This is a genomic window from Alloalcanivorax profundimaris (assembly GCF_015265435.1).
Classification (GTDB): Bacteria; Pseudomonadota; Gammaproteobacteria; order Pseudomonadales; family Alcanivoracaceae; genus Alloalcanivorax; species Alloalcanivorax profundimaris.
The window spans coordinates 1-54909 of record NZ_JABJWH010000015.1 but is presented as its reverse complement, the minus strand read 5'-3'; the positions used below and the strand labels follow the sequence as shown (position 1 = coordinate 54909).

Annotated in this window: 52 protein-coding genes and 3 pseudogenes (1 of these 55 only partly in view); 27 read left to right on the top strand and 28 right to left on the bottom strand. The window is 66.4% G+C overall.

The genetic code is table 11. The features are described from left to right. Positions 1–988, top strand: the 3' portion of a protein-coding gene (locus HMJ39_RS09375) for a hypothetical protein (RefSeq protein WP_194297109.1). Its footprint begins 404 nt before the window's first position; 988 of the gene's 1392 nt are visible here — the last part of the coding sequence; its start codon lies off the left edge, out of view; it ends in the stop codon at positions 986–988. Beyond that, complete coding sequence (locus HMJ39_RS09370) at positions 985–2112, top strand: zinc-dependent alcohol dehydrogenase family protein (protein WP_194297108.1); 1128 nt, start codon at positions 985–987, stop codon at positions 2110–2112. The genes HMJ39_RS09375 and HMJ39_RS09370 overlap by 4 nt, the downstream gene beginning before the upstream one ends. 58 nt (positions 2113–2170) lie before the next feature. Here the strand turns inward: HMJ39_RS09370 and HMJ39_RS09365 are convergent, their stop codons facing one another. After that, on the bottom strand, positions 2171–2563 hold the full coding sequence (locus HMJ39_RS09365) for a nuclear transport factor 2 family protein (protein WP_194297107.1): 393 nt from the start codon (positions 2561–2563) through the stop codon (positions 2171–2173). Between the two features lie 188 nt (positions 2564–2751). Continuing rightward, positions 2752–3666, bottom strand: coding sequence for a recombination-associated protein RdgC (locus HMJ39_RS09360; RefSeq protein WP_194297106.1), 915 nt, complete (start codon positions 3664–3666; stop codon positions 2752–2754). A 238-nt stretch (positions 3667–3904) separates the two neighbouring features. Between HMJ39_RS09360 and HMJ39_RS09355 the strand changes: the two genes are divergently transcribed. After that, a complete protein-coding gene (locus HMJ39_RS09355; protein WP_194297105.1) occupies positions 3905–5524 on the top strand; it encodes a long-chain-fatty-acid--CoA ligase in 1620 nt (539 codons plus the stop codon). Between the two features lie 271 nt (positions 5525–5795). Then, positions 5796–7031 (top strand): dienelactone hydrolase family protein, encoded by a 1236-nt coding sequence (locus HMJ39_RS09350; RefSeq protein WP_194297104.1) that lies wholly within the window; start codon positions 5796–5798, stop codon positions 7029–7031. 173 nt (positions 7032–7204) lie between these two features. On the opposite strand, the gene HMJ39_RS09345 is transcribed toward HMJ39_RS09350, so the two are convergent. The 4 genes and pseudogenes from HMJ39_RS09345 to HMJ39_RS09330 form a co-directional block, all read right to left on the bottom strand. Continuing rightward, positions 7205–8515 carry a TRAP transporter large permease gene (locus HMJ39_RS09345; protein WP_194297103.1) on the bottom strand — a complete coding sequence of 437 codons (1311 nt, stop codon included), beginning with the start codon at positions 8513–8515 and terminating at the stop codon, positions 7205–7207. Beyond that, on the bottom strand, positions 8515–9069 hold the full coding sequence (locus HMJ39_RS09340) for a TRAP transporter small permease subunit (RefSeq protein WP_194297102.1): 555 nt from the start codon (positions 9067–9069) through the stop codon (positions 8515–8517). The genes HMJ39_RS09345 and HMJ39_RS09340 overlap by 1 nt, the downstream gene beginning before the upstream one ends. 79 nt (positions 9070–9148) lie before the next feature. Then, entirely contained in the window at positions 9149–10195 is a 1047-nt protein-coding gene (dctP, locus tag HMJ39_RS09335; protein WP_161385688.1) for a TRAP transporter substrate-binding protein DctP, read from the bottom strand. Between the two features lie 192 nt (positions 10196–10387). Further along, a pseudogene (locus HMJ39_RS09330) lies at positions 10388–11847 on the bottom strand (amidase). A gap of 74 nt (positions 11848–11921) precedes the next feature. On the opposite strand from HMJ39_RS09330, the gene HMJ39_RS09325 reads away from it, so the two are divergent. Beyond that, complete coding sequence (locus tag HMJ39_RS09325; RefSeq protein WP_161385690.1) at positions 11922–12344, top strand: VOC family protein; 423 nt, start codon at positions 11922–11924, stop codon at positions 12342–12344. A gap of 6 nt (positions 12345–12350) precedes the next feature. Here HMJ39_RS09325 and HMJ39_RS09320 read toward each other — a convergent pair whose 3' ends face one another. Further along, positions 12351–13580 (bottom strand): ATP-grasp domain-containing protein, encoded by a 1230-nt coding sequence (locus HMJ39_RS09320; RefSeq protein ID WP_161385691.1) that lies wholly within the window; start codon positions 13578–13580, stop codon positions 12351–12353. 195 nt (positions 13581–13775) lie between these two features. Here HMJ39_RS09320 and HMJ39_RS09315 point away from each other — a divergent pair, with 195 nt between their 5' ends. Next, complete coding sequence (locus HMJ39_RS09315; RefSeq protein WP_194297101.1) at positions 13776–15734, top strand: hypothetical protein; 1959 nt, start codon at positions 13776–13778, stop codon at positions 15732–15734. Positions 15735–15812: 78 nt separating this feature from the next. Here the strand turns inward: HMJ39_RS09315 and cspE are convergent, their stop codons facing one another. Beyond that, positions 15813–16019, bottom strand: a complete 207-nt coding sequence (gene cspE / locus HMJ39_RS09310) for a transcription antiterminator/RNA stability regulator CspE (RefSeq protein WP_161385693.1) — start codon at positions 16017–16019, stop codon at positions 15813–15815. 328 nt (positions 16020–16347) lie between these two features. On the opposite strand from cspE, the gene HMJ39_RS09305 reads away from it, so the two are divergent. Then, positions 16348–17379 carry a methyl-accepting chemotaxis protein gene (locus HMJ39_RS09305; RefSeq protein WP_194297100.1) on the top strand — a complete coding sequence of 344 codons (1032 nt, stop codon included), beginning with the start codon at positions 16348–16350 and terminating at the stop codon, positions 17377–17379. On the opposite strand, the gene HMJ39_RS09300 is transcribed toward HMJ39_RS09305, so the two are convergent. After that, positions 17366–18673: a short-chain fatty acid transporter gene (locus HMJ39_RS09300; protein ID WP_161385696.1), complete on the bottom strand. Its 1308-nt coding sequence runs from the start codon at positions 18671–18673 to the stop codon at positions 17366–17368. The genes HMJ39_RS09305 and HMJ39_RS09300 overlap by 14 nt on opposite strands. Before the next feature lie 122 nt (positions 18674–18795). Continuing rightward, positions 18796–19236 carry a potassium channel family protein gene (locus tag HMJ39_RS09295; RefSeq protein ID WP_161385697.1) on the bottom strand — a complete coding sequence of 147 codons (441 nt, stop codon included), beginning with the start codon at positions 19234–19236 and terminating at the stop codon, positions 18796–18798. A gap of 167 nt (positions 19237–19403) precedes the next feature. Between HMJ39_RS09295 and HMJ39_RS09290 the strand changes: the two genes are divergently transcribed. The 4 genes from HMJ39_RS09290 to HMJ39_RS09275 all read left to right on the top strand — a co-directional run bounded on the left by HMJ39_RS09290 (position 19404) and on the right by HMJ39_RS09275 (position 24099). Further along, on the top strand, positions 19404–20522 hold the full coding sequence (locus tag HMJ39_RS09290) for an AI-2E family transporter (RefSeq protein ID WP_194297099.1): 1119 nt from the start codon (positions 19404–19406) through the stop codon (positions 20520–20522). Between the two features lie 88 nt (positions 20523–20610). After that, complete coding sequence (locus HMJ39_RS09285) at positions 20611–21129, top strand: methylated-DNA--[protein]-cysteine S-methyltransferase (RefSeq protein ID WP_194297098.1); 519 nt, start codon at positions 20611–20613, stop codon at positions 21127–21129. A 77-nt stretch (positions 21130–21206) separates the two neighbouring features. Beyond that, complete coding sequence (locus HMJ39_RS09280; RefSeq protein WP_194297097.1) at positions 21207–22865, top strand: FAD-binding dehydrogenase; 1659 nt, start codon at positions 21207–21209, stop codon at positions 22863–22865. Between the two features lie 73 nt (positions 22866–22938). Further along, positions 22939–24099 carry an AAA family ATPase gene (locus HMJ39_RS09275; protein WP_194297096.1) on the top strand — a complete coding sequence of 387 codons (1161 nt, stop codon included), beginning with the start codon at positions 22939–22941 and terminating at the stop codon, positions 24097–24099. A gap of 1 nt (position 24100) precedes the next feature. Here the strand turns inward: HMJ39_RS09275 and HMJ39_RS09270 are convergent, their stop codons facing one another. Beyond that, positions 24101–24364: a DksA/TraR family C4-type zinc finger protein gene (locus tag HMJ39_RS09270; RefSeq protein ID WP_161385702.1), complete on the bottom strand. Its 264-nt coding sequence runs from the start codon at positions 24362–24364 to the stop codon at positions 24101–24103. Positions 24365–24462: 98 nt separating this feature from the next. After that, positions 24463–25017, bottom strand: coding sequence for an HdeD family acid-resistance protein (locus tag HMJ39_RS09265; protein ID WP_161385703.1), 555 nt, complete (start codon positions 25015–25017; stop codon positions 24463–24465). Positions 25018–25152: 135 nt separating this feature from the next. On the opposite strand from HMJ39_RS09265, the gene HMJ39_RS09260 reads away from it, so the two are divergent. From HMJ39_RS09260 to HMJ39_RS09240, 5 genes are all read left to right on the top strand, one after another. Beyond that, the gene (locus HMJ39_RS09260; protein ID WP_161385704.1) at positions 25153–26367 is read left to right on the top strand and encodes an MFS transporter; all 1215 of its coding nucleotides are present in this window, start codon (positions 25153–25155) and stop codon (positions 26365–26367) included. Positions 26368–26505: 138 nt separating this feature from the next. Further along, positions 26506–27246, top strand: coding sequence for a DUF3348 family protein (locus HMJ39_RS09255; protein WP_194865583.1), 741 nt, complete (start codon positions 26506–26508; stop codon positions 27244–27246). Next, positions 27243–29504: a DUF802 domain-containing protein gene (locus HMJ39_RS09250; RefSeq protein WP_194297094.1), complete on the top strand. Its 2262-nt coding sequence runs from the start codon at positions 27243–27245 to the stop codon at positions 29502–29504. Before HMJ39_RS09255 ends, HMJ39_RS09250 begins: the two co-directional genes overlap by 4 nt. Next, positions 29504–30130 carry an OmpA family protein gene (locus HMJ39_RS09245; protein WP_161385707.1) on the top strand — a complete coding sequence of 209 codons (627 nt, stop codon included), beginning with the start codon at positions 29504–29506 and terminating at the stop codon, positions 30128–30130. Before HMJ39_RS09250 ends, HMJ39_RS09245 begins: the two co-directional genes overlap by 1 nt. Then, positions 30123–30845: a DUF2894 domain-containing protein gene (locus HMJ39_RS09240; protein ID WP_194297093.1), complete on the top strand. Its 723-nt coding sequence runs from the start codon at positions 30123–30125 to the stop codon at positions 30843–30845. The genes HMJ39_RS09245 and HMJ39_RS09240 overlap by 8 nt, the downstream gene beginning before the upstream one ends. Before the next feature lie 20 nt (positions 30846–30865). Here HMJ39_RS09240 and HMJ39_RS09235 read toward each other — a convergent pair whose 3' ends face one another. The 5 genes from HMJ39_RS09235 to HMJ39_RS09215 all read right to left on the bottom strand — a co-directional run bounded on the left by HMJ39_RS09235 (position 30866) and on the right by HMJ39_RS09215 (position 34307). After that, the gene (locus HMJ39_RS09235) at positions 30866–31336 is read right to left on the bottom strand and encodes a nucleoside deaminase (protein WP_194297092.1); all 471 of its coding nucleotides are present in this window, start codon (positions 31334–31336) and stop codon (positions 30866–30868) included. Beyond that, positions 31329–31826, bottom strand: coding sequence for a hypothetical protein (locus HMJ39_RS09230; RefSeq protein WP_161385710.1), 498 nt, complete (start codon positions 31824–31826; stop codon positions 31329–31331). Before HMJ39_RS09230 ends, HMJ39_RS09235 begins: the two co-directional genes overlap by 8 nt. Before the next feature lie 7 nt (positions 31827–31833). Then, positions 31834–32706: a glutathione-dependent disulfide-bond oxidoreductase gene (yghU, locus tag HMJ39_RS09225; RefSeq protein ID WP_194297091.1), complete on the bottom strand. Its 873-nt coding sequence runs from the start codon at positions 32704–32706 to the stop codon at positions 31834–31836. A 142-nt stretch (positions 32707–32848) separates the two neighbouring features. Then, complete coding sequence (locus HMJ39_RS09220; RefSeq protein WP_161385712.1) at positions 32849–33187, bottom strand: zinc ribbon domain-containing protein YjdM; 339 nt, start codon at positions 33185–33187, stop codon at positions 32849–32851. Between the two features lie 61 nt (positions 33188–33248). Then, a complete protein-coding gene (locus HMJ39_RS09215) occupies positions 33249–34307 on the bottom strand; it encodes an AraC family transcriptional regulator (protein WP_161385713.1) in 1059 nt (352 codons plus the stop codon). 95 nt (positions 34308–34402) lie between these two features. On the opposite strand from HMJ39_RS09215, the gene HMJ39_RS09210 reads away from it, so the two are divergent. Next, entirely contained in the window at positions 34403–36148 is a 1746-nt protein-coding gene (locus HMJ39_RS09210; protein ID WP_194297090.1) for an N-acyl-D-amino-acid deacylase family protein, read from the top strand. On the opposite strand, the gene HMJ39_RS09205 is transcribed toward HMJ39_RS09210, so the two are convergent. Further along, positions 36145–36600 carry a nucleoside deaminase gene (locus HMJ39_RS09205; protein ID WP_194297089.1) on the bottom strand — a complete coding sequence of 152 codons (456 nt, stop codon included), beginning with the start codon at positions 36598–36600 and terminating at the stop codon, positions 36145–36147. The genes HMJ39_RS09210 and HMJ39_RS09205 overlap by 4 nt on opposite strands. Next, positions 36597–36983: a VOC family protein gene (locus tag HMJ39_RS09200; protein WP_161385716.1), complete on the bottom strand. Its 387-nt coding sequence runs from the start codon at positions 36981–36983 to the stop codon at positions 36597–36599. The genes HMJ39_RS09205 and HMJ39_RS09200 overlap by 4 nt, the downstream gene beginning before the upstream one ends. Before the next feature lie 177 nt (positions 36984–37160). Between HMJ39_RS09200 and HMJ39_RS09195 the strand changes: the two genes are divergently transcribed. The 4 genes from HMJ39_RS09195 (at position 37161) to HMJ39_RS09180 (ending at position 40203) form a co-directional block, all read left to right on the top strand. Beyond that, positions 37161–38273 carry a ferredoxin reductase gene (locus HMJ39_RS09195; protein WP_194297088.1) on the top strand — a complete coding sequence of 371 codons (1113 nt, stop codon included), beginning with the start codon at positions 37161–37163 and terminating at the stop codon, positions 38271–38273. 10 nt (positions 38274–38283) lie between these two features. Beyond that, a complete protein-coding gene (locus HMJ39_RS09190) occupies positions 38284–39471 on the top strand; it encodes a fatty acid desaturase family protein (RefSeq protein WP_194297087.1) in 1188 nt (395 codons plus the stop codon). Positions 39472–39541: 70 nt separating this feature from the next. Beyond that, positions 39542–39784, top strand: coding sequence for a FitA-like ribbon-helix-helix domain-containing protein (locus tag HMJ39_RS09185; RefSeq protein WP_161385719.1), 243 nt, complete (start codon positions 39542–39544; stop codon positions 39782–39784). Beyond that, positions 39784–40203 (top strand): type II toxin-antitoxin system VapC family toxin, encoded by a 420-nt coding sequence (locus HMJ39_RS09180; RefSeq protein ID WP_194297086.1) that lies wholly within the window; start codon positions 39784–39786, stop codon positions 40201–40203. The genes HMJ39_RS09185 and HMJ39_RS09180 overlap by 1 nt, the downstream gene beginning before the upstream one ends. 8 nt (positions 40204–40211) lie before the next feature. Here HMJ39_RS09180 and HMJ39_RS09175 read toward each other — a convergent pair whose 3' ends face one another. The 5 genes and pseudogenes from HMJ39_RS09175 to HMJ39_RS09155 form a co-directional block, all read right to left on the bottom strand. Next, the gene (locus HMJ39_RS09175; protein ID WP_194297085.1) at positions 40212–41459 is read right to left on the bottom strand and encodes a type II toxin-antitoxin system HipA family toxin; all 1248 of its coding nucleotides are present in this window, start codon (positions 41457–41459) and stop codon (positions 40212–40214) included. Then, entirely contained in the window at positions 41452–41742 is a 291-nt protein-coding gene (locus HMJ39_RS09170; protein ID WP_228462261.1) for a helix-turn-helix domain-containing protein, read from the bottom strand. The genes HMJ39_RS09175 and HMJ39_RS09170 overlap by 8 nt, the downstream gene beginning before the upstream one ends. A 156-nt stretch (positions 41743–41898) precedes the next feature. Further along, positions 41899–44067, bottom strand: a pseudogene (katG, locus tag HMJ39_RS09165) (catalase/peroxidase HPI). A gap of 154 nt (positions 44068–44221) precedes the next feature. After that, positions 44222–44359, bottom strand: a complete 138-nt coding sequence (locus HMJ39_RS09160) for a hypothetical protein (RefSeq protein WP_194297083.1) — start codon at positions 44357–44359, stop codon at positions 44222–44224. Then, positions 44356–44754 carry a SecDF P1 head subdomain-containing protein gene (locus tag HMJ39_RS09155; RefSeq protein ID WP_194297082.1) on the bottom strand — a complete coding sequence of 133 codons (399 nt, stop codon included), beginning with the start codon at positions 44752–44754 and terminating at the stop codon, positions 44356–44358. Before HMJ39_RS09155 ends, HMJ39_RS09160 begins: the two co-directional genes overlap by 4 nt. 206 nt (positions 44755–44960) lie before the next feature. On the opposite strand from HMJ39_RS09155, the gene HMJ39_RS09150 reads away from it, so the two are divergent. Continuing rightward, a complete protein-coding gene (locus HMJ39_RS09150; RefSeq protein WP_228462260.1) occupies positions 44961–45794 on the top strand; it encodes an ion transporter in 834 nt (277 codons plus the stop codon). Between the two features lie 47 nt (positions 45795–45841). Here HMJ39_RS09150 and HMJ39_RS09145 read toward each other — a convergent pair whose 3' ends face one another. Beyond that, positions 45842–46126: a hypothetical protein gene (locus HMJ39_RS09145; protein WP_194297080.1), complete on the bottom strand. Its 285-nt coding sequence runs from the start codon at positions 46124–46126 to the stop codon at positions 45842–45844. Between the two features lie 92 nt (positions 46127–46218). Here HMJ39_RS09145 and HMJ39_RS19155 point away from each other — a divergent pair, with 92 nt between their 5' ends. Further along, a complete protein-coding gene (locus HMJ39_RS19155) occupies positions 46219–46665 on the top strand; it encodes a TetR/AcrR family transcriptional regulator (protein WP_323370876.1) in 447 nt (148 codons plus the stop codon). On the opposite strand, the gene HMJ39_RS09135 is transcribed toward HMJ39_RS19155, so the two are convergent. Then, positions 46565–48748 (bottom strand): OsmC domain/YcaO domain-containing protein, encoded by a 2184-nt coding sequence (locus HMJ39_RS09135; protein WP_194297079.1) that lies wholly within the window; start codon positions 48746–48748, stop codon positions 46565–46567. The two genes, HMJ39_RS19155 and HMJ39_RS09135, sit on opposite strands and share 101 nt — an antisense overlap. 436 nt (positions 48749–49184) lie before the next feature. On the opposite strand from HMJ39_RS09135, the gene HMJ39_RS09130 reads away from it, so the two are divergent. Genes HMJ39_RS09130 through HMJ39_RS09120 form a run of 3 tightly spaced genes read left to right on the top strand, consistent with a single transcriptional unit; the run spans position 49185 to position 51152 of the window. Next, on the top strand, positions 49185–49613 hold the full coding sequence (locus HMJ39_RS09130; RefSeq protein WP_194297078.1) for a DUF2231 domain-containing protein: 429 nt from the start codon (positions 49185–49187) through the stop codon (positions 49611–49613). A 1-nt stretch (position 49614) separates the two neighbouring features. Continuing rightward, positions 49615–50922, top strand: coding sequence for a PQQ-dependent sugar dehydrogenase (locus HMJ39_RS09125; RefSeq protein ID WP_194297077.1), 1308 nt, complete (start codon positions 49615–49617; stop codon positions 50920–50922). A 17-nt stretch (positions 50923–50939) separates the two neighbouring features. Continuing rightward, positions 50940–51152, top strand: a complete 213-nt coding sequence (locus HMJ39_RS09120; RefSeq protein WP_194297076.1) for a hypervirulence associated TUDOR domain-containing protein — start codon at positions 50940–50942, stop codon at positions 51150–51152. 53 nt (positions 51153–51205) lie between these two features. On the opposite strand, the gene HMJ39_RS09115 is transcribed toward HMJ39_RS09120, so the two are convergent. Together HMJ39_RS09115 and HMJ39_RS09110 are read right to left on the bottom strand one after the other, a co-directional pair. Continuing rightward, positions 51206–52078 carry a hypothetical protein gene (locus HMJ39_RS09115; RefSeq protein ID WP_194297075.1) on the bottom strand — a complete coding sequence of 291 codons (873 nt, stop codon included), beginning with the start codon at positions 52076–52078 and terminating at the stop codon, positions 51206–51208. A 50-nt stretch (positions 52079–52128) separates the two neighbouring features. After that, positions 52129–54189: a hypothetical protein gene (locus tag HMJ39_RS09110; RefSeq protein ID WP_194297074.1), complete on the bottom strand. Its 2061-nt coding sequence runs from the start codon at positions 54187–54189 to the stop codon at positions 52129–52131. Between the two features lie 394 nt (positions 54190–54583). Here HMJ39_RS09110 and HMJ39_RS09105 point away from each other — a divergent pair. Then, positions 54584–54909, top strand: a pseudogene (locus tag HMJ39_RS09105) (transposase); the annotation flags it as partial.

Here is a 54909-nt window from a genome sequence, read left to right as displayed (position 1 = left end):
GGTGGTGGGCCTGGTGCCCCCGGCGATCAAGGCGGGCATCATCATGGGCGCCGGCATCGCGGCGGTGATTTCGGTGTTCGAGGTGGGCGGCCGCTTCGAAAGCTTCCCCTGGACCATTTCCATCGCCATCGGCATCGCCTTCTATCTGATTTTTTCCCGCCACTTCGCCTGGCTGAAAAGCCGCAATCGCTTCTGGGGCCTGCTGGGCAAGCTCGGCATTTTCCCGATCATCGCCCTGGCCATCATTATCGCGCCGCTGTTCGCCGAGGCCCCCTGGCCCACCATCGAATGGGGTTTTACCTCACCGGATTTCATGACCCTGTGGAATGAGTACACGGTGTTTGGGCTGGGCCTGCCGTCGCCGGAAATGTTCCTGCAGGCGGTGCCCACCATGCTGGCCGCCTACATCGTGCTGTTCGGCGACGTGCTTCAGGGTAAGGCGCTGCTTACCGAGGCGGACGAGGCGCGCCGCGACGAGAAGATCGACTACGACCCGGACCGGGCACACATGATTTTCGGCGGCCGCAACGCCACCATGAGCATCATCGGCCCGGACGTGGCCATGTGCGGTCCGCTGTGGGCGGCCATGCACGTGGTGATCGTGGAGCGCTTCAAGGAAGGCCGCAAGGCGATGGATTCCATCTTCGGCGGCGCCGGCTCGTTCCGCTGGGGCACCAACACCGGGCTGATTCTGATGCCCATCGTCAGCCTGGTGGAGCCGATTCTCGGCGTGGCGCTGGCCCTGACCCTGCTGATCCAGGGCTATGTGAGCGTGCGCATTGGCATTCTCGAAGCACGCAGCCAGCGTGACCTGGGCATCGCCGGCGTCACCGCCGCGGTGCTGGCCACCCAGGGCGCCACCTGGGCGTTCGCCGTGGGCGTGGCGCTATGCTTCCTGATCTATGGCCGCCGCTTCTTCAGCGGCGAGAACGACCAGACCTTTACCAAGGACCTTGAACCCCGGAACAACCAAGAGGACACCCCATGAAAACCCGCGCGGCAGTACTTCGGGAAATGGGCGCCGAGCGCCCCTATGGCACCTCCCAACCGCTGAAGATCGAAGAGGTGGAGCTGGACGCTCCGGAGCACGGCGAAATTCTGGTGCGGGTGCGCGCCGCCGGCCTGTGCCACTCGGACCTGTCGGTGATCGACGGCAACCGGCCCCGGCCGCTGCCCATGGCCCTGGGCCACGAAGCCGCCGGCGAGGTGCTGGAAGTAGGCCCCGGCGTCACCGACCTGGAGGTGGGCGACCACGTGGTGTTCTCGTTCGTGCCCAGCTGCGGCACCTGCGATTACTGCCTGGGCGGCCGCGCCGCCCTGTGCGCCCCGGGCGCGGTGGCCAACAACGAAGGCGTGCTGCTGGGCGGCGGCCACCGGCTGCACCAGGGCGACACCACCGTGAACCACCATCTGGGCGTATCCGGCTTCGCCGAGCACGCGGTGACCTCACGCCGCTCGGCGGTCAGGATTCCCAAGGATCTGCCGTTCGACATCGCCGCCGTGTTCGGCTGCGCGGTGCTCACCGGCGTGGGCGCGGTGGTGCACACCGCCGGTCTGCGCGCCGGCCAGTCGGTGCTGGTGGTGGGCCTGGGCGGCGTGGGACTGTCCGCGGTGCTGGGCGCGGTGGCCGGCGGCGCCCGCCAGGTGATCGCCGCCGACATCGCCCAGGACAAACTGGACATGGCGAAATCCCTGGGCGCCACCCATGTGGTGAACTCCACCGACGAGGACGCGGTGGAGCAGGTCAAGGCCATCAGCGGCGGCGGCGTCGACATCGCCGCGGAATTCGCCGGCGTCGGTCCGGCCCTGGAATTCGCCTTCGCCGCCACCGGCAAGGGCGGCAGCACGGTCACCGCCGGCCTGCCCCACCCCAGCACGCGGCTGGCGGTGAGCCCGGTGCAGATGGTCGCCGAGGAACGGCGCTTCCTGGGCTCCTACCTGGGCGGCCACGTGCCGGCGCTGGATATTCCCGAGTACATCGCCCTGTACCAGGCCGGCCGCCTGCCGGTGGACAAGCTGCTTACCCACCGGCTCAAGCTGGACGAGATCAACGAAGGGTTCGAGCGGCTCGCCAAGGGCGAAGCGATCCGGCAGGTGATTGTTTTCGACTAGCGGCCTGTCGGCCGCGATACAGGGTGCATCCTGTATCGGGCCCGCCTTGGCGGGCCCTTTATTTTTTCAGGCGCTCCAGCATGGCGCCCATCATTTCGTGAATCTTGTTGACCCCTTTCAGCGGGCGCACCATCACCTTGAAGTCGTCGATGCGGCCGTCCGCGTCGCAGTGGATGATGTCCACGCCGTTGAGGTGAATGCCGTCCAGGTTGGTGCTGAACTCCAGCATGGCGTTGTCACCCTGGAGGATCTCCCGCTCGTAGCGGAAGTGCTCGTTATTGAGGGTGTGCAGGGCGGCGGTGAGGTACATCCTGGTGATCGCCTTGCCTTCCTGGGGGGTGTGCACCACCGGCGAGTGGAATACCACGTTGTCGGCCAGCAGCTCGTCCAGCTCGTTGGCGTCCTTGCTCTCCACCAGGCGGTGCCAGCGTTGGATGGTTTGTTCGATCATGCGGGGGCTCCCTTGTCAGTGTTTACAGTGTAAACATTTAGACGGGACTGTAGCGTTTTTGGCGGGTTGGGGCCAGCCCTGGAGCAGGTAGCCATGACGGCGCCGGGTATCGCGACTGAAGCGGAACGCCGCCCGGCCGCTCCTACAACTTACTGCCGCCGCAGGAGCGACTTCAGTCGCGATCCGCTTCAGTCGGCGCCAGGACCGCTCTCGGCCTTGACCTCGAAGTAGTTGTAGAGCGCATCCAGTACCGCGCGCAGGGTGCCGCCCTGGAGCTCCAGGCGCGCCATCATTTCGTCCAGGGCGTCTTCGGCGTTGATGCCGTCCAGGTTTTCCTGGATCAGGTCCAGGGGCTTGAGGCGCTTGATGGCGAAATCCTGCTGCAGGTCGAATTCGATCTCGTCCTTCCAGGCCAGGTTGACCTTCACCGCCGCCAGCTCCTCCAGGTGGGCGAGGATCTCGTCGCGGCCCAGGTCCAGGGCGGTGATACGCACGCTGGCGCCATCGCCGTTCTTGAATTCACAGCGGTCGCCCAGGGTGAAGCCGTCGGGCAGCCCGCGCGGGTCGCGCAGCCAGCCGGCGAAGGCGGCGGTGGTGGCCGAGGGTGCCGTGGGGCGGGTCACCGGCAGGGAATCCAGGGCCTTGCGCAGGGCCGACACCACCTGTTCGGAGCGGCTTTCCGAACCGCAGTCCACCATCACCCGGCGGCGCTGGGGGTCGATCAGCACGCCGGTGCGCCGGGAGCGGGTGAAGGCTTGGGGCAGCAGCTCGAAGGTGATCTGATCCTTCAGCTCGGAGCGCTCCTTGCGGCCTACCGGCCGGCCCTCGCGGTCGCGGATTTCCTCCACCCGGGCGTCCAGCTCTTCCTTGACCACCGGGCCGGGCAGCAGCCGGGTGATTTCCTGGTGCACCACGTAGAAATAGCTGCCGGCGGCCACCACCATGCGGTCCTCGTTCTTCAGCGGCGGCACGAAGCCCTCGCTGCTCGGGCTCTGGCGGCCACAGGGCGGGCAGCGGTGCGCGTCCAGGCGCTCCTCCAGTTCGGCGGCGGACCAGTCGAAAGTCTCGCTGCCCAGGAAAACGGTGAGGTTCTTGATCCACATAGCGGGGTTCCGAAAAGCGGCTTGGCGAAAGGGCGGCCACATTAGCCCAGGCATCCGGTCCGCTCAAGGCCCGGAGGGTCAAGCCGGCTTATTCAGTTTCGGGTGGCAAACCCGTTTCCTTTCACACGGACACGACCGGCGCGACCGCACCCTGGTCAATCGGGATTTGACAGCTCCCTCGGATACGGCAAATCTCGAAAGTCTCACAACAACAACGCCAAGCACTGGGAGAGCACATATGCTAGGCCAGATGATGAACCAGCCGCTGCTGATCAGCAGCCAGATCCGCCACGCCGCCCGTTACCACGCCGATGGAGAAATCGTTTCCGTGGAAACCGGCGGCGGCCTGCACCGCACCAACTGGGGAGAGGTGGAACAGCGCGCCCGCCGCCTGGGTTCCGCCCTGCTGGGTCTGGGCCTGGAACGCAGCGACCGGGTGGCCACCCTGGCCTGGAACAACCACCGCCATCTGGAAATCTACTTCGGCGTGTCCGGCGCCGGCCTGGTCTGCCACACCATCAACCCGCGCCTGTTCCCGGAACAATTGGTCTACATTTTCAACCACGCCGAGGACAAGGTCCTGTTCATCGACAAGACCTTCCTGCCGCTGATCGAGGCCCTGCGGGACAAGCTGCCCAAGCTGGAGCATGTCTATCTGCTCGGCGAAAAGGACGACGAGGCCGCCGCCAAGGTGCCCGGCCTGAAGTTCTACGAGGACCTGATCGCCCAGGGCGACGACGGCTTCGAATGGCCGGAGTTCGACGAGAACACCGCCTCCAGCCTGTGTTACACCTCCGGCACCACCGGCAACCCCAAGGGCGCGCTCTATTCCCATCGCTCCACGGTGCTGCATTCCATGGCCGTGGCCCTGCCGGACAGCCTGGCGCTGACCGCCCGGGACTGCCTGCTGCCGGTGGTGCCCATGTTCCATGTGAACGCCTGGGGGATTCCGTACGCGGCGGCCATGGTGGGCGCCAAGGTGGTGCTGCCCGGCCCGGGCCTGGACGGCGACAGCCTCAAGAACCTGATCAACAGCGAGGAAGTGACCTGCGCCGCCGGCGTGCCGACCCTGTGGCAGGGCCTGATCGGCGCGCTCAAGAAGGCCGGCGAGAAGGTGCCCAGCCTGACCCGCACGGTGATCGGCGGCTCCGCCTGCCCGCCCTCCATGATCACCACCTTCCGCGACGACTACGGCGTGGACACCCTGCACGCCTGGGGCATGACCGAGATGAGCCCGGTGGGCTCGGTGAGCACCCTGCTGCACAAGCACATGGCGCTGTCTCCGGAAGAACAGGCGGCGATCCGCGCCAAGCAAGGGCGGCCGCCGTTCGGCGTGGACCTGATGGTGGGCGACGAAGAGGGCAACGAGCGCCCCATGGACGGCGACACCCAGGGCGACCTGTACGCCAAGGGCCACTGGGTGATCAGCGGCTACTTCAACGTGGACACGCCGGCGCCGCACAAGCAGGGCTGGTTCCCCACCGGCGACATCGCCACCCTGGACCCGAACGGCATCCTCACCATCAAGGACCGCTCCAAGGACGTGATCAAGTCCGGCGGCGAGTGGATCAGCTCCGTGGAGCTGGAGAACATCGCCATGGGCATGGAGCAGGTGACGGACGCGGCGGTGATCGCCGCCAAGCACGCCAAATGGGACGAGCGCCCGCTGCTGATCGCGGTGAAAGCCGAGGGCCAGGATCCGTCCGAGCAGGACGTGCTGGCCGGCTTCGAGGGCAAGGTGGCGTCCTGGCAGGTGCCGGACGCCGTGGTGTTCGTGGACGAGTTGCCGCGCAACGCCACCGGCAAGGTGCTCAAGACCAAACTGCGCGACGAGTACGAGAACCACCTCCTCGATTGAACCTGGCACGCCTGATCGCGACGCCTGATCGCGACTGAAGTCGCTCCTACAAATTCCCGCCCCCGTAGGAGCGGCCGGGCGGCGTACCGGTTCAGCCGCGATTCGAGCCTGCGACAGGACCACGGCGGCATGGAGACACGATCGCGGATGAAGGGGGCCACCGTGCGCCGCCTGCATCCTGAATCCTGAATCCGGGTTCCCCCCTCCCCTTTCGACAGCTTCCTGAAGCGCTGCTAGGCTTTTCGCTTTCCGCGGACAATAAGGAAACACCATGGGAGAGTTCATCGACGTCACCGCGAAGGACGGTGGCCGATTCCGGGCGTATCTGGCGCTGCCACCGGCGGGCAAGGGCCCGGGCCTGGTGGTCGGCCAGGAGATCTTCGGCGTCAACGCCACCATGCGCGAGGTGGCCGATCGCTACGCGGAAGAGGGCTATGTGGTCCTGGTGCCGGACCTGTTCTGGCGCATCGAGCCGGGCATCGAACTGGGCTACGGCGAAGCGGATTTCCAGCGTGCCTTCGAGCTGTTCCAGACCGTGGACATCGACCTGGCCATCGACGACATCGACGCCACCCTGGAAACCCTGGCGGCGCGCCCGGAGGTCACCGGCGGGGACCTGGGCTTCGTCGGCTTCTGCCTGGGCGGCAAGCTCGCCTACCTGACCGCCGCGCGCACCCGGGTGGCGGTGTCCGTGGGCTACTACGGCGTGGGCATCGAGCAGCATCTGGACGAGGCCGCCCACATCAAAGGGCGGCTGGTGCTGCACTTCGCCGAACTGGATGATTTCTGCGACGAGGCCACCCGCAACCACATCGTCACCGCCCTGGGCGGCTCGGTGAGCAAGCTGGAGACCTTCGTCTACCCGGGCGTGGACCACGCCTTCGCGCGCCCCGGCGGCGACCATTTCCACAAGCCCGGCGCCGACATGGCCCACGAGCGCACCATGGCGGCGCTGAAACGGGAGATCGGCCCGGACTTCGACCTGTCGGCCCTGTGGGACGAGCACTGCCTGCATGAATTCGCCACCCGGGACGTGGACGCCACCATGGCGACCATGGTGGCCGAGCCCTATGTGAACCACATTCCCACCATGACCGGCGGCGTCGGCTACCAGCAGCTCAGCCGCTTCTACCGCAACCATTTCGTGCACGGCAATCCGGACGACATGGCCCTGGTGCCGGTGTCGCGCACGGTGGGCGCCACCCAACTGGTGGACGAGTTCATCCTCAGCTTTACCCACGACCGCGAGATCGACTGGATGCTGCCCGGCGTGGCGCCCACCGGCAAGAAAGTGGAAATCCCCATGCTCGGCGTGATTCGCTTCCGGGGCGACAAGCTCTGCCATGAGCACATCTACTGGGATCAGGCCAGCGTGCTCAAGCAGATCGGCCTGCTGGACTGCGAGGGCCTGCCGGTAGCCGGCGCGGAAACCGCCCGCAAGCTGCTCGACGAGAGCCAGCCTTCCAACACCCTGATGGCGCGCTGGAAGGACAGCGAAGGGAAATAACAAAAGCCCCTGATCGGGACCCGCCGTGAAGCTACCTCGGAGCGTTTCGGCGTGGTCCCCCTTCCGGGACCCTGTCAAACAGGATGTTTGACGGGAGCCCCCATGGACGGGTTCACGGCGTTCCCGGAAGGGGGACCACGCCGAAACGCGGCCCGAATGGAGCGTCCGGAACGCTAGAAGAACAGATCCGGCAGATAGGTGGCGATCTCCGGGAACATCATGATCAGGGCGATGCCCACCACCTCCACCAGCACGAATGGAATCACCGAGACGTAGATGTCCTTCATGGTGATGTTGGGTGGCACCACTCCCTTCAAATAGAAGAGGTTGAACCCGAAGGGTGGCGTCATGTAGCCGATCTCCATGTTGATCACGAACAGGATGCCGAACCATACCGGATCGAAGCCCAGGGCTTTGACGATGGGCAGGAACACCGGCAGCGTGATCAGCATGATGCCCACCGGATCGAGCACCATGGCGAGCAGGAACACGATCAGCATCATGGTAATGATGATCGCCCAGGGTCCACCGGGAATGCCGGTGATCAGCCCCTGAATCATCTCCTGGGCACCCATGCTCTGATAGGCCGCGCTGAAGGCGTGGGCGGCGAACAGAATCCACATGATCATGCCGGTGAGCTTGAAGGTACGCAGGGCCGCGTCCCGCATCAGCTCCCAGGACATGCGCCGGTACACCAGCGCGGAAATCAGCGCGCCGAGCACGCCCATGGCGGCCGCCTCGGTGGGCGTGGTCACGCCCAGGATGATGGACCCCAGCACCATGAACACGATCAGGATCGGCAGGATCACCGCGCGCAGGGCGGCCATCTTCTCGCCCCAGCTGGCGCGCTCTTCCTTGGGCAAGGCCGGCGCCAGTTCCGGCTGGAAGTAGCAGCGGATGATGATGTAGGCACAGGTGAGCACCATCAGCAGAATCCCCGGCAGCACGCCCGCGGCGAACATCTGGCCCACGGACACGCCGGTGATCAGCGAGTAGAGGATCATAAGAATGCTGGGCGGAATCAGAATGCCCCAGCCGCCGCCGGTGTTGATGCAGCCGAGCACCATGCGCTTGTCGTAGCCGCGCTCCAGCATGGACGGCAGGGCGATGGTGCCCATGGCCACCACGGCGGCGCCGGAGATGCCGCACATGGCGGCGAAGATGGCGCAGATCGCCAGGGTGCCGATGGCCAGACCGCCACGCAGGCCGCCCCACCACAGGTACATCATGCGATACAGATCCTTCGCCACCCCGGTGCGCTCCAGCACCATGGCCATGAACACGAACAGCGGAATCGCCACCAGGGTGAAGTTGCCCATGGTGCTCCAGATCTGCGAAGCAACCATGTAGAAGGCATCCGGCCCCCAGGTGAAGTACAGGAAGATCACCGAAACACCGCCCAGCACGAAGGTGAGCGGCAGGCCCAGCACCAGGAAGAACAGCAGCGAGCCGAAGAACAGCAGCGTGATCATTTCAATGCTCATCAGATCTGCTCCTCTTCACCGGTGTCGATGCCGTCCTTGAGCACCTCGGCGTTGGCCGGGTTGATGGCCACGGCGATGTCGCGCAGCAGTTTCACGGTGCCCTGCAGGAACACCAGGAACACGGCCACCGGCATGAACGCCTTGACCGGCCACACCGGCGGGTTCCAGGCGGAGTAACTGGTTTCCATGCTTTCGATCGATTCCCAGGCCATGGAGGTGGCGAAATACAAGAACGCCAGAATGAAGATGTAGAACACCACGGAGGTGAAGATGTCGATGATCGCCTGACCGCGCACCGGGATGTGCGAGTACAGCAGGTCCACGTTGACGTGGCCCCGGTGGGCCATCACGTAACCGCCGGCCATGATCGAGTAGATCCCGAACAGGAACTGGGTCAGCTCCGTGGTCCAGACGGTGGGCGAATCGAACGCATAACGGCAGATGACCTCGAACAGCAGCAGCGCGCTCATGACGAACACCAGCAACGCGATCCACCGGCCCAGAAAATCATTCAGGCGGGTCACCCCGTTAATCAGTTTCTGAAGGAAGGACATGGTTCCTCCGCGGGGGGCTTCAATCAATCAAAGGAAAACGGGGGCGCCGGAACGGCGCCCCCGGAGGTTCACATCGGAATTACAGGTAACCCAGGTCGGAGAGGAAGTCCTTCAGCTTCTGTACCGCTTCGGCGGCCTTGTCGCTGCGCTCGGCTTCTTCATCCCACATCTTCTGCGCCACCTGGGCCAGTTTGTCCTGGACGTCCTGGGGCATGGTGTTGACCTGCACGCCCTGGTCGGCCATTACCTTGGCCAGGGTAATCTGCTCTTTGTAAAGATACTCGTTGGTGCGCACCCAGAACTGCTCGTCGAGGGCGTCCTTGACGATCTTGGCCATGCCCTCGGGCAGCTTGTCGAGCGCCTTCTGGCTGACGATGAAGGCGTCGGTGCCGGCGATATTCAGGGCCGGGTGCACGTGGTACTTGGCCACTTCGTAGAGGCCCATGCTGGCCGCGCCCTGCACCGCGCCCCAGTGGGCACCGTCCACCACGCCGCTGGAGAGCGCCTGGTACAGCTCGCCGCCGGGTACGTAGGTGGCCGCCGCGCCGGCTTCGGTAAGGAATTTCTGCAGCGCGCCGGAGGAGCGGATCTTCAGGCCGGTAAAGTCATCCCAGCTCTCGATCGGCTTCTTGGAAACCATCTCGGTGGGGTAGACCTTGTCGGTGGAGTAATAGACGTTAAACTTCGCCGCTTCCTCGCGAAGCATGTCCTCGAAGCCCATGTTCTTGTGGAAGTAGGCCGCTTCCCAGACGTTGCGGAAAGCAAACGGCATGCCGGAAGCGATGCCCGCCAGGGTCATTTTGTCCTGGGCGTAGGCCGGGGAAATGGTGCCCATCTGGATCACGCCACGGCTCACCGCGTTGAAGGTTTCCTGGGCCTTGAACAGGGCGCCGGCTTCATAGAGCTGCAGTTCGAGCTTGCCGTCGGTGCGCTCCTCGATCACGCGCTTGATGCGTTCCAGGCTGTCCTTGTAGGAACTGCTGGAGCCGGGCCAGTGGGACTGGACCTTCCAGGTGATGGTGTCCTCGGCGGCCTGGGCCAGCGGGGAGAGGGCAACGGTGGCCGCCACGGCGATCACAGAGCCACCGATCGCGAGGGTCTTGCGGAAACGATGAATCAGACTCATGGGGAGCTCCTGGTTGTTGTTTTCACCCCGGGTATTTCGCATAGCGAAACACCAAGGCCAAAAAATGAAACTGCGAGAGAAATGTAGCACAGCTCTCGCCTTCCCCAATACCCTCTTTTTCCCAAGGAGCCCCCTTTGGGGGGGTCATGTATACAAGTTTGTTCCTCTTGTTACCCCACCAACCGCCGCCGCTCAGGCCGCCGGTGGCGCTGGTGGCAGCGGCGCCAGAATTTCGGACAACCGGGCGGCGAACGCCAGCACGGTGCGATCCTCCAGATAAGGACCGATGATCTGCACCGCCAGCGGCAAACCGTCCGCGCTCAGACCGATGGGCAGCGTGGCCGCCGGCAGGTAGACGCCGCCGGCCAGCCCGGCCCACACCAGAATGTCCATGTACGGCTGATCGACACCGTTGACGCTCAGCACCCGGGCATCCGGCCCGGGGCTGTGCTGGTGAGGGAACGGCAGGGTTTGCACCACCGGGCACAGCAGCACGTCGTAATCATGGAAGAAGTGGTCCCAGGCCCGGCGCAGGCCCTGGCGGCGCTCGTCGGCGCGCAGCCAGTCGGCGTGGGACTGGGTGGCGCCCCGGGCGAAGCGGGTCTGGTAGCCGTTGTCGTCCGCCGGCGCGGCGGCGGCGCTTTCCACCATCCGCTGGTACAGGTCGTCGGGCAGGCCCACGCCCATGGTGCCCGCCAGCAGCTGATAGTAGACGTCGTAGGCGTCTTCCAGGGTGACCCCGTCGGGCCGCGCCGCCGGGTCCACCGTCACGCCGGCCTCGCCCAGGTCCGCCAGCAGCCGGTCCAGGGCGGCCTTGAGGGTGCCGTCCACCGGGCAGCGCGGATCGTCCAGCCAGGCGGCCACGCGGAAATCCTCCAGATCCTGGTGGCGCGACGGCGGCAGTTCCAGACGCCAGGCCGGAGCCTCCTCCCGCTCCGGCGCCGCCAGCACCTCCAGGGCCAGCTCCAGGTCGCCCACATTGAGGGCCATGGGCCCGGCCACGGACAGATCCCGCCGGGCCAGCGCCCCCGGCGGCCCGGGCACGTGCCCCCGGGTGGAAATCAGCCCGTAGCTGGGCTTCAGCCCGCACACCCCGCAGAACGCCGACGGCGTGCGGATCGAGCCGCCGATGTCGCTGCCCAGCTCCAGGGGCGAAAAACCGGCGGCCAGGGCCACGGCGGCGCCGCCGGAGGAACCGCCCGGGGTCAGGTCCGTGTTCCAGGGGTTGTTGGTGGTGCCGTAAATGTCGTTGTAGCTTTGCAGATCCCCGGCGTAGGCGGGCACGTGGTCTTGCCGAAGATCACCACGCCGGCGTCGAGCAGGCGCTGCACCGCCCGGCTGGTGGTCTCGGAAACATGGTGGCGCAACCCCTCCACACCGGCGGTGGTGGGCCAGCCGGTGATCTCGTAGGTTTCCTTCACGGTCATCGGCACGCCGTGCAGCGGGCCCCAGTCCTCGCCCCGGGCCAGCGCCCGATCCGCCTGCCGGGCCCGCTCGCGGGCCAGGTCGAAACGGCGCACCACCACGGCGTTGAGCGGACCGTCCAGCCGCTCCACGCGATCAATGAAATACTCCAGGGCGGCCTCGGCGGTAATCGCCTTGTTACGGATACGGCGCGCCAGGGCGCGGGCGCCGATGCGATGCAGGTCCATGAACTCTCCCTCTGTTATTATGGAATGACATTCTGTCCGGTCTTCCATTCCTTGTATCAAAGGGCATTCGAAACATGAAGTATCTGCATACCATGGTGCGCGTCCGCGACCTGGACGAGACGCTGCGTTTCTATTGCGACGGCCTGGGCCTGCGCGAAACCCGCCGCAAGGAGGTCCCCAAGGGCCGCTTCACCCTGGTGTTCCTGGCGGCGCCGGACAGCCCGGAGGCGGAGCTGGAGCTGACCTGGAACTGGGACCCGGAAGAGGACATGGGCTCGGCGCGCAACTTCGGCCACCTGGCGTTCCGGGTGGACGACATCTACGGCCTGTGCGAGCACCTGCAATCGATGGGCTACACCATCAACCGCCCGCCCCGGGACGGCCACATGGCGTTCGTGCGCTCCCCGGACCTGATCTCCGTGGAACTGCTTCAGAAAGGGGACGCCCAGCCCCCGAAGGAACCCTGGGCGTCCATGGAGAACACCGGCACCTGGTAGGCGCGATCAGATGTAGAAGTCCAGATCCTCCTGGTGCTTGAGCAGGTCGCGCATCCGGTAGGGGTCGTCGCCGTGGAAATACACCAGGCCCCAGTGGGTGCCGAAGGCGGTGCGCTTGGTGACGGTTTCTTCCAGGGGCGGGGTCAGCTCGTGGAAATCGAAGTAGGGGTCGTCCTGGGTCTCCTCGGGAATCTCCAGGCGGCTCACCACCCGGCGGCGCGGGTAGACGCCGAAGCAGCCGGCGTGGCCGTCCGCGTCCACCACCTCGCGGGGGAAGAACGCCTTGATCTCCTCCGCCGTGGCTTTCGGGTCGAACACCAGCACCATGCCCTGGTAGGCGTTGAAGCCGTAGACCCGTTCCAGCAACTCGAACACCTTGAAGCCCGGCGGCCGGAAGGCCACTTCGCCGAAGTACATGGTGCCGTCGCTGGTGACGAAGTATTCCGGGTGGATGAAGCCGGATTTCAGGTCGAAGGTCTTGATCAGCTTTTCGATCTCCTCGCGGATACGCGGCCGCCAGGCTTCCAGCTCCGGGCTCGCCGGCACGAACACGGAATAACCCAGGGTCACGTATTCGGAGATGTTCAGGAAACAGATTTCGCCGTCGTGTATCCAGGCTTCCACCGCGAATTCCCAGCCGTCCAGGTGGCTCTCCATGAGCACCGGAAATTCCTCGTCGGGGATGGTGTCCACTTCGTCCGGCGTGCGGATCACCCGGTGGCCCAGGCAACCGGCCTTGTCGAAGGCCTTGAGGTGAATCGGATCGTTGGGGTCGCCGTCCAGCTTGAGCAGGGTCTGGTTGACGCGCTTGAGAAAGCGGATCACATCGTCGCGGTCGTGGGCTTCCTCGAAAATGCCCACGCGGATGCCGCCCAGCTGCGCGCGCCGCTTCATCAGCGCCTTGTCGCGGAACAGCACGGACTGACCGTACAAGCGGGGGTTGTCCATCAGCACCGAGTTGATGGCGCCGGCCCATTCCACGGTTTCCTCGAACAGCGGCACCGCCACGTCCACGCCTTCATCGCGCAGCTGCTCGGCGATTTCCATGGAGCGATCGTTGAGCCGCTCGAAATCCCAGCGGATGTAGGGAATGTCGTGTTCCCGGGCGTAGTCCTCGGCCCAATTGGGCGCCACCACCACGAACCGGCGGTCGAATTTCTCCAGGGCGTCGATGGCGTTGAGGCTCCAGCCCAACAACGCGATGTAGCCTTTTTCCGGATCTTTCTCCTTTACCATGAGGTCACCTCCTGTCGAGGGTGCGCCCATTAAAAATGAGTGGAACCGGCGTTCGGCCGGCGGGCGGCCCTGTCTCCACACTAGCAGAACCGCTCCGGCGCTGCAGAACGCCCCCTGGCCGCGACGGGCTGGTGTTCGGGTATGATGACGGGCAAGCTACGCCTGAAAGGCCACCGAACATTGTCCGGAAGCAGCATGAGCAGCAGCGAAGTCCCCGACAGCGGCAACGCCGCCCTGGCCCGTTTCGAGCGCGCTTTGGATCAACTGGCCCAGAGCCGTGAATTCGCGAAAGGCCTGCACAGCGCCAAGGTACTGCAGCAGGCGGCCCGCCTGTTGCGCGAGCCGGACGGCCCCGCCCGACTGCTTGAGCGGGCCGCCGATCTGGAGGCCGCCGGCGTGTTCGCGGGCACCGACTGGGCCCACCCGGAGATCCTCCAGGCCGACCTCACCGTCAACACCCTGCGCCTGGGCCACGCCGACGACATCACCCTGGAGTGCCTGAGCGAACTGCGCCTGCTGGCGGTGGCCCGGGGCCTGCCCCACCCGGCGCTCTCCGCCGAGCAGGCCCACCACTACCTGGCCCAGGTGCTGGCGCTCAACCTGGACCTGCTGTTCGACCTCGGCGGCGAGGCGATCCGCATCCGCCAGGGCCGCCTGGCGCCGGCGGTGCGCGGGGTGCTGCAACTGCTGGTGGAGCACATCGGCTACGACAACATCCTCGACCGCCTGATCGAGGAGATCTGGCGCATTCTGGCCCAGCGCCCGGTGCGTCTGGATCACATCAAGGCGATGATCACCCAGATCGCCGCCTGCCTGTACAACCCGTCCATCGACGTCTCCGGCAGCCGTGGCGCGGACCGCCTGGTGAGCGCCCTGTTCGGGCCCACCCAGGCCTGCTCCGAGGACCCGGGGCTGCCGCTGTACCAGGAACGGCTGGCGGCCATGGACGGCCCGTCCCTGGCCCAGGAAGCCAACGGCTTCGCCCGGGCCATGCACGACACCGGCCTGGTGTCGCCCTACCACACCCTGTTTCTGCGCTTCGCCCTGGACCAGTCCGCCGATCTGGTGAGCACCGCCCTGGGGCTGAGCGCCACCGGGCGGGACGGCCTGCTGTGCTATCAGGAGCTGGTGTATGCCCTGATCGACGCGGCGGTGCACCCGGAAACCGCCCAGACCGTGTACGGCCTGGCGCTGCTGCTGGAACGGGGCACCCTGTTCGCGCCGCCCATGGCGCCGGCTCTGTGGCGCCAGCTCAACCTGGAGCTGTGCCCGGAGGCGGAAGCCGCCATTCTGCGCGCCCAGGGCGAGGCCGTGCCCGCCCGGGTGCGGCTGCTGGCCGACGTGCTCGGCGTGCTGGGGTTGCCGCTGGGCATCGGCCAGGGCAACAACCCCACCTGCCAATCCGCCCGGGCCCTGTCCATGTGGGCCCACAACGACCCGGACTATCTGTTGCAGATGATCGTCTGGGCGGCCCGGGACGACGATCTGGTGATGCATTTCGAGGGCCAGCGGTTGTCCTCCAAGGAACTCAGTGTCGCCAACGCGGCGCCCCTGGACGTGGACGCCGTCTCCGCCCTGCTGGTGCCGCACCTGGATCGCATCTATCACGCCATGGGCGCGCTGTGCGCGGACCGGGGCGACGATCCGCACCGCTGGATCAACCCGGAATTCCACGGCTGGTGGGTGGGGCGCGGCTTCAAGCTGGCGGTGGACCTGGCCAGCGGCGCCCTGCGCGACTACGAAGGGTTCGTGCGCCATTTCCACGCCTGCTACCACCCGCTGCACAACGGCAACCAGCCGCTGATCCATCCGCAGCCGGCGGGCCTGGCGGTCACCGACAGCGCCGCGCGCTTCGTCGGCTGGCACGCCATCACCATCCAGCGCGTGGCCCTGGACCAGGAAGAGATCATGCGGGTGTACTTCTACAACCCCAACAACGATTCCGGGCAGGATCTGGGCAATGGGGTAAAGGTGTCCACGGAGGGGCGCGGCGAGCGGTTCGGCGAGTCTTCCTTGCCGGTGGCGGAGTTCGTCTCGCGGCTCTACATCTTCCACTTCGATCCGCTGGAGCACCTGGAACCGGCGCGCGTGCCGGCGCGGGACGTGGCCGAGGTGGAAGCGCTGGCGCGCGGCAGCTGGGCCCGGGACCGCTGATCCGGGTAAGCCGCGCATAAAAAAACGGGGCCCGATGGGCCCCGTTTTTCGTTCCGGTCCTGGGACCGGGTGGCTGCCTTATACGGCGACCACGTTTTCCGCCTGCGGGCCTTTCTGGCCCTGAGTGACGGTGAACTCAACCTGTTGGCCTTCGGCCAGGGTTTTGAAGCCAGAGCCGGTGATGGCGCTGAAGTGAACGAACACGTCAGGGCCGCCATTCTGCTCGATGAAACCAAAACCTTTTGCTTCGTTGAACCACTTAACGGTGCCGGTGGTGGTGGACATAATCGTCTCCTGATATTTCATAACTTGAACTTGGGTAGCCCGAAAACGGGCCGGTTTTGCTGAAAGGTCTTACGGGCTACTTATGAAGGTCAGGACGAAGACTACGGAAGGGCATCGAACGGGGTTCATAAATACGGGCGTACTTTCTAGCTCCGGCCAGCATACACCGCCAGAACTCCCGGTCAATCTATTTCGCGCTTCTAAAGTTCCAGGGGCCGCCGCCGATATACGATTCACAGGTGTTTTTCCTTATAAAACAACCACTAACAGATAACAAAAGGCCCACTTATTGCATAGGGTCCGGTTGCCAAGCGATAAGGGGTACGACATGCAAGACAACACCATTCTCGAACTGGCCTACGACATCTCCCAGGTGACCCGCGAAAAGGTGGGCGCCATCGAGGAGATCATGCAGACCACCAAGATCCTGGCCCTCAACGCCCGCATCGAGGCGGCCCGGGCCGGCACCGCCGGCGCCGCCTTCGGCGTGGTGGCCGAGGAAATCGGCAATGTCTCCGAGGAGATCAACCACATCGCCGCGGATTTCCGCGACGCCGTGGAAGGCCACACCAGCCGCATCGAGGACGTGGGTGAGCGCATGCTCACTGACTTCCGGGGCCAGCGCCTCACCGATTTGTCCCTGAACGCCATCGAGATCATCGACCGCAACCTGTTCGAGCGCTCCTGCGACGTGCGCTGGTGGGCCACGGACTCCGCCGTGGTGGCCGCCGCCGACAACGCCGACGCGGCCACCCGGGAGCACGCCGGCGAACGGCTGGCCACCATCCTGCGCTCCTACGTGGTCTACCTGGATCTGTGGATCGCCGACGCCGACGGCCAGGTGGTGGCCAACGGCCGCCCGGACCGCTACCCCGGCGCCGTGGGCCTGGATGTATCGCGCAGCGCCTGGTTCCAGCAGGCCATGGCCACCGCCAGCGGCGACGATTTCGTGGTCACCGACATCACCCTCAACAGCGCCCTGGACGACGCCGCCGTGGCCACCTACGCCACCGCCATCCGGAGCGAGGGCCGCGCCGACGGCGACAAGCTGGGCGTGCTCGGCATCTTCTTCGACTGGAGCCCCCAGGCCGGCGACGTGGTCAAGGGCGTGGGCCTGAGCGAGGAGGAACGCGCCCAGTGCCGGGTCATGCTGCTGGACGCGGAGCACCGGGTGATCGCCGACGCCACCGGCCGCGGCGAGCTGGGCTCGCCCTACCCGCTGCGGCCCGAGGGCCGGGAGCGCGGCTTCTACCAGGACGGCGACAAACTGGTGGCCTTCGCCCTGACCCCGGGCTACGAAACCTACCGGGGCCTGGGCTGGTACGGCGTCATCGAGTGCGACCTGGCTACAGGAAGGTAAGCCCGGCGCTGATCACCACGCCGGTGATGATCAGCAGCATCAGGCAGTAGCCCATGATGTCCTTGGCCTTGAGGCCGGCGATGGCCAGCACCGGCAGGGCCCAGAACGGCTGCAGCAGGTTGGTCCAGGCATCGCCCCAGGCTACCGCCATGGCCACCCGGGGCACGTCGGCGCCGAGGGCCTCGGCGGCGGGCAGCATCACCGGCGCCTGCACCGCCCACTGGCCGCCGCCGGAGGGCACGAAGATGTTGACCACGCCGGCGCTGATGAAGCTCCAGAACGGCAGGGTCTGGGCGCTGGCGATGGAGGCGAAGCCGTTGGAGATGGTCCCGGCCAGCCCGGAGTCGGTCATGATCGCCATGATGCCGGCGTAGAACGGGAACTGGATAACGATGCCGGCGCCGCCCTTGATCGCCTCGTGCAGGCTGATCAGCAGCCGGCGCGGGGTCTGGTGCAGCACGATGGCCAGGAACAGGAACATGAAGTTGACGATGTTCAGGTTCAGGCCGCCGCCCTGGCTGAAGTAGTAGACCGCGTAGGCGATGCCGCTGAAGCCGATCAGCCAGGCCAGTACGCGGCTGTTCTCCAGATGCTCGGCGGGCCGTTGCGGAGCCTCGTCGGGCACTTCCGGATCCTGGATGCGGGCGCGGTCGACGAAGAAGCTCTCTTCCTCCGGCGGCAGCATCAGCCGGTTCACCAGGGGCACCACGATGAACAACGCCACCACGATGGCCAGGTTGAAGAAGGCGAAGATGGTGTCGCCGGTGCCGATCACGCCGATCTGGTCCTCGGTGAAGTGCCCCGGGGTGGCGATGGTCAGCGGAATCGAGCCGGCCAGGCCACCGTGCCAGACGATGAAGCCGGCATAGGCGCTGGCGATCAGCAGCGGGTAATGCACCTGTATGCGCCGCGCCAGGGCCTTGGCGAACAGGGCCCCCACCACCAGGCCGAAGCCCCAGTTGATCCAGCTGGCCACCAGGGCCACATAGGTGACCAGCAGGATCGCCTGCCCCGGCGTGCGCGCCAGGGCGGCCAGCTTGTCGAGAATGCCCTTCACCAGGGGCGTGCTGGCGAGCATGAAGCCAGTGATCAGCACCAGCAGCATCTGCATGGAAAAGGTGAGCAGATTCCAGAAACCCTTGCCCCACATGTCCATCACCGCCACCGGCGACTGGCCTTCCACGGCCATGGCGGCCACCGCCGCCACCAGGGTCAGGATCAGAACGAAGATGTAGGGATCGGGCAGATAGCGGTCCACCAGACGGACCAGGGGCTGGGACGCGCGATTGAGCATGACGGGCTTCTCCCGGTTGTTGTTTTATTCGCTGTTATTCAACACCCGAGGAATTATCCGGCCCCGGCGGGCCCGCCGGCAATCCGATCACGCCACACTTCGACCAAAGTCGAATACGGCGCTCAGCCCGGCCGGCGCCAGTAGCGCTGCATCTCCAGGTACAGGAAGGAGGCGGTCCAGGTGATCAGCACCAGGCCGGTGAGGGCTTCGATGCCGGTGAGGTAGCGCACGTCGCCGATCGGCTGAATGTCGCCGAAGCCAAGGGTGGTATAGACGGTGAAGGAGAAATACACGCAGTCCATCAAGGTGCCGTTGTAGTTACCGGAAAAGGTGGCGCTGAATTCCCCCCAGCCAAGCTGGTTGACCATCACGTAATAGGCGATGCCGAACAGCCACACCTCCACGGCGTGGGCCACCAGGGCGCCGCCCACGCCCACCAGCACCCGGTAACGGTGCTTGATGCCCGCCTTCGGCAACCACACGGTGATGCGCGACAGAAACTCGTAGTGGATCAGGACCACCGCCGTCACCAGGAGAACGTTGACGGCGACAATGTAGACCATGCGTCTTTCCCCCGGGCCGGACGCTCAGGCCGGCAGTTTATCCCAGTGCCGTCACCAGCGGCCAGCGCGCCGCCGCTTTACGCCTTTTTACGCCGGGTGACTCAAGTTCGCCGCCGGCGCCCCGTAAACTCCTTGTTTCCACAGCCCGGCACGGAGAACGCCCCTTGATGGACGACGCAACGGACGATGCACGGCCCACCCCGGAAGAGAACGAGGCCGCCCGCCGCGAGACCCGCAAGCTGATGGAAAGGGTCACGGTGCGCTCGGCCATGCTCACCGGCATCTTCGTGCTGCTGGTGATGTACACCCTGTACGCCGCCGCCACCCTGTTCGCGCCGCTGGTGGTGGCCTTTCTCACCAGCCTGATCTTCACGCCGGTGGTGCGCGCCCTGCGGCCGCTGCGCATCGCGCCGCCGGTGAGCGCGGCGGTGATCGTGTGCCTGGTGTTTTCCCTGGCGGTCAGCGCCCTGTACGGGCTCTCCGAGCCGGCCATGGAGTGGCTGGAGAAGGCGCCCCGGGACCTGCGCAAACTGGAGCTGGAATTCCGCGAACTGGCGGCGCCCATGGAAAAACTGCGCCAGGCCAACGAACAGATCGCACGCATCACCCCCGGCGAGGGCGGTAATGACGCCGGGGGCGGCCAGGTGCCCTGGAGCCCGGTGAAGTGGCTGCTGTCCGGCACCTGGTCGGCGCTGTACGGCATCGCCATCAGTTTCGTGCTGCTGTACTTCATGCTGGCCTCCGGCGACACCTTCCTGCGCAAGCTGGTGCGGGTGATCCCCCAGTTCGAGAACAAGCGCGCGGCGGTGGCCACGGTGCGCGAGATCCAGAACCGCATCTCCATCTACCTGGCCACCATCTCCATCATCAACCTGTGCCTGGCGGCCGTGTCGGCGCTGATTCTCTATATTCTGGACGTGCCCAACCCGATTCTGTTCGGCGTCATGGTGGGGATGTTCAACTACGCGCCCTACATCGGTCCGGTGGCCAGTTTCACGGTGATTCTGCTGGTCAGCCTGCTGCACTTCGACGGGATCTACGCCACCCTGCTGCCGCCGGCGCTGATCCTCGGCCTGAACGTGCTGGAAGGCCAGTTCATCACCCCCACGGTGGCCGGCCACCGTCTGGCGTTGAGCCCGGTGGCGGTGTTCCTCTCGATCCTGCTGTGGGGCTGGATGTGGGGCGTGGTGGGCATTCTTATCGCCGTGCCCCTGCTGGTGTGCATCAAGCTGGTGTGCGACAACATTCCCTCGCTGCGGCTGGTGTCCGCCTTCCTGGGCCGCTAGCGCGCCCGCCATGTCCGAAAACAGCGAGCCCGCCTCTCGCGGCCCGCCTACAATGGCGATTATCACCGGTTACCCTGGCGGAGACACCATGCACACCGACGCCGATGTCCATCATCCGATCGAGTCCCCCCTGGGCCCCTTGCTGCTCACCGGCAACGGCGAGGCGCTCACCGGGCTGTACATGAAGCGCTGGAAGGAAAGGCCCGAGGCGGACCGGGAACGCTACCGGGACGACGCCCTGTTCCGCGCCGCCCGGGAACAGCTGGCGGCCTACTTCGCCGGCCAGTTGCGCGAGTTCGAGCTGCCACTGGCACCGCGCGGCAGCGACTTCCAGCAAAGCGTCTGGCGGGCCCTGGCGGAGATCCCCTACGGCGAGACCGAAAGCTACGGCGAGCTGGCCCGCCGCCTCGGCAACCCGGGGGCGTCCCGCGCCGTGGGCCTGGCCAACGGCCGCAACCCGCTGGGCATCATCGTGCCCTGCCACCGGGTGATCGGCGCCAACGGCACCCTCACCGGCTACGGCGGCGGCCTGGAGCGCAAGCAATGGCTGCTCGACCACGAGCGCCGGCACGCCGGCGGCCAGGCCGCCCTGCCCGACTTCGGCTGACCCCGGCGGCGAATGCCTGACGATGGTGCCAGAAACCTGCTAGGTTTAAGGCCTCGCAACCTTCCAGGGGCATCATCATGGACAACAACAGCGATGCGATCGTGGTGGGCGCCGGCCTGGCCGGGCTGGTGGCCGCGGCGGAACTGGCGGACGCCGGCAAATCGGTGCTGATCGTCGAGCAGGAAGGAGAGAATTCCGTGGGCGGCCAGGCCCACTGGTCCCTGGGCGGCCTGTTCCTGGTGGACAGCCCGGAGCAGCGCCGCATGCGCATCAAGGACAGCGCCGAGCTGGCCCTGCAGGACTGGCTGGGCAGCGCCGGCTTCGACCGCGACGAGGACTACTGGCCGCGCAAGACCGCCGAGGCGTTCGTGGAATTCGCCGCCGGCGAAATGCGGCCCTGGCTGTATGAGCAGGGCATGCGCTGGTTCCCGGTGGTGGGCTGGGCGGAACGGGGCGGCTCCACCGCCACCGGCCACGGCAATTCCGTGCCGCGCTTCCACATCACCTGGGGCACCGGCCCCGGCGTGGTGGCGCCGTTCGAGCGCCGCGTGCGCGAGCACATGGACGCCGGGCGCATCACCCTCAAGGCGCGCCACCGGGTCAGCCGGGTGCTGACCGCCGATGGCCGCGTCACCGGCGTGGCCGGCGAGATGCTCGCCCCCAGCTCCGTGCAGCGAGGCGAGCGCTCCTCCCGGGACCCGATCGACGCGTTCGAATTCCACGCCGGCGCCGTGCTGGTGACCTCCGGCGGCATCGGCGGCAACCACGATCTGGTGCGCGAATACTGGCCCGAGGACCGGCTCGGCGAACCGCCGGCGCACATGCTCTCCGGCGTGCCCCACCATGTGGACGGGCGCATGATCGCCATCACCCGGGAGGCCGGCGCGGCGGTGATCAACAGCGACCGCATGTGGCATTACACCGAGGGCATGAAGAACTGGAACCCGATCTGGCCGGCCCACGGCATCCGCATCATTCCCGGGCCCTCGTCCATGTGGTTCGACGCCAACGGCCGGCGCCTGCCGGCACCCTGCCTGCCCGGCTACGACACCCTGGCCACGCTCAAGGAAATCCTGCGCAGCGGCCACGACTACTCCTGGTTCGTGCTCGACCAGTCGATCATCGAAAAGGAATTCGCCCTGTCCGGCTCGGAACAGAACCCGGACATGACCTCCGGGCAATGGAAGGAAGTGCTCAAGAGCCGCCTGGGCAAGGGCGCGCCGCCGCCGGTGGAAGCGTTCAAGCAACACGGCGAGGACTTCGTGGTGGCCAATGACCTGAAGACCCTGGTGGACGGCATGAACCGGCTCACTGGCGAGAACCGCATCGACCACGGGCGCCTGCTCGCGGAGCTCACCGCCCGCGACAACCAGATGGACAACCCCTACGCCAAGGACGCCCAGATCACCGCCATCCACGGCGCCCGCCACTACCTGGGCGACAAGCTGTTCCGCGCCGCCAAACCGCACAAGATCCTGGACCCGAAACACGGCCCGCTGATCGCCGTGCGCCTGCACATCCTCACCCGCAAGACCCTGGGCGGCCTGCACACCAACGTGGACGGCCAGGTGCTCGACGACGCCGGCGACCCGGTGGCCGGCCTGTACGCCGCCGGTGAAGTGGCCGGCTTCGGCGGCGGCGGCTACCACGGCTACAACGCCCTGGAGGGCACTTTCCTGGGCGGCTGCATCTTCTCCGGGCGCCGCGCCGGCCGCCACGCCGCCACCGTGGTCTAACCGGTGGCGCCCCTGTGAACCAGTGGCAATGGTGCTAAGCTGCGCACTGTTTTCACGGGGCGGAGGTCAAGGGATGCTGACCACATTGGCGATCAACAACTACCGTTCGGTGCTCGATCTGGCTCTGCCTCTGGGGCCGCTCAATGTGGTGACCGGCGCCAACGGCAGCGGCAAGTCCAATCTCTATCGGGCGTTGCGACTGCTGGCCGCCACCGCCCGGGACGATGTGGTGTCGGCTCTGGCCCACGAGGGTGGTCTGGAATCCACCTTCTGGGCCGGCCCGGAAACCCTGACCCGGGCCATGCGTGACGGCACCGCGCCGGTGCAAGGCGGGCCGCGCCAGGGGCCCCGGCGCCTGCGGCTGGGCTTCGCCGGCGAGGATTTCGGTTATCTCATCGAGCTGGGCCTGCCACAACCGGACAGCCGCACGGTGTTCAACCTGGACCCGGAGATCAAACGGGAAATGATCTGGGCCGGGCCGGCGTTGCGCCCGGCGGCGCTGCTGGTGGAACGCCAGGGCCCCATGGTGAAAGCCCGCGACGACCACGGCTGGCGGGTGCTCAGCGAGCACCTGAACAGCTTCGACAGCCTGTTCAGCCAGGTGGCGGACGCCCGCGCCACACCGGAGGTGGTGGCCCTGCGCGAACGCATTCGCGGCTGGCGCTTCTACGACCACTTCCGCACCGACGCCGGCGCGCCGGCCCGGCAAACCCGCCTGGGGACGCGCACTCCGGTGCTGCACCACGATGGCCGGGATCTGGCCGCCGCCCTGCAGACCATCCGCGAGATCGGCGATGGCGCCGCCCTGGACGCGGCCATCGAGGACGCCTTCCCCGGCGCGCGCCTGGGCATCGAGGCGCAACCGGACGGCCGCCTGCGCCTGGAATTCCATCAGCACGGCCTGCTGCGCCCGCTCACCGCCGCCGAGCTGTCCGACGGCACCCTCCGTTACCTGCTGCTGGTGGCGGCTTTGCTCACGCCCCGTCCGCCGTCGCTGATGGTCCTCAACGAGCCGGAGAACAGCCTGCACCCGGACCTGCTGCCCGCCCTGGCGCGGCTGATCGTGGCCGCCGCCGAACAGAGCCAGATCTGGGTGATCAGCCACGCCACCCGGCTGGTGGCGGCGCTGAATGAGGCGCCGGACTGCTCCGGGTTTCAGCTGGAAAAGGAACTGGGGGAAACCCGGGTGCCGGCGCTGGGGCTGCTGACGCGCCCCACCTGGCACTGGCCCTGACTCAGCGCAGTTGGCTGTCCTTGCTGCCGCGCCGGTTATAGCCTTCGGAGCGCAGGTCGTCGTCGTGCTCGCTCTGGCAGGGCACGCACAGGCGCACGCCGGGCAGGGCCTGGCGGCGCGCCTCGGGAATCGGCTCGCCGCATTCCTCGCAATGGGTCAGGCTGGCGCCCGCCGGCAGGCGGCTGCGGGCGTACTCCACTGACGAATCCACCGTGCTGTCGATCTGATCCTGCACCGCACCTTCCGGGGCCCATCCGGTCGCCATGGCACACCTCCGTGACGTGATTTCCCCTCAACAACACACCCTCGCGCCGCTGAATGCAAGCCATGGCGGGCGCCGGGCCCGCGAACAAAACCGCGCGACTAAAAAGCGCGGTTGTGCAGGCTTCTGAGGCGCAGGCCGGCGACGATCTGCAGCACGCCGTAGATCAGCATGCCGACGCCGAACCAGATGGTCGCCACCACCAGGCCGGCCAGGGGCTTGGCCAGGAACAAACCGCCCAGCACGATGCCCAGCAGCCCGGTAACGGCGATCACCCACTCGCCCCGCACATGGCGGCGGATCTGGAAGGCGAACAGCACCCGGAACACCCCGGCGACCACGAACCAGCACGCCAGCACCAGCAGCAGGGCCCCGGCGGTGGCCGCCGGATTGGTCACCGCCAGCAACCCGAACAGCAGCGAAACCAGCGCGTAGAACAGCATCCAGCCGCGCCCCGCCACGGCGCCGTTGGCGAACAGGGCCGCCAGCCCCACCACGCCCTCGGCCAGGGCCAGAACACCGATCGCCCAGGCCAGGGCCACGGCCGCCTCCAGGGGGGAGACCATGGCGTACAGGCCGACCAGCACACCGAGCACGCCGTAGAGCACCAGCAACCACCAGTGACGGCCGAAACCGTCCATGAACAGCGTCGTCATCGTTTCCATCTCCTCGTGAAGGGTCAACAGGGTGATTGTAGCCCCCGACGCGGGAAAGCGGACAGGATGGGTTCGCACCTGGCAATGCGCTAGAGTAGTGCGCCCTTTTCGCGCCGCCACCGTCTGGAAGCCCGCATGTCACTGGTCACGCCACCGCCGCACCGCCCCAATGCCCTGATCATGGTCACCGGCGGCATTCTCACGGCGCTGGTGGCGATCGTGTTCGCGCGGCTGGCCTACGGCGTGATCCTGCCACCCATGCGCGAGGACCTGGGGCTCAGCTACCGCCAGGCCGGCAACCTGGGCACCGTCACCGCCCTGGGCTATCTGCTGTTCGTACTGGTGGGCGGGGTCGCGGCGGGCCGCTGGGGGGCGCGCAATGCCGTGGCCCTGGGCCTGTTCATTCTCACTTTCGGTTTCGCCGGCCTGGCGGTGGCCTCCGATTACCGCTGGATCCTCGGCCTGATGGGTCTGCTGGGGCTGGGCACCGCCTTCTGCTTCGCACCCATGGTTTCGCTGCTGGCCACCTGGTACCCGGAGCGGCGCGGCCTGGTGATCGGCTGCATGGGCGCCGGCGTCGGCGCCGGCCTGTTCGGTACCGGCCTGCTGGTGCCCTGGCTGTCCGACGCCTTCGGCGACCATGGCTGGCGTTTCGCCTGGGGGCTGTTCGCCGCCTTCTCGGCGGTGGCCGTGGCCCTGGTGCTGATCGCGGTGCGCGATCCTGAACCGTTGGGCAGCGACGATCCGCAACGGCCGGCGCCGGCGGACAAATGGCGCATCTACCGCCACCCCCGGGTGATCACCATGGCCACCGTCTATGGCGTCATCGGCATGGTCTACATCATCCAGTCCATCTTCATGGTCAGCTATGTGGTGGAAGCCGGCCACGGTGACGACGTGGCCGGCTGGCTGATGGCCATGTCCGGCCTGCTGTCGGTGGCCAGCGGCCCGCTGTGGGGCTCGCTGTCGGACATCTGGGGGCGCGGCAATGCCCTCACCCTGGCCACCGCCGTGGTCACCCTGGCCATGGGCCTGCCGCTGCTGGACCAGGGGCTGCCGGTGTTCTTCGCCCATTTCCTGCTGATGGGCTGCGCGGTGAACGGCGTATTCACCATGATCCAGGCCGCCAGCACCGACCAGGTGGCGCCGCGCTTCATCCCCATCGCCTTCAGCTACGTCACCGTGTTCTTCGCCACCGGCCAGTTCCTGGGCCCGGCCATCGCCGGCGCGCTGATCGAATTCAGCGGCGGTTTCCACTTGGCGGTGGGCTTCACCTGCGCGGCGCTGCTGGGGGCCCTGCTGCTCACCCTGCGCATCCGCCGCTTCCCCCGGGACCTGGCGGTGGCCTGAGGATTCCCGGGCGCCGGCCGGTGCCCGGCGGCGCGGCATTATCATCGCCGGCCGTTCCTGATTAGAATGTGCCGCTTCGCCCGGCCGGGGCCCGCTGACGGACCCCGCCGGGCCCGTGATCCGGCCAGGGTGGCAGCGATGAGCAACGGCATGCACAGCCTTCCACAAGCATCCTATCCGGGCGGCCGGCTGGCGCGCCTGCTGGGCGAGCTGCAACTGCTCGACGGCCAGCCCGACGGCGACTTCGCCGAACGCTTGGGGCGGCTGTTCGATCTGTCGGACACCGTGGCCCTGGACGCCGCCAACGCCCACCGCGCCGGCGGCCCCTTCCTGGCCGGCGACAAGGACCTCCAGCGGCTGCGCGGCGACCTGGACAAGGCCCGCGACAAGTTGCTGGCCGGCCTGACCCGGGCGTTCGAGCCGGAGCAGTTGGGCACCCGCAACGGCCTGCCGGCGCCCCAGGCGGACTTCGAGCCCTACCAGGCGTTCTACGTGGCCCGCCAGCGCCAGCTCACCGCCGGCCTGCAACCGGTGCGCGCGCGGCTGCGCGGCGCCCTGGCGGATTGCGGGCCGGAGGCCGCCCGGCTGGCGGAGCTGGACGCGGTGTTCGATGCCACCCTCACCGCCTGGGCGCGGCGCTGTTTCGGCGCCATCCCCAAATTGCTGGCCCGGCGCTTCGACGCGCTCAAGCCGGACGAACAGCGCAGCCTGCTGCACGACGACGCCGACGATCCCCAGGCCTGGATGGCGCCGGGCGGCTGGCTGCACCGCTTTTGCCAGGAGATGCAGCTGCTGCTGCTCGCCGAACTGGAAGCCCGGCTGGAGCCGCCGCGCGGCCTGCTGGACGCTTTGCATAACGAGGTACGCGACCGCACATGACACGTTTTCTCTTCGTTCTGGCCTTCATCCTGGGCGCCGCCACGGTGCTGTGGGTGGGGCTCGGTTTTCTCGCCGGCCAGCCGGTGGCGCTGCTCGCCACCCTGCTGATCGCCCTGGTTTACGGTTTCGGCTTCCTGGAGTTGCTGCGCTTCCGCCGGGCCACCGACCGCCTGCGCGAGAACCTGGCCTCCACCCCCGATGACGAACAGGCCCTGGGCGGCTGGCTGGCGAGCTTGCCGGCGGGGCTGCGCGGCGCCGTGCGGCGGCGCATCGAAGGCGAGGCGGTGGCCCTGCCCGGCCCCATGCTCACCCCGTACCTGTCCGGCCTGCTGGTGATGCTGGGCCTGCTGGGCACCTTCATCGGCATGACCGTGACCCTGCAGGGGGCGGTCACCGCCCTGGACGGCGGCGCCGACCTGCAGGCCATTCAAAGCGCCCTGGCGGCGCCCATCGCCGGCCTCAGCCTCGCCTTCGGCACCTCCATCGCCGGCGTGGCCGCCTCCGCCATGCTGGGCCTGGCCGCCACCCTGTGCCGCCGCGACCGCACCCTGGCCAGCCGCGAGCTGGACGGCACGATCAGCCGCGAGCTACGGCCCTTTTCGCTCAAGCAGCAGCAACACGACGCCTTCCAGGCCCTGCGCGCCCAGTCCGACGCCTTCCCCGCCGTGGTCGAGCAACTGGAAGCGCTTACCGGTCGCCTGGACGCCCTGGGCGAACGCCTGGCCGGCAACCTCAGCGACAACCAGGAGCGCTTCCACGCCCGCATGGGGGAGGAGTACCGCACCCTGGCGGACACCCTGGGCGAGCGGCTGCAACAGCACCTGGGCGACAGCGCCCGGCTCGCCGCCGAAGGCATGCGGCCGGTGATGGAAGACGCCATGGGCCGCCTCCAGGCACAGAGCGAACGCACCCAGGAACGGCTCGGCGAGGTCACCGAACAGCACCTGGCCGGCCTCGGCGAGCACTGGCGCCAGGGCCTGGCCGAGGGCCGCCAGGCCCATGAACAACAACTGGCGGCGCTCAGCGAGCGCTTCGAGCACACCACCCGCCAGGCCGCCGATGCCTGGCGCGACGGCCTGGCGGAACAGAACCGCCAGCAAGCGGACACCGCCGAACACCTGGCCCGCACCCTGGAAGACACCGCCGAGCGCCTGCGCGCCGACAACCAGGCGATGATCGAACACGGCCGCGAGCAACAGGCGGAGCAGGCCAGCCGCCACCAGGAGCAACTGGCGCGCACCGCCGAAGGCTTCCAGGCCAGCATCGACCAGGCCGCCCGGCAATGGCGGGAGGGCCTGGAACAACAGGGCCAGGCCGCCGCGGAACTGGTGGCCGGCCTGGACCAGGCCCTGGCCCGCCACGGCGACGCCTTCCAGGCCACCACCGCCGAGCTGCTGGAGGGCCAGCGCCAGGGACAGGACGCCCTGCGACAACAGGCCACCGACCTGCTGCGCGACGCCGGCGCCACCCTCCAGGGCCACCGGGACGCCTTCCAGGGCGCCGTGCGGGAACTGCTGGACGGGCAACAGCGCGGCCTGGACCAGCTCACCGCCCGCACCGGCGAGGAGCTGGCCGCCCTGCGCGACCAGGAGCAGGCCCGCGGCGAGGCCGCCGGCCAGCGGCTGGCGGAGCTGGAAGCCACCGCCGCCCGCCACCTCACCGAGCTGGGCACGGCCCTGGAAGCGCCCATGACCCGATTGATCGAAACCGCCTCGGAAACCCCCAAGGCCGCCGCCGAGGTAATCAACGAACTGCGCGCGGAAATGACCCGCAACAGTGAGCGCGACAACACTCTGCTGGAAGAGCGCCAGCGCCTGGTCAGCGAACTGGACCGCCTGCTGGGCGCCCAGCGCCAGGCCGCCGAGGCCCAGCGCGAGGCGGTGGAAAGCCTGATCGTGGACGCCGGCGGCGCCCTGCGCGCGGTGAGCGACACCTTCACCGCCCAGGTGGAACAACAAAGCACGCAACTGGAAACCCTGGCCGGCGACCTCACCGGTGGCGCCAAGGAAGTGGCCAGCCTGGGCGAGGCCTTCGGCGCCGCCGTGGCCCGCTTCGGCGAGGCCAACGAGGGCCTGCTGGCGACCCTGCAGCGCGTGGAAGAGGCCCTGGCCCGCTCCGCCGAGCGCAGCGACGAACAGCTCGCCTACTACGTGGAACAGGCCCGCGAGGTGATCGACCTGAGCCTGGGCGCCCAGAAGGACGTGATCGACGCCCTGGGCCGGGTCGGTGACGCGCCGGCTTCCTCCGGGGCGGACTGATGGACCATCACGGCGACACCCAGGCGACCCCGGTGTGGGCCATCTTTTCGGATCTGATGGCCGCCCTGGTGGGCATCTTCGTGCTGATTCTGGTGTGGGTGATCGGCATCCAGCTGGAGCTCAGCCAGTCCCTGCAAGAGGAGCGCGCCAAGCTGCAGGCCGAGCAGCAGCGCCGCCAGGCCCTGGAAGAGGCGCTCGCCGATCCGCTCGCCAGCGGCCGCATCTCGTTCCAGAACGGCCGCATCGGCATCAACGGCAGCGTGCTGTTCGCGATCAACTCCGACCGCCTGCAAAGCGACGGCGAAGCCCTGCTGCGAAGCCTGGTGGCGCCGCTCAAGCAATACCTGAGCGAGCACGACGAGCTGCTCATGGTCAGCGGCTTCACCGACGACCTGGCGATCCAGAAGGGCAACCTCCGCTACAGCGACAACTGGGGCCTGTCGGCGCAACGCGCCCTCACCGTGACCCGCACCCTGATCGACCAGGGCCTGCCGGAGGAGCGGCTGTTCGCCGCCGCCTTCGGCGACAACCAGCCGGTGACCCCGAACACCGACGACGACGCCCGGGCCCGGAACCGGCGCGTGGAAATCACCACCGTGCCGCGCCAGGACCACGGCGATGAATGACCACGCCAGCGCGCCCCCGGGCGAGCGCCTGGACGCCCTGCGCGAGCAGGGCGCCGAACGCTTCGACCCGGTGCGCTTTCATTATCTGGACGCCCTGGCCCGCCGCCTGGACGGCGACCACCGGCCCGGCCTGGCCGGCACCCGGCAAAAGCTGGAGCAGCAACTGGCGACGCTGGAACAGGCTCTGCAGGCGGCCCGCCGCCACACCGACGCGCTCATCGAGCAGTGCGACGACCCGGCCCGGCGCGCCCGTCTTCAGGCGCTCGGCGAACGGGGCGAGCACCACGCCGCCCGGCGCCTGGCGGACAGCGCCAGCGGCGGCCCCTCGCCCCTGGCCGAGCTGGTCCGTCACCTCGGCGCCGCCGACGACACCTCGGCCGCGCCCGCCGACGCCTCGCCGCTGGACGCCCTGCTCCACGAGCAGCACCAGCGCCTGCGCGCCCACCACCAGGGGCAGGACGACGCCGCGCCCAAACGGGACCTGAAAGCCGCCGCCGAGATCCGCGCCCGCCACGCCCGGCAGCGCACCGCCCAGCGGATCGACGCCGCCCTGGCGCAACCCACCGGCGATGCCGGCCCGCTCAACTCCCACCGCCAGGTGGTCCGCGCCCTGGACCAGCTCCACGAGCTGGCACCGGAATACCTGGAACGCTTCGTGGGCTACGTGGACACGCTCATGGCATTGGAGAAAGCACTCGGTAATCGGCGCGGTTAGGGGGCATCCGGCGCACCGCTTCAGCCGCGATACCGACGGTGCAAGGCGCGCACCTTCTCGGCCAGATCCGGCACCGGGCCGGTGACCGGCACGCCCGGTGCCACCTGCCGGATCGACAGGCCGGCCACCGGCGACGGCGGCAGGCCCCATTCCGCCCGCCAGGCGCGCAACTGCTCGCCGGAGCTGGCGTAAACGATGGGGCCCAGGCCCACCCAGGCGTGGGCGGCGGCGCACATGGGGCAGTGTTCCCCGGAGGTGTAGACGGTGGTGCGGGCGCGCCGCTCCGGGGACAGGTGTTCGGCGGCCCAGCGGGCGATCTCGAATTCCGGATGGCGGGTGTGGTCGCCGCCGCCCGCCCGGTTGCGGGCGGTGAACAGCACCGTGCCGTCCCCGTCCACCAGCAGCGAACCGAACGGCTGGTCACCGGCGTCCAGGGCCTGCTCGGCCAGATCGATGCAATGCGCCAGATGGGCGCGGTCGGTGTCATTCATCGGCGTACACCGCCACCTGCTGGAAAAAGGCGGCCCGGGCCAGGTCGCCGCGCAGGGAACGCCGCTCGCCTTCGCCGTGCGCCTCCGCCAGCGCCCTTTTCAATACCGCCGGGTCTTCCTGGCGCCACAGGCTCAGGCCCAGGGTGGGCACCCGAAAGGCGCGCCCGGGTTCCTCCGCGTCCTCCTCCACCGGGCCGAAACGGGCCAGGTGAGCGAGCACGGTGTCGGCGCCGGCCTGGAACAGATCCAGGCCCTGGTAGCGCAGCGGCAGCGGGTCGGTGGCGGCGATCCATTCCGCCCTTTCGTCACGGTCGTAGTGCACCGCCAGGGCGCCACCGTGGAACAGGTCCCGAGCCGGGAAACGAACCCCGAAGCGCTCATAGGCCGGGGTCGATTCCACCCGCGTGCCCACCGCCTCGCGCACCGCCCGGGGGGAATCCCCCAGGCGCGCGGCGCCGATGCCCTGGCGGGGATAGACAAGCAGAGGCATGGCGATATCAGCCACCGTCGCCGATCTTGTCCTGGGTCCGGGTCTCGAAGTCGCTGGCGTCGTGACGTTCGCGGAGTTGCGAGGCGGGATCACCGAAGGCCCGGTTCACCATGCGGCCGCGCTGAACCGCAGGACGGGCGTCGATGTCCTCGGCCCAGCGCAGCACGTTCTTGTAGGACGTCACGTCCAGGAACTCGGCGGCGTCGTAGAGCCGCCCCAGCACCAGCTGGCCGTACCAGGGCCAGGTGGCCACATCGGCGATGGAGTACTCGTCGCCGGCCAGGTAGGCGTTGTCGGCCAGGCGCCGGTCGAGCACGTCGAGCTGGCGCTTCACTTCCATGGTGTAGCGGTCGATGGGGTACTTGTACTTCTCCGGCGCGTAGGCGTAGAAGTGCCCGAAGCCGCCGCCCAGGAAGGGCGCCGCGCCCTGCTGCCAGAACAGCCAGTTCATGCACTCGGTGCGCACCGCCGGGTCGGCGGGAATCAGGGCTCCGAATTTTTCCGCCAGGTAAAGCACGATGGAGGCGGTCTCGAACACCCGGCGCGGCGGCGTCACGCCGTGGTCCATCATGGCCGGGATCTTGGAGTTGGGGTTGATCTCCACGAAGCCGCTGCCGAACTGGTCGCCCTCGCCAATGTTGATCAACCAGGCGTCGTACTCGGCGCCCTCATGCCCCAGGGCCAGCAGCTCCTCCAGCATCACCGTGACCTTGACGCCGTTGGGCGTGGCCAGGGAATAGAGCTGCAGCGGGTGCTTGCCCACCGGCAGTTCCTTGTCGTGGGTGGCGCCGGCGATGGGCCGGTTGATGCTGGCGAACTTGCCGCCGCTGGCGGCTTCCCATTTCCAGACCTTCGGCGGCGTATAGGTATCGTCGGACATGAACTGCTCTCCCGTTCAGAAACGAAGCGGCGCGAAGCCGGACCCGGCACCATAAAACGTCCCGCGCGGGGTTGGAACGGGCGGCGCCGCCAAGGCTTCCTATGATGGCGAAAGGCCGCGCCGATGGCGACCCGCCGCCGGCTCAGACTTTCTTGACGAACTCGGACTTCAACTTCATGGCGCCGATGCCGTCGATGCGGCAATCGATGTCATGGTCGCCGCCCACCAGGCGGATGCCCTTGACCTTGGTACCCACCTTCACCACCGAGGACGAGCCCTTGATCTTCAGGTCCTTGATCACGGTGACGGTGTCGCCATCGCTGAGCACATTGCCGTTGGCGTCCTTGATCAGGTCCGCTTCGGCGGCGGCCTGCTGGTCGGCGGCGTTCCATTCGTGGGCGCATTCCGGGCACACGAACATGGCGCCGTCTTCGTAGGTATAGGGGGAGTTGCACTGGGGGCAAGCGGGCAATTCACTCATCAGCTTTCTCTGTCGGTTGCACGAACGTCGGTTGCACGGACCCGGCGGACCGGGGCGCAAATCATAGCATAGCGCCGGCGTCCCGCCGGCCAGGGCCCACCACCGCGTGGTCGCGCCGCCAGCGGCGGGGCGGGCAACCGTGCACCCGAAGGAAGGCCCGGGAGAAGGCGCTGACGTTGGCGTAGCCCAGCAAACCCGCCAGCAGGGTCACCGGAATGGTGGACGCGGCCAGGTGCCAGCGGGCCGCCGCCATGCGGGTTTCCGTGAGCAGGGTGTTGAACCCGGCGCCCTGCCCCCGCAGCCGCCGCTGCAGGGTACGCGGGTGCAAACCCAGCAAGGTGGCGATGTGCTCCAGATCGTGCCGGCCGGCGGGCAGGGTCTGGCTGATCAGGGCACGCACCTGGCGCGCCAGGTCGTCGCCGGTCTCGTGGATCAGCCGCTGGATGTAGCCGTCCAGATAGCGGTTCAGGGCATCGCTGGCGGGCACCAGCCGGCGGCGCAGAATGGCGGCGTCGAACACCAGCACATCCTGCTCCTCGTTGAAGGACACCGGCGCCGCGAAAAAACGTCGGTACCGGGCCGGGGCGGCCAGCGGCCGATGGCTCAGAGCCACCCGCGATGGCTTGATGTCACGGCCGATCAGTTCCTGGATCAGGCGCAGGCAGGCGCCCACGGACAGCTCCCGGTAGACGCGCCGGTCCAGATCATCGTCGAACAACTCGAAGCGGTACACGTACAAGCGGCCGGCGGTGACCTGGCTGCTCCAGTACTCGCCCTGGTTGTGCAGCGCGATGTGCCGCTGCAGCACCGCCAGCCCGGCCTCCGGCCCGGGGCTGTCCTGGATCAGCTTGCCCAGGGCGCCAAGCATGGCCATGCCCTGCCCGTCCGCCATGCGCAGACCGAAATCCGGGCACCGCAGATGCCGGGCACAGCCGCCCAGCAGCGCGGCGAAGCGGGCCACCGGCATGATGGCGTCCGGGTCGCCGAGCAGGTCCGGCGACAGGCCGTGATCGCGCAGCAACGCCAGGGGCTCGCCGCCCAGGCTCTCCACCAGGGGGCGCCAGCCCATCAGCGCGCCGCTGCGCACGCCGTAACCCGGTGTGGATAGCGAGGAAGGCATGGCGGTGTCGTGAATTGGTAAGTCTGGCCCAGTATAGCCGCCTATGCTGATGGCGTCCCAATGGCCCCCGATAACCACAACAAGAGGACCCTGCCATGGCACAACACTACGATTTCGTGATTCGCGGCGGTCGCTACTTCGATGGCACCGGCGCCCCGGCCACCGACAGCGACGTGGCGGTGAAGGACGGCCGCGTGGCGGCGGTGGGCCCGGCGCTGGATGCCGACGCCGCGGACCGGGTGATCGACGCCCACGGCAAGTGGGTGCTGCCCGGTTTTCTCGACACCCACACCCATTACGACGCCGAACTGCTGGTGGCGCCGAGCCTGTCGGAATCGGTGCGCCATGGCGTCACCACGGTGCTGGTGGGCAGCTGCTCGCTGTCGATGATCTGCGCGGACACCGAGGACGCCTCGGACATCTTCACCCGGGTGGAAACCGTACCCCGGGAGAAGGTGCTGCCGATCCTGGAAGCGAAGAAAACCTGGCGCACGCCGGCCCAATGGCTGGAACACATTCACTCCCTGCCGCTGGGGCCCAACCTGATCTCCCTGCTCGGCCACAGCGACCTGCGCACCGGCGTCATGGGCCTGGAGCGGGCCACCGACCGCCGCACGCGCCCCAGCGAGCAGGAACAAAAAACCATGGAAGCGCTGCTCGAGGAGGCCCTGAAACTGGGCTTCGCCGGCCTCTCCACCATGTGCCTCAAATTCGACAAGGTGGACGGCGAGCGCGCCTGGTCCAAGACCCTGCCCAGCACCTATGCCCGCTGGAGCGAGGTGCGCCGCCTCAACCGGCTGCTGCGCCGCTACGACCGGGTCCACCAAGGCGCGCCCAACGCCGCCAACCCGTTGCAGATATTCCAGTACCTGGGCGAGGCCGTGGGCCTGCTGCGCAAACCCCTTAAGACCACGCTGATCTCCATGCTCGACCTCAAGGGCAACGCCACCGTGCGGCCCATGGCCATGCTCTCGGCGCGGGTCACCAACTGGCTCAACGGCGACTTCCGCTGGCAGCCTCTGCCCACCGCCTTCTCGGTCTACGCGGACGGCATGGACGTGGTGCTGTTCGAGGAATTCGGCGCCGGCGAAATGGCCCTGGACCTGAAGGACCAGATCGAACGCAATGAACTGCTGCAGGACCCGGCCTACCGCCGGCTGTTCCGCAAGAACTACGGCGACAAGCTGTCACCGCGCGTCTGGCAGCGGGACTTCGCCGACGCCGTGGTACTGGACTGCCCCGACCCGGCCCTGGTGGGCCGCGACTTCGCCAGCCTGGCCGCGGAGCGCGGCGTGCATGTGGTGGATTTCTTCCTCGACGCCATGATCGAACACGGCCGCAAGCTGCGCTGGTTCACGGTGATCGGCAACCATGACCAGGAACGGCTGAAACAAATGGTGTGCTTCCCGCACACCCTGCTCACCTTCTCCGACGCGGGCGCGCACATCCGCAACATGGCGTTCTACAACATGCCGCTGCGCTTCCTGAAACTGGTGCTCCAGGCACAACGTCAGGGCGAGCCGGTGATGCCCATGGAAAAAGCCATCTGGCGGCTCACCGGCGAACAGGCGGACTGGCTCGGCGTGGAAGCGGGCAAGATCCGCCCCGGCGACCGCGCCGACCTGATGATCCTCGACTCCGCCGGCCTCGACCAGGAACTGGAACAGCCGCAATGGGCGGAGATGGAAAACTTCGGCCTGCAGCGCATGGTGAACCGCAACCCGGGCATCATTGAAGCGGTGTGGATCAACGGCAAGCTGGCCATGGAAAACGACCGGGTGATGCCGGCGCTGGGCCGGGAGGCCGGCTTCGGCCGCTTCCTGCCGGCGGGCGGGGCTTAATCCTCGCCGATGTCCTCGTGCCAGACGTCCGGGTTGGCGCGGATGTAGTCGGCGAGCAGGGTCTTGCAGTCCGGGTCGTCCAGTTCGATCACGCGCACGCCGTGGGCGCGCAGCTCGTCCAGGCCACCGGGGAAATTCTCGGACTCGCCCACCACCACGGTGCCGATGCGGAACTGGCGCACCAGGCCGCTGCAATACAGGCACGGCGCCAGGGTGGTGACCATGATCTTGTCGCGGTAGCGGCGCTGGCGGCCGGCCTTGCGGAAGGCGTCGGTTTCGGCGTGCACCGAGGGATCGTCTTCCTGGATGCGCCGATTGTGGCCGGCGCCCAGCAGGGTGCCATCGGCGTCGAACAGGGCGGCGCCGATGGGGATGCCGCCCTCGGCCAGGCCCTGGCGGGCCTGTTCCAGGGCCACCTTGAGCAGGGCGCGGTAATCCAGGGTATCGCTCATGTCGGGTACACCACGAAGGCCAGTTTGTTGCCATCCGGATCGCGCACATAGGCGGCGTAGAAACCGTCGCCGTACTGCGGCCGCCAGTCCGGCTCCCCCTCGTCGCGACCGCCCTGCTCCAGGGCAATGTCGTAGAGGCGATCCACCTGCTCCGGTTCGGAGAACTGAAACGCGGTCATCCCGCCGTTGCCCACCGACGCCGGTTTACCGTCGAACGGATAGCCGACGAAAAAACGCGGTACGTACGGGTCGTCCTCGCGGCCGTAGGACACGCACTGGTCGTCCCGCCAGCACACCTCCAGATCCATTTCCTGGAACAAGGGTTCGTAGAAGGCCAGCGCCCGGTCCAGGTCACGGGTGCCCACCATGGTGTAAGCCAGCATAGAAATCCTTGGCGATCGTTGCCCCCAAATCAGGGTGAGGATAGCACGCGACGGAGACCGGATTGACCTTCACGCCAGACCGATTGGCCCCGGCGCAACGTTGAACAAAATTGCCGTCTTCTCAAACGCCGGCTTTGTCGTTAATGTGAACACCTGTACACATTCCAGGAGGCAGGCATGACGACCCCGGTACCGGAAAGCAAGGCACCCAGGCGCTGGCTGACGCGGCTGTCCGCGATCAGTGATATGTTCGCGTTCCCGCTGCGCACCTCCCACTACGTGGAGCTGGTGAACCCGCTGTGGACCACCCACCGCATGCACGCCCGGGTGGTGGACGTGTGGGATGAAACCCGCGATGCCCGCACCATCACGCTCAAGCCCGGCGCCAACTGGCGGCTGCACCGGCCGGGCCAGCACATCCGCGTGGGCATTCCCGTGGACGGCCGGCACTACACCCGTACTTATACCATCTCGTCGCCGCCGGAGCGCGACGACGGCTGCTTCACCATTACCGTGAAGAAGATCGACGGCGGGCGCCTGTCCCACCACATCGTGCGCAATCTGAAGGTGGGCGATTTCATTCCCGTGGGGCTGCCCCAGGGCGAGTTCTACCTGCCGGACGCCTCGCCGGTGCAGCCGCTGTTCATTACCGCCGGCAGCGGCATCACCCCGGCCATGAGCATGGTGCGCAGCCTGATCGACCAAGAGCGGCTGCCGGACACGGTGCACATCCACTACGCGCCCCATGAGTTCGACACCATCTTCGGCCGCGAGCTGCGCCGGCTGGACCAGGCGCAGCCGCACTACCACCTGCACGAAGTGCACACCCGCCACGCGCCGGAGGACGAAAGCCATTTCACCGAAGCGCAGCTGGAGCGGCTGTGCCCGGACTGGCGCCAGCGTGACTGCTACGCCTGCGGGCCGCCGGCGTTGCTGGCCGCCCTGGAGGAAACCTGGGAGCGGGCCGGCCTGGCCTCGCGGCTGCACATCGAGCGCTTCCGCGCCGACTTCGCGCCGATTCCCGACGACGCCGTGGGCGGCCGGGTGCGTTTCGCCGGCAGCGATCTGGACGTGGACGCGGACGGCGAGACCAACCTGCTGCGCGTGGCCGAGGACGCCGGGCTGAACCCGCCCCACGGCTGCCGCATGGGCATCTGCCATACCTGCAACACCACCCTCACATCCGGCTGCGTGCGCGACCTGCGCAGCGGCGACTTCATCAACGAACCCGGCGCCATCGTGCAGGTGTGCGTGTGCGCGGCCGCCGGGGACTGCGAACTGGCACTTTAGGGAGAACGGCATGAGCACGAAACGACCCTTGCCGGTGGACCTCACCGACGAACAGATCGACGAGTTTGGCCGTGAGATGGACGCCATCTACCACGAGACCCTGGAATCCCGGGGCGAGAAGGACCGGCTCTACATCCTGCGGCTGATCCGCACCCAGCGCGCCATGGCCCTGGTGGGCCGGCTGGTGATCTACGCCAGCCTGTTTCTGCTGCCGGCCTGGGGCCACGCCCTGGCGGGCTGGCCGTCCACGCTGATCGTCATGGCCCTGGGCGTGATCCTGCTGGGCCTGGCAAAGATCCTGGAGAACATGGAAATCGCCCACAACGTGCTGCACGCCCAGTGGGACTGGATGAAGGACCCGGAGATCCAGTCCAACACCTGGGAGTGGGACACCATGAGCCCCTCGGACCGCTGGATGCACTCCCACAATGTGGTGCACCACACCTGGACCAATGTGCTGGAGAAGGACCTGGACGTGGGCTACGGCATCATGCGCGTGACCCCGCATCAGCCCTGGAAACCGGCCTACCTGCTGCAGCCGGTGTACTTCGTGCTGCTGATGCTGCTGTTCGAGGAAGGCGTGGCGCTGCACGAGCAGGCGCTGATCGACGTGGTCGAGCGCAAGAAGAAGCCCAAGGAAATCCTGCCGCTGATGAAGCACATCGGCCGCAAGGTGTGGGGCCAGGTGCGCAAGGACTACATCATGTGGCCGGGTCTGGCCGCCCTGGTGGCGCTGCCGATTTCCCTGGTGGTGCCGGAATCGCCGCTGACCGTGTTCCTGCTGGTGGCCGGCGCCAACTTCGTGGCCAACATCATGCGCAATATCTGGGCCTTCGTGATCATCTTCTGCGGGCACTTCCCCGCCGGCGTTTATCACTTCACCCAGGAGCAAACCGAAGGGGAATCCCGTGGCCAGTGGTACCTGCGCCAGCTGCTGGGCTCCGCCAACATCACCGGCGGCCCGCTGTTCCATGTGATGTCCGGCAACCTGAGCCACCAGATCGAGCACCACCTGTTCCCGGACCTGTGCAGCAACCGCTACCCGGAGGTGGCGCCCCGGGTGAAAGCCCTGGCGGACCGCTACGGCCTGCCCTACAACTCCGCGCCCCTGTGGCGGCAGTTCGGCACCACCTGGCTGAACAACCTGCGGCTGGCGCTGCCCGGCGGCACCACGCCACCGGAGCCGGCGCGGGCCTGAGGCCGGCCGGTGGCTTTCCTCCGGATGACAGCAGTGCTAGCATTGCTGTCATCCATTGAGGAGAACGCCGATGAGCACCCTGACCGTCCGCAATCTCGATGACGACCTGAAACAGCGCCTGCGGCTGGAAGCCGCCCGCCACGGCCATTCCATGGAAGAGGAAGTGCGCCGGATCCTGCGCCGCGCCCTCAGCGAGCCGGCGCCGGAACAGGGCCTGGGCAGCCGCATCCGCGACCGCTTCGCCGCCTACGATGGCCAGGAGCTGGAGCTGCCCGAGCGCCGCGACCCGCCGCGTCCGGCGGACCTGGATTGATGATCGTCCTCGACACCAATGTGCTCTCCGAGCTGATGCGCCCGGCGCCGAACCCGGTGGTGGTGCACTGGCTGGACCGGCAACCGGCCCGGGACGTGGCCACCACCAGCATCACCGTGGCGGAGATCCTGTACGGCATCGAACGGCTGCCCGCCGGCCGCCGGCAACGCACCCTGGCGATGCTGGCCGCCGAGCTGTTCGACCGGGAATTCAGCGGGCGCCTGCTCACCTTCGATGCCCTCGCCGCCAGCCACTACGCCCAGAAAATCGCCAACGCGGAACGCAACGGCACCCCGGTGAGCATGGCCGACGGCCAGATCGCCGCCATCTGCGAGACCCACGGCGCCACCCTGGCGACCCGCAATACCAAGGACTTCGAGCCTCTTGGCATTCCCTTGATCAACCCCTGGGTATCGTAACACCGCTTCTACAAACGGCTGGCAGTGGCCAGATCCTCATGTTCGAAGGCGCTTTCCATGCGCTTGATTTCAGCAGCGGGAGCGCCCCGCTTTCTCGCCGCATCACGCCACCCCTTACAGGCTTTGGCCACTTCCCGAATGCACGCATCCGCTTCCGCCGGTTTGAGGGAAAATTCGTCCGCCACGGAGCGCAGCAGTTCGATGGAGCAGGTGCCGTCATCCAGATCAATGTTGGTGGCCAATACGCGGGCTTTCATATCCTGAGGCGTGGGGTTGAGGTCATAGGCCGGCGACAGGGACCAGCCGGCCATGCCTTGCCACAAGAATCCGTGATTGCGCAGATGATCGTCCACGTTGGAAACCAGGATGGAAAACGCCACTCGCCGGAACAGTTCCTGGCGATCCTCGCGGGCGCTCGCCCCTTGCTCGGCAAGAGCATCGACGATCTCCAGATAGCTGCCCCGTTCGCCATCCCGGTGCTCGGTCATCGACATGGCCGACAGGAAAGGAATCCGCTCATCGCCGTCGCGGTCGAATCGGCGGGACAACAACACAGGCCGCCCGGCCACTTCATGCAATTCGTGGTCGGCCGCGCGGATCCCCGCCCGCGCCGCGAGGTCCAGGGCGATGGCTTCCCAGCGTTCCAGGGAATATTCGTCGGTTTCCTTAGGGAATTTGGCGATCGCCAGCCGGCCGTGCTGATCGATCACGGACGCCTTGGGGCGGGCGCCCCCCAGCGAAGAGCCCGGCGCGAAGATCATGCGCAGGTCTTCATCGGTCTCGTCACCGCGAACGATCCGCTCCGAAGCTCCGAGCAGATCACCCAGCGCCAGCAGGTCCGGCACGCCCCGGGACTGAGGCGCCTGAAAGACCTCATCCCCTTCCCACCGAAAGCGCAGCGCGCCAAGCCGGGTCAGGTCCGAGACACCGAGCAGAAAGTCGGTCTCGTGAAGGGGGCGCACCGCCCGGCCTTCCCGTTCCGCCGTGCGCCGTTCGCGGCGGCGCATCAACATGCGGCCCCAAGTGTCCGGCGCGGAATCGCCCAGGGTGCCGAACATTTCCGCGCCCGCCGGCGGGCGGAACAGGCCCGGCCCCACCGGCAGCGCCGGGTCCATGGAAAAGCGGTCGTCCGCCGCCAACCATTCCGGCGCGTACTCGAAGGTCACCGTTTCCCGGCCCCGGCTGGCATGGCGGCGCAACAGGCCAACGCGACGATTCCGGCGCCGCCAATCCAGAAACACTTCGACGTTACTCATCCTTGTCACCCCTCGCGCGGAGCGATGAGGCCCGCTGGCGCAGCGATTCCCGGCTGATCTCAAGCCCTTGGGGGTCCCCGGCGCTGTCGGCCAGGTCCGCCAGCCGGGGCAGCATGCCCAGCGCCTGCAGCACACCGGCCAGAATCGCGACGCTCACCGCCGTGTCCCCCTTCTCCAAACGGGTCAGGGTGGCGCGGGAAGTCGCGGCGCGCTCGGCCACGATTTCCATGGACAGGTTACGGCGCAGGCGCGCTTCGCGGATATCCTCGCCCAGTTTCCGCAAGGCTCGGCGGGCCGCCGGAGAGGGACGATAAGGAGTAGGCATAATGTAATCTTCATGAATCATTAACCGCTTTAATGTCTCATGAAGATTACATTGAGTCAAGAAAGAGGCGGGACCCCGGGGTGATGTCACTCCCGGGGCTCCGCCGGGGATGGATCAGAACCGGCCCAGGTCCATGACCTTGGCCCAGGCGGCCACGAAGTCCTTCACGAACTTGGCTTCGGCGTCATCGGCGCCGTACACCTCGGAGAGGGCACGGAGCTGGGAGTTGGCGCCAAAGATCAGGTCGAGCCGGGTGGCGGTCCACTTGAGCTTGCCGGTGGACCGGTCGCGCCCCTCGAACAGGTAGTCGTCGTCCTCGGACACCGGCGCCCAGGCGATGCTCATGTCCACGACGGTCTTGAAGAAGTCGTTGCTGAGCGTTTCCGGGCGGTCGCTGAAGACCCCGTGCTCGGAACCGTCGTAATTGCCATTGAGGGCGCGCATGCCGCCCACCAGCACGGTCAGTTCCGGGGCGGTGACGGTGAGCAACTGGGCGCGATCGATCATCAGGTGCTCCGCGTCCACCGTGGCCTTGGCCTTGCGGTAGTTGCGCACCGCGTCCACGAACGGCTCCAGGTAGCGGAAGGAGTCCACGTCGGTCTGCTCCAGGGAGGCATCGGTGCGGCCCGGGGTGAACGGCACCGTCACCTTATGGCCGCCCTTCTCCGCCGCTTTCTCCACCGCCGCCGCGCCGGCCAGCACGATCAGGTCCGCCAGGGACACCTTCTTGCCGCCGGAGGCGGCGCCGTTGAACTCGCCCTGGATGCCTTCCAGGGTCTTCAGCACCTTGTCCAGGTTTTTGGGGTCGTTCACCGCCCAGTCCTTCTGGGGCGCCAGCCGCACCCGGGCACCATTGGAGCCGCCGCGCATGTCCGAACCGCGATAGCTGGAGGCGGACGCCCAGGCGGCTTTCACCAGATCCGGGATCGACAGGCCGCTGTCCAGAATCCTGGCCTTGAGGGCGGCGATGTCCTGGTCGTCGATCAGGGCGTGGTCCACCTTGGGCACCGGGTCCTGCCAGATCAGTTCTTCGCTCGGCACTTCCGGGCCCAGGTAGCGCTCGATGGGGCCCATGTCCCGGTGGGTGAGCTTGTACCAGGCGCGGGCGAAGGCATCGGCGAATTCCGCCGGGTTCTCATGAAAGCGCCGGGAGATTTTCTCGTAGGCCGGGTCGAAGCGCAGCGACAGGTCCGTGGTGAGCATGGTGGGCTTGCGCTTTTTACTCTGGTCGTGGGCGTAGGGGATGTCCGCTTCCGCGTCCTTGGCCACCCACTGGTAAGCACCCGCCGGGCTCTTCTCCAGCTCCCATTCGTGGCCGAACAGGTTCTCGAAAAACAGGTTGGTCCACTGCGTCGGCTGTTGCGTCCAGGTCACTTACGGGCCGCCGGTGATGGTGTCGTCACCGAAGCCGCTGCCATGGCGGCTGTGCCAGCCCAGGCCCATGGATTCGATGGGCGCTGCTTCCGGCTCCGGCCCGATCAGGCCCGGGTCGCCGGCGCCGTGGGTCTTGCCGAAGGTGTGGCCGCCGGCGATCAGGGCCACGGTTTCCTCATCGTTCATGGCCATGCGCGCGAAGGTTTCGCGGATGTCGTGGGCCGCCTTCACCGGATCCGGCTCGCCCTCCGGGCCCTCCGGGTTCACGTAGATCAGGCCCATGGTGGTGGCGCCCAGCGGGTCTTCCAGGTCGCGGTCGCCGGAGTAGCGCTTGTCGGTGCCGAGCCAGTCGCCTTCGTCACCCCAGTAGATGTCGGTCTCGGGTTCGTACAGGTCCTCGCGGCCGCCGGCGAAGCCGAAGGTCTCGAAGCCCATGGATTCCAGGGCCACGTTGCCGGCCAGCACGATCAGATCGGCCCAGGAAATCTTGTTGCCGTACTTCTGCTTGATCGGCCACAGCAGCCGCCGGGCCTTGTCCAGGTTAACGTTGTCCGGCCAGCTGTTGAGCGGCGCGAACCGCTGGGTGCCGGTGCCGGCGCCGCCGCGCCCGTCGCCCAGCCGGTAGGTGCCGGCGCTGTGCCAGGCCATGCGGATGAACAGCGGGCCATAGTGGCCGAAGTCCGCCGGCCACCAGTCCTGGGAATCGGTCATCAGGGCGGTGAGGTCTTTCTTCAGCGCCGCCAGGTCCAGGCTCTTGAAGGCCTCCGCGTAATCAAAGTCCTCGTCCATGGGGCTGGTCACCGGCGCATGCTGGTGAAGAATGTCGATACGCAGCTGGTTGGGCCACCAATCCTGGTTGGTGGTGCCACCACCCGCGGTGTTGTGAAAAGGGCATTTGCTCTCGGTCATGGTCGTTCTCCCTGAAAAAACACGCCTGCGTTGTTCTTGGGGGGCTTAACGCCCGGGAGCTATAGATGTACTCCGGCGCTGCCTATCGGGCAAATACAGGCCATCGAACAAGGCGATAGCTTTTGCCAGTGGCTGTTTGTTGACGTATTCGCCATCAGGAGAGGATCGCCATCCCCCGGAGAAAAGAACGGTGGAGGAACGCCGGCACCAGAGCAAAGGCGAAGCCGCCGTAGAGCAGCAACGCACCGAGGGGATCGGTTTTCCAGAGGTGGAAGCCGTCGTGCCGGCTCATAGGGGGCCACACGCGCCGTCGCCGCGCCGGAGGCGTTTGGCCACCGCCTCCGCCTCGCGGCGGGATTCGAAGCCGGTCAGCATAAGGGCGCGGTCGAGCGGAGACTGGATCACCGGCGCGCTCGCCATGAGCGGCTCACCGCTACCGTCCACCAGCCGCATTGTGTGGCCCACCCGGGAGGCGGTGAAATCGTGGAGCAACTCGCCGCCGGCCCCATCCAGCCTGATGTACAGCACCGGCAGCCCGGTCTGGTCCTCGACGCCCGCCTCGGCGGACGCCAGACACGCCGGCGACACCCGGAAGGCTTCTCCCTGTTTCGCCACCGGGTTCGGCTCGGCCGCCATGGTGGCGGTGGCCGACACGGCGAACAGAATGCCCCAAACGCAACGCCACATAATTCCCTCCGGGTTCGGATCAAAGACAACGCCACCGGGGAAAATCTGGCCCCGCCGGTGGGCGAAAGCAAGCCCGCCGGCGAGGCAAGATGGCATGGCGAGGCCCGCGTCACAGCGCGGCCGCCCCTGCCCGGGCCGGGGCAGCGCCGGCGGGCGCCGATCGGTATACTCCGCGCCGACAATCATCCGGCACGATGGAACAAGGCATGACGACACTGGCAATCAACGGTTGGCGGGCCCGGCTGGGCCACTGGGTGGAATCCCCGGCGGTGCGGCACTTCATCACCGGCCTGATCATTCTCAACGCCGTGGTGCTGGGGCTGGAGACCTCCCGGCGGGCCATGGACGTGGCCGGCGAACTGCTGGCCCTGCTCAACAGCCTGATCCTCGCCGTGTTCGTGGTGGAGATCGTCGCCAAGCTGGCGGCCTTCGGCCCGCGCTTCTTCCGCTCCGGCTGGAATGTGTTCGACTTCGTCATCGTCGCCATTTCCCTGGCGCCGGCCGCCGGGCCGCTGGCGATTCTGCGCAGCCTGCGCATTCTGCGGGTGCTGCGGCTGCTCTCCACCATCAAGCGGCTGCGCATGCTGGTGGAATCGCTGATGCATTCCCTGCCCGGCATCGGCTGGACCGCCGCCCTGCTGCTGATGATGTTCTACATCTTCGGGGTGATGGGCACGGAGCTGTTCGGCGACGCCTTCCCGGACTGGTTCGGCACCCTGGGCGCCAGCATTTACACCCTGTTCCAGATCATGACCCTGGAAAGCTGGTCCATGGGCGTGGCCCGGCCGGTGATGGAGCAGTACCCCCACGCCTGGCTGTTCTTCGTGCCGTTCATCCTGATCTCCAGCTTCATGGTGCTGAACCTGTTCATCGCCATCATCGTCAACGCCACCCAGGAGGTGCACGACCTGGAGCAAAAGGAAGAACGGGACCAGGCCAACCAGCGCGCCCACGACGAACGCCAGGAAATGCTCGAGCTGCTGCGCGCCATGGACCAGCGCCTGAGCCGGCTGGAACAGCAAAAAGACAACGGCGCCTGAACACGCCTTGTAGGAGCGGCTTTAGCCGCTCCTGCGAAATGAGGGTCCTAGTTGAGCATGCCCTGGGACAAGCCGTACCAGATGGCGGAAATGATCAGCCCGCCCACATAGCAATTGATCACCACCGCGTACTTCGGCAACTGGAAGAAGCCGAAGTGATCCTTCACGTTGCGCAGGAAGAAACTGCCCACCAGCAGCGTGCCGATCAGAATACCCAGCGGAAAGGAGCGGTGCAGAAAGGCCGGCACCAGAGCAAAGGCAAAGCCGCCATAGAGCAGCAACGCCCCCAACAGGTCGGTTTTCCAAAGGTGAAAATCGTCGTGCTGTTGCATGAACGCCACACTCATAAACAGGAAAGGGCCTCCGCAAAGGCCGGATTGTGTCACCATACAGACCGGTCTACTGCTTTTCGATGGAGTGCGTCATGGGAGCCCGCCCCAAGCACCGGGACAATCTGATATACACCGCCGCACGCCTGTTCCGCCAACAGGGCTATGCCGCCACCGGCATCAACGACATTTTGAAGGAGGCGGGGGCGCCCAAGGGGTCGTTCTACCATTACTTCCCGGGCGGCAAGGAAGAACTGGGCGCGGCGGCCATCCGCCACGCCATGGGGCTGAGCCGGGACGGCACCCTGGGCGGCATCAAGGGCCTGGTAACGGTGAACCTGGGTATGGATTTCCTCGGCACCGCCCGGGTGGGTCAGTGGCTGGAGGTGCGGGGTGTTCAAGGCCCAGGTCTAGATCGGGCAGCTCCGGTGACGCCGCCGGTCAGCGCGCCGCCGCCGCACGGGCGGCGTGGAGTTTTTTGTAGCTTTCGATCAGGCGTTGGTGGCGGTCCAGGCCTTCGAGCTGCATGTTGGTGGGAGTGAGCCCCGGGAAGCGGACGGTGCCGTCAACGGCGCCGACCACATCATCCATGGTTTCCGCGCCATACATGCGGCGCAGGCTGGTCAGGTAATCATCCAGTTCCAGATCGTCGTCCAGGGTGATTTCCAGCACCGCGCTGACGGCGCGGTAGAACAGGTTGCGCTCCACGGTGTTGTCGTTGAACTGCAGGAACGCCTCGGTGCGCTCCAGGGCGTCCTCGTGGCGGCCCAGTGCCAGGTCGATAAGCAGCTTCAGTTCCAGCACGGTGAGCTGGCCCCAGACCGTGTTTTCGTCGAACTCGATGCCGATCAGCGTGATGATGTCGGTGTAGTCGTCGATCTGGCTTTCTTCCAGATGCTCCGACAGGGCGGCGAGCTGGTCATCGCCCAGGCGGTGCAGGTTGAGGATGTCCTCGCGGTAGTCCAGCGCCTTGTTGGTGTTGTCCCAGACCAGGTCCTCCACCGGGTAGACCTCGGAATAACCCGGCACCAGGATGCGGCAGGCCGGCGCGCCCAGCTCGTGGTAAGAGGCGGTGTAGACCTCCTTGCCCAGGTCCTCGAGGATGCCGAACAGGCGCTCCGCTTCTTCCTGCGTGCTTCCGGAAAAATCCCATTCGTGAAATTCCACGTCCGCCTTGGTGCTGAAGAACCGCCAGGACACCAGGCCGCTGGAGTCGATGAAGTGCTCCACGAAGTTGTTCGGCTCGGTCACCGCCAGGCTGTTGAAGGTGGGCGGCGGGAAGTCATTCAGCCCCTCGAAGCTGCGGCCTTGAAGCAGCTCGGTGAGCGAGCGTTCCAGCGCCACCGCCATGCTCGGGTGAGCCCCGAACGACACGAACACGCCACCGGTGCGCGGGTTCATCAGCGCCACGCAGGCCACCGGGAATTGCCCGCCCAGGGAAGCGTCCTTGACCAGCACCGGGAAGCCCTGGGCCTCCAGCGCCTCGACGCCTTCCACCAGGTTGGGGTACTTGGCCAGCACCTCTTTCGGCACGTCCGGCAGCGCCAGCTCTTCCTCGATGATCCGTTTTTTCACCGCCCGCTCGAAGATTTCGGACAGACACTGCACCTGGGCCTCGGCCAGGGTATTGCCGGCGCTCATGCCGTTGCTGAGAAACAGGTTCTCGATCAGGTTGGAGGGGAACCACACGGTCTCGCCGTCGGAGCGGCGCTCGAACGGCAAGGAGCAGATACCGCGATCCACCCGGCCGGAGTTGGTGTCGATCAGATTCGAGCCTTGCAGCTCGCCGTCCGGGTCGTAAATCGCCCGGCAGTGGTCGTCCAGAATGCCTTCGGGCAGTGCGTCGTCGGGGCCGGGCTGGAACCATTGTTCGTTGGGGTAATGCACGAAGTCGGCGTTGGCGATCTCTTCGCCGAAGAACTGATCGTTGTAGAAGAAGTTGCAATTCAGCCGCTCGATGAACTCGCCCAGCGCGGAGCACAGGGCGCTCTCCTTGGTGGCGCCCTTGCCGTTGGTGAAGCACATGGGCGACGCCGCGTCGCGGATGTGCAGCGACCACACATGGGGCACGATGTTGCGCCAGGAGGCGATCTCGATCTTCATCCCCAGGGCTTCCAGCGCCCGGCTCATGGTGGCGATGGTCTCCTCCAGGGGCCGGTCCTTGCCCTCGATAAAGGTGCGCGCGCCATCATCCAGGCCGGTCCCCAACAGCGCCTGGGCGTCCTCGTCCAGGTTCTCAACGGTCTCGATCTGGAAATCCGGCCCGGTCTGCACCACCTTCTTCACCGTGCAGCGGTCGATGGAACGCAGAATGCCCTGCCGGTCCTTGTCGGAAATGTCCTCCGGCAACTCCACCTGTATGCGGAAAATCTGGTTGTAGCGGTTCTCCGGGTCGACGATGTTGTTCTGCGACAGCCGGATGTTCTCCGTGGGAATGTCCCGCGCCTTGCAGTACACCCGCACGAAATAGGCCGCGCACAACGCCGACGACGCCAGGAAATAATCGAACGGGCTCGGCGCCGAACCGTCGCCCTTGTAGCGGATCGGCTGGTCGGTGACCACGGTGAAGTCGTCGAATTTGGCCTCCAGGCGGAGGTTGTCGAGGAAGTTGACCTTGATTTCCATGGGGAGCACAGCCAGTCGGAGACGCGAATGCGCGCCATTATCCAGATTTTCCCCCCAACCGTCGCCCCACCGGGGTCGGACCACGGTTACTTGCTGATTTATAAGCGTTTCGCTGCCGCGAAACACCTTTGGGGACGCTTAGCCGGCGGTTTTGACCCTCTTAAACGGCGGCTAAGGCAGAGGCCCCAGGCGATTCAGACCCGGGCCCCCAGGCGGCGATTTCCGAGGGTGAAAACACGCACTTAAGGCCCGGAATACGACCGTTTTGGGGGCACAGGGCCTTTAACGTCAGCAACTTAGCGTGGTCCGACCCCGCAGGGTGAATGTAAAGAGTGGTCAAAATGGTCGGGGTTGGCCGGTCCGGTTCTTTCCGCGTTCACGGTGGGGCTGGAAGATGCGGGTCATCGGGTAATCGTCAAAGGACTTGAGAACCGCCATGGTCGACACACATCGAACAACGTATGAGCGTGCGCTGCATCCGCTGCATGCCATTCTGCTTGCCTTTCCTCTGCCCCTGTTTCTGGGCGCCCTGCTCAGCGATTGGGCCTACTTCAACAGCTACCAGGTGCAGTGGACCAATTTCGCTTCCTGGCTGATTGCCGGCGCCCTGGTGGGTGGCGGCTTCGCGTTGCTGTGGGCGCTGATCGAATGGGTGATCAGCGGCCCGGCCCGCACCGCGAGGCACGCCGTGTATTTCGTCGTGCTGCTGGTGATGTGGGTACTCGGCTTTATTAACGCGCTGGTGCATGCCAAAGACGCCTGGGCGGCCATGCCCGCGGGTTTGTGGCTGTCGGTGATCGTGACGGTGCTGGCCCTGGTGGCGAGCCTGGTCGGCTACTCAGGTCTGCGTGGAGGAGTGAAATAACATGCGGTACGCCATCCCCCTGCTGTCGCTTCCTTTGCTGTTCGCTCTGACCGCCTGCGGCGGCGAAAAACAGGTTGAGCCCGCCGCTCAGCACGGCGCCGATCCCCAACTGCCAGCGCCTCGGCGTGGTCTGCTGCCCAATATGAACATCTCAAAGCCGGCGGAATGGGGCGATCAGAAGCCCACCGTGCCGGACGGCTACCAGATCGAGGCCATCGCCACCGATCTGAAAATCCCGCGCCAAACCCTGGTGCTGCCCAACGGCGATATCCTGGTGGCGGAAGGCTCCGGCGGCCACGCTCCGACCCTGCGGCCCAAGGACCTGATCGCCGGCTACATCAAGAAGCAGGGCAAGAGCGCGGTGCAAGGCGGCGACCGCCTGACCCTGCTGCGCGATGAGGACGGCGACGGTCGCTATGAACAGCAAGGCGTGTTCGCCGACAACCTGGACGCTCCCTACGGCCTCGCTCTGATCGACGGCAACCTGTACGTGGCCAACCAGGGCACGCTGGTGCGCTTCGATTACGAGGAGGGCCAGACCCGGGCCAACGGCGCACCGGAAAAGGTCACCGACCTGCCCGCGGTGATCAACCACCACTGGACCAAGGCCATGACCGCCGGCCCGGATGGTCGCTTCCTGTACGTGGGGATCGGCTCCAACAGCAACATCGGTGAGCGCGGCATGGAACTGGAAGAAGACCGCGCCATGGTCTGGCAGATCGAAGCGGAAACCGGCCTGCACCGCCCCTTCGCCACCGGCCTGCGCAACCCCACTGCCCTGACCATCCAGCCGGACACCGGCGAGCTGTGGGCGGTGGCCAATGAGCGGGATGAGATCGGTCCCAACCTGGTGCCGGACTATCTGACCTCGGTGAAGGAAGGCGCTTTCTATGGCTGGCCTTACAGCTACTGGGGCCAGAACGAGGACACCCGGGTCAAACCGCCCAAACCGGAGAGGGTCGAGCAGGCCATCAAACCGGACTATGCGCTGGGCTCCCACGTGGCGGCGCTGGGCGTGGACTTCTCCAACTCCGCCGTGGGCGGCGACTTCGCCGAAGGCGCCTTCGTCGGCCAGCACGGCAGTTGGAACCGCAGCGACCCGGTGGGCTTCAAGGTGGTGTTTGTGCCCTTCCAGAACGGCGAACCCGCCGGCGACCCGGTGGACTTCGCCACCGGCTTCCTCAGCGACGACGGCAAGGCCCGTGGCCGCCCGGTGGGCGTCACCGTGGACCCGGAAGGCGCCGTGATCATCGCCGACGACCTGTCCAACACCATCTGGCGCGTCACCCCTACCGGGCAGGCCCGGTGATTCCAGGAGCAAACGCCATGAACCACAAGTTCACGGTCGGAGACCACGTTACCTGGAATTCCGAAGCGGGCCGGGTCAGCGGCAAGATCATTAAAGTGCACACTCAGGACTTCGACTACAAAGGCCACACCCGCCGCGCTTCGAAAGACGAGCCGCAATACGAAATCAAGAGTGACAAGACGGATCACATCGCGGCGCATAAGGAAAGCACCCTGGACAAGGCAGAGTAAACGGACACATCGGGCCGCCGCGGGCCTGGGCCTGCGGCGCGCCTGCAAGGCGTCTATAAACCCGGGGCGAAAAGGACGAGTTCCACCAGTTCCTCGGTGGAAAGTTCGTTGTCATCCAGCATGGCATTCGCGAAGGCATTCCTTGCCAGAGACATACGGATCGGGTTCTCGTCCACTTCCCGAATCGGGTAGTGCTGCTGCACGGCGCCCGAGGTTTGGGCCACGACCCTTAGTGTCTCCGTCAACTCTTCGTCGACTTCGGGCAGATGCTCTTCCAGAGCGGCCTGCAGTGCTTGCGCGCTGTGCAGGCTTTCGGCGCTTTCCTCTCCGCCCACCGCGGCGTAGGCGAGGCGGGTCGCATGGATGGTCGCCATGGCGCCGATGTCGGCCTGCTCCCGGGAAGGCAGTTCCGAGATAGCTTTATCCTGCAGGCGCAGTTCCAAGGCATGGCGTCCGTTCAGAAAGCGCACCCGATAGTCATCGCTGTCCTCGACATTGGCCAGGCCAACCAGACTATCGACAAACGAAATCGTGGAAGTCTTCTCAACCCATTCGCCATCCTCGTTGCGGACTTGTATGGGGCGAGCGCCGATGGCGATGGCGAACTCCGAGGGCGTAATCCCCGACTGCATGGCGAGCACGTCGGAATACAACCGTTTAACCTGGTCGCTGCCGGGGTGCGCCTCGAGCAGCTTGACGATATCCGTCGCCGCCGTGCCGTAGTTGTTATTCTGAATATTGTTCTCGATCAGGACCAGCAAGTCCTGTTGTTCCGGCGTCAACTCAACATCGGAAATCTGGAGACCAGGACCCGGCCCGGGTTCCACCGCCTCGCCGTCATCCGGGGGGCTGTATGCATCTTCTTCGCACCCCCACAAAGCGGGGAGCAGCACGATTATCGATAGTACCAGTATGATGCCTTTCATCTTATTAACCCGATCTCGTTGGCCGATGCCTGTCCGCTCAAGGACAAGATTCAAGGACAGTGACTCAGCGACTCGCCACAGTTATAACCACTCAGGCTGGTGACCGTTGCATCCCCCTCCAGATCACCGGCCTCGAACCTCAACCGCACCTGAAAGTAAATGCCATCGTCCCGTCGCAGTTGAATGATATGTTCGACATTCTCGTCAAGCAGCACGCCACTCTCTTCGTTCACCATTTCGAAGCGCTCGCCCGCGCTGTCGTAAAGGTTGGCGGTATCCTCACTTTCCCAATACCCTTGCAGGAACAGCGCGGTATACGGCCCCAACACCTGCTCCCCGGCTCTTGCCGTTAACCGGTTGTCCTCGTCGATGCCGATCAGAATCATCTGGATGTCGCCATCGTCATCCACCACAGGTAGATCGCTGGCCAGCGTCAGGGCTACCGCATTGGATTCTTCCGCGGTGATGGATGTGGTGTGGCTGGACGTTTCCCCTTCGGCATTGGTGATGGTCAGCTCGATCTGGTAAACCCCCGCGACATCGGTTAGCAGGCTGGCCCGCGTGCCATCACTGGAGAGCAGGAGCTCCGCGCTGCTCCCTTCCGGCGCGCCACTCAGGGTGTACCTGAAGGAGGAGCCACTCGGGTAGTCCGAGGCCGTCAGATCGAAAGAGACCTCCTCGCCCACCAGGTAGTCCGTCTCGTCCGTCGCCGGACCGGCGACCGGCGTGGACACAAACGTGAATGTCCGGCTTCTGGTCAGCGGCTCCATCAGGGAGGGAATCGACAGCTGCGCCTCGACGGTATAGCTCCCTTCCATCACATCCGGAGTCAGTGTTGCCTGCTTACCAACCGTATCGAGGTATTCCATCCATGCACTGCTCCCCTCGGGCCTGGCAGTCACCCGCCAACCGATTTCCGCCCCTGGCGGCACCGTGGAGCCACTGGCATCAAAGCGCACGGGTTCGCCGCGATTGATGTCCTCGGCCCCCGGGCTGACGATAATGTTGAGGAGGGGTTCGAGTACCGTAATGGCGTCGCTCAGCGCGGTCTCCGTCACGGTGTCGCCGTCGGCGGCCTCCGTTCGTTTGATGGTATAGCGCCCCACTTCGTCGGCGGTGAAGACTCTTTCATTCGGGGTCGCCGTGGTCCGCAGCGCCGAGGTTCTGTCCGACGCTTGTCCGTTTTCCCCGGTCAGCAAAAGCGTCCAGATCGCCGTGCCGTCCTGCTCCTCACCGCCCGCCCCACTGCTATAGGTAGCACTGATCTCGTCCCCCGGCAGCGCATAGCTCTGGCTCAGTGTCAGCGCCGAATAGACATAGCGGGCAGACAGGGCGACCGACTCGGATACTGTTACGCCGTAGGGCCCCGCCGTGGATACCGTCAAGGTCGCGGCACGGGGACTGCTGGCTTCCAGAGCCGTACCCGCATAGTTCAGTCGGGGCGGGTCCGATTCGCCCTCTATGATTTCCCAGTCTGGGCCGTTGGCGGACCATACGGCGTCCACTGGAGCGGTGTTTGTTCCTCCGACCATATACTCCGGCAAGGGCACCGATCCGCTCTCGGTGTCCAGAACCAGCTCGGGCGACTCAAGCGCCACCGTAAGAAAATCTCCGGCGCCCTTCACCTGAATTTCGTCGGCGCAGGTTTGCTGACTGCCATCACTCTTGGAACGCACGGTCGCGGCGTAACCCATCACACCATCAACCGCATCCGCCGGGTTGAACGCATAGGTGTACCGATAAACTCTATGCGGGTAATCATTTTCTCCCTGGCCGCGAGTCACTGTGCGGTAGTCGATATAGGCATCATTTCCCATCGGCAGCACGGAGACCAACTCGTTATCCAGATTAATCGCATTGTGGGCCACGAATTCCATGTCGATGGTGCAACGATCATCTTCCATCGAGCAGGCCGATGCCTGACAGCTCAAGTGAATTGCCGGGGGCCTGTAGGCGCAATCGCAGTTCACCAGCACTAGCGGGCACAGCATCATCAAACCAATGCGGCTTGACAACTTGAGGTTCAGCGGAAAATTTCGCGGCAACAAGGGCACGACGTTGGCCTCCAACCGGTGGGCGTCGTTATCTGCAAAAATATTGTATTTATGCATCTCGGACGGGGTGTGTTTTTTGTTAGGATATCTACCTTATTGCCACGCCTCCCTCCCCTATTCAGGGTATGGAAAGCGCGCGCCATTAACGGGGACACTGGCGAAAACGGACACGCACAGACGCTGTAAGAGATGCGCGCCCGGGAATGTGTAGGCTTGCTCGCGTCCGGCTATCGGCGGCTACCGGGGTCGGACCACGGCTACGCATTGATTAGTAAGCATTTTCTGGCCGCACGGTCGACTCAAAGAGCCTTAGAGCCCGGTTTCGAGCCTCAATAATTACTTCTAAGAAATCAGACCTGTGGCGCGCCTTAGAAGCCAGCGATCCGCCTGGGTTCTACCCCGTTACTGCGGACACTTCTAAAAAGAGGCACACTGTGCCAAAGGAGTGTTCATGAACAAACGCAGAAGATACAGCCCCGAATTCAAACGGGAAGCCATCGCCCTGACCCGCCAACCCGGTGTGAGCTGCCGCCAGGTGGCGCTGGAGATCGGCATCAATCCTAATCTGCTGACCCGTTGGCGTCGGGAAGCGGATGAGTCGACCGACAAGGCGTTCAGAGGCTCCGGGTCGCCCAGGGATGAAGAAGTGGCCGGTCTCAAGCGAGAACTGGCGCGCGTGAAGAAGGAACGTGATTTTTGCGCGAAGCGGCAGTGTTCTTCGCCAAGGAGTCGTCCTGAGGTATCAGGCGATTCAGCGCTGTCGCGGTGACTTCCCAA

What these genes read in the sequence shown, in the direction of transcription:
- HMJ39_RS09285 (WP_194297098.1), top strand. Translation starts at nt 20,611, where the DNA reads ATGCACACCGACGCCGATGTCCATCATCCGATCGAGTCCCCCCTGGGC.
- HMJ39_RS09370 (WP_194297108.1), top strand. Translation starts at nt 985, where the DNA reads ATGAAAACCCGCGCGGCAGTACTTCGGGAAATGGGCGCCGAGCGCCCC.
- HMJ39_RS09220 (WP_161385712.1), bottom strand. Translation starts at nt 33,187, where the DNA reads ATGAGTGAATTGCCCGCTTGCCCCCAGTGCAACTCCCCCTATACCTAC.
- HMJ39_RS09235 (WP_194297092.1), bottom strand. Translation starts at nt 31,336, where the DNA reads ATGAATGACACCGACCGCGCCCATCTGGCGCATTGCATCGATCTGGCC.
- HMJ39_RS09190 (WP_194297087.1), top strand. Translation starts at nt 38,284, where the DNA reads ATGAGCACGAAACGACCCTTGCCGGTGGACCTCACCGACGAACAGATC.
- HMJ39_RS09240 (WP_194297093.1), top strand. Translation starts at nt 30,123, where the DNA reads ATGAATGACCACGCCAGCGCGCCCCCGGGCGAGCGCCTGGACGCCCTG.
- HMJ39_RS09340 (WP_194297102.1), bottom strand. Translation starts at nt 9,069, where the DNA reads ATGTCCTTCCTTCAGAAACTGATTAACGGGGTGACCCGCCTGAATGAT.
- HMJ39_RS09320 (WP_161385691.1), bottom strand. Translation starts at nt 13,580, where the DNA reads ATGGTAAAGGAGAAAGATCCGGAAAAAGGCTACATCGCGTTGTTGGGC.
- HMJ39_RS09185 (WP_161385719.1), top strand. Translation starts at nt 39,542, where the DNA reads ATGAGCACCCTGACCGTCCGCAATCTCGATGACGACCTGAAACAGCGC.
- dctP (WP_161385688.1), bottom strand. Translation starts at nt 10,195, where the DNA reads ATGAGTCTGATTCATCGTTTCCGCAAGACCCTCGCGATCGGTGGCTCT.
- HMJ39_RS09300 (WP_161385696.1), bottom strand. Translation starts at nt 18,673, where the DNA reads ATGCTCAATCGCGCGTCCCAGCCCCTGGTCCGTCTGGTGGACCGCTAT.
- HMJ39_RS09195 (WP_194297088.1), top strand. Translation starts at nt 37,161, where the DNA reads ATGACGACCCCGGTACCGGAAAGCAAGGCACCCAGGCGCTGGCTGACG.
- HMJ39_RS09210 (WP_194297090.1), top strand. Translation starts at nt 34,403, where the DNA reads ATGGCACAACACTACGATTTCGTGATTCGCGGCGGTCGCTACTTCGAT.
- HMJ39_RS09120 (WP_194297076.1), top strand. Translation starts at nt 50,940, where the DNA reads ATGAACCACAAGTTCACGGTCGGAGACCACGTTACCTGGAATTCCGAA.
- HMJ39_RS09175 (WP_194297085.1), bottom strand. Translation starts at nt 41,459, where the DNA reads ATGAGTAACGTCGAAGTGTTTCTGGATTGGCGGCGCCGGAATCGTCGC.
- HMJ39_RS09350 (WP_194297104.1), top strand. Translation starts at nt 5,796, where the DNA reads ATGGGAGAGTTCATCGACGTCACCGCGAAGGACGGTGGCCGATTCCGG.
- HMJ39_RS09230 (WP_161385710.1), bottom strand. Translation starts at nt 31,826, where the DNA reads ATGCCTCTGCTTGTCTATCCCCGCCAGGGCATCGGCGCCGCGCGCCTG.
- HMJ39_RS09160 (WP_194297083.1), bottom strand. Translation starts at nt 44,359, where the DNA reads ATGAGCCGGCACGACGGCTTCCACCTCTGGAAAACCGATCCCCTCGGT.
- HMJ39_RS09275 (WP_194297096.1), top strand. Translation starts at nt 22,939, where the DNA reads ATGCTGACCACATTGGCGATCAACAACTACCGTTCGGTGCTCGATCTG.
- HMJ39_RS09205 (WP_194297089.1), bottom strand. Translation starts at nt 36,600, where the DNA reads ATGAGCGATACCCTGGATTACCGCGCCCTGCTCAAGGTGGCCCTGGAA.
- HMJ39_RS09115 (WP_194297075.1), bottom strand. Translation starts at nt 52,078, where the DNA reads ATGAAAGGCATCATACTGGTACTATCGATAATCGTGCTGCTCCCCGCT.
- HMJ39_RS09125 (WP_194297077.1), top strand. Translation starts at nt 49,615, where the DNA reads ATGCGGTACGCCATCCCCCTGCTGTCGCTTCCTTTGCTGTTCGCTCTG.
- HMJ39_RS09245 (WP_161385707.1), top strand. Translation starts at nt 29,504, where the DNA reads ATGGACCATCACGGCGACACCCAGGCGACCCCGGTGTGGGCCATCTTT.
- HMJ39_RS09280 (WP_194297097.1), top strand. Translation starts at nt 21,207, where the DNA reads ATGGACAACAACAGCGATGCGATCGTGGTGGGCGCCGGCCTGGCCGGG.
- HMJ39_RS09155 (WP_194297082.1), bottom strand. Translation starts at nt 44,754, where the DNA reads ATGTGGCGTTGCGTTTGGGGCATTCTGTTCGCCGTGTCGGCCACCGCC.
- HMJ39_RS09265 (WP_161385703.1), bottom strand. Translation starts at nt 25,017, where the DNA reads ATGACGACGCTGTTCATGGACGGTTTCGGCCGTCACTGGTGGTTGCTG.
- HMJ39_RS09260 (WP_161385704.1), top strand. Translation starts at nt 25,153, where the DNA reads ATGTCACTGGTCACGCCACCGCCGCACCGCCCCAATGCCCTGATCATG.
- HMJ39_RS09215 (WP_161385713.1), bottom strand. Translation starts at nt 34,307, where the DNA reads ATGCCTTCCTCGCTATCCACACCGGGTTACGGCGTGCGCAGCGGCGCG.
- HMJ39_RS19155 (WP_323370876.1), top strand. Translation starts at nt 46,219, where the DNA reads ATGGGAGCCCGCCCCAAGCACCGGGACAATCTGATATACACCGCCGCA.
- HMJ39_RS09150 (WP_228462260.1), top strand. Translation starts at nt 44,961, where the DNA reads ATGACGACACTGGCAATCAACGGTTGGCGGGCCCGGCTGGGCCACTGG.
- HMJ39_RS09270 (WP_161385702.1), bottom strand. Translation starts at nt 24,364, where the DNA reads ATGGCGACCGGATGGGCCCCGGAAGGTGCGGTGCAGGATCAGATCGAC.
- HMJ39_RS09355 (WP_194297105.1), top strand. Translation starts at nt 3,905, where the DNA reads ATGCTAGGCCAGATGATGAACCAGCCGCTGCTGATCAGCAGCCAGATC.
- HMJ39_RS09345 (WP_194297103.1), bottom strand. Translation starts at nt 8,515, where the DNA reads ATGAGCATTGAAATGATCACGCTGCTGTTCTTCGGCTCGCTGCTGTTC.
- HMJ39_RS09110 (WP_194297074.1), bottom strand. Translation starts at nt 54,189, where the DNA reads ATGCATAAATACAATATTTTTGCAGATAACGACGCCCACCGGTTGGAG.
- HMJ39_RS09360 (WP_194297106.1), bottom strand. Translation starts at nt 3,666, where the DNA reads ATGTGGATCAAGAACCTCACCGTTTTCCTGGGCAGCGAGACTTTCGAC.
- HMJ39_RS09135 (WP_194297079.1), bottom strand. Translation starts at nt 48,748, where the DNA reads ATGGAAATCAAGGTCAACTTCCTCGACAACCTCCGCCTGGAGGCCAAA.
- HMJ39_RS09180 (WP_194297086.1), top strand. Translation starts at nt 39,784, where the DNA reads ATGATCGTCCTCGACACCAATGTGCTCTCCGAGCTGATGCGCCCGGCG.
- HMJ39_RS09290 (WP_194297099.1), top strand. Translation starts at nt 19,404, where the DNA reads ATGGACGACGCAACGGACGATGCACGGCCCACCCCGGAAGAGAACGAG.
- cspE (WP_161385693.1), bottom strand. Translation starts at nt 16,019, where the DNA reads ATGTCCACCACCACCGGCACCGTTAAGTGGTTCAACGAAGCAAAAGGT.
- HMJ39_RS09130 (WP_194297078.1), top strand. Translation starts at nt 49,185, where the DNA reads ATGGTCGACACACATCGAACAACGTATGAGCGTGCGCTGCATCCGCTG.
- HMJ39_RS09305 (WP_194297100.1), top strand. Translation starts at nt 16,348, where the DNA reads ATGCAAGACAACACCATTCTCGAACTGGCCTACGACATCTCCCAGGTG.
- HMJ39_RS09325 (WP_161385690.1), top strand. Translation starts at nt 11,922, where the DNA reads ATGAAGTATCTGCATACCATGGTGCGCGTCCGCGACCTGGACGAGACG.
- HMJ39_RS09200 (WP_161385716.1), bottom strand. Translation starts at nt 36,983, where the DNA reads ATGCTGGCTTACACCATGGTGGGCACCCGTGACCTGGACCGGGCGCTG.
- HMJ39_RS09315 (WP_194297101.1), top strand. Translation starts at nt 13,776, where the DNA reads ATGAGCAGCAGCGAAGTCCCCGACAGCGGCAACGCCGCCCTGGCCCGT.
- HMJ39_RS09145 (WP_194297080.1), bottom strand. Translation starts at nt 46,126, where the DNA reads ATGCAACAGCACGACGATTTTCACCTTTGGAAAACCGACCTGTTGGGG.
- HMJ39_RS09295 (WP_161385697.1), bottom strand. Translation starts at nt 19,236, where the DNA reads ATGGTCTACATTGTCGCCGTCAACGTTCTCCTGGTGACGGCGGTGGTC.
- HMJ39_RS09365 (WP_194297107.1), bottom strand. Translation starts at nt 2,563, where the DNA reads ATGATCGAACAAACCATCCAACGCTGGCACCGCCTGGTGGAGAGCAAG.
- HMJ39_RS09255 (WP_194865583.1), top strand. Translation starts at nt 26,506, where the DNA reads ATGAGCAACGGCATGCACAGCCTTCCACAAGCATCCTATCCGGGCGGC.
- HMJ39_RS09250 (WP_194297094.1), top strand. Translation starts at nt 27,243, where the DNA reads ATGACACGTTTTCTCTTCGTTCTGGCCTTCATCCTGGGCGCCGCCACG.
- yghU (WP_194297091.1), bottom strand. Translation starts at nt 32,706, where the DNA reads ATGTCCGACGATACCTATACGCCGCCGAAGGTCTGGAAATGGGAAGCC.